52 protein-coding genes, 1 tRNA gene and 3 pseudogenes (2 of these 56 only partly in view) are annotated in these 56,869 nt (G+C 67.6%); 34 read left to right on the plus strand and 22 right to left on the minus strand.

Going from position 1 to position 56,869, the window contains the following annotated elements:
- Positions 1–1,619: the beginning of an efflux RND transporter permease subunit gene (locus MFF26_RS08490; protein ID WP_003596840.1), read on the minus strand. Its footprint begins 1,630 nt before the window's first position; the window shows 1,619 of its 3,249 coding nt (coding positions 1–1,619); it begins with the start codon at positions 1,617–1,619; its stop codon lies off the left edge, out of view.
- Between the two features lie 11 nt (positions 1,620–1,630).
- Complete coding sequence (locus tag MFF26_RS08495) at positions 1,631–3,004, minus strand: efflux RND transporter periplasmic adaptor subunit (protein ID WP_003596839.1); 1,374 nt, start codon at positions 3,002–3,004, stop codon at positions 1,631–1,633.
- Between the two features lie 654 nt (positions 3,005–3,658).
- Here MFF26_RS08495 and MFF26_RS08500 point away from each other — a divergent pair.
- Positions 3,659–3,886, plus strand: a complete 228-nt coding sequence (locus tag MFF26_RS08500) for a hypothetical protein (protein WP_003596837.1) — start codon at positions 3,659–3,661, stop codon at positions 3,884–3,886.
- A gap of 223 nt (positions 3,887–4,109) precedes the next feature.
- Here MFF26_RS08500 and MFF26_RS08505 read toward each other — a convergent pair whose 3' ends face one another.
- The gene (locus MFF26_RS08505) at positions 4,110–4,373 is read right to left on the minus strand and encodes a hypothetical protein (protein ID WP_003596834.1); all 264 of its coding nucleotides are present in this window, start codon (positions 4,371–4,373) and stop codon (positions 4,110–4,112) included.
- 278 nt (positions 4,374–4,651) lie between these two features.
- Between MFF26_RS08505 and MFF26_RS08510 the strand changes: the two genes are divergently transcribed.
- Positions 4,652–5,347, plus strand: coding sequence for a YoaK family protein (locus MFF26_RS08510; RefSeq protein WP_012455875.1), 696 nt, complete (start codon positions 4,652–4,654; stop codon positions 5,345–5,347).
- An 8-nt stretch (positions 5,348–5,355) separates the two neighbouring features.
- On the opposite strand, the gene MFF26_RS08515 is transcribed toward MFF26_RS08510, so the two are convergent.
- Entirely contained in the window at positions 5,356–6,687 is a 1,332-nt protein-coding gene (locus MFF26_RS08515; RefSeq protein ID WP_003596830.1) for an ATP-binding protein, read from the minus strand.
- Complete coding sequence (locus MFF26_RS08520; protein WP_017484348.1) at positions 6,684–7,430, minus strand: response regulator transcription factor; 747 nt, start codon at positions 7,428–7,430, stop codon at positions 6,684–6,686. The genes MFF26_RS08515 and MFF26_RS08520 overlap by 4 nt, the downstream gene beginning before the upstream one ends.
- 525 nt (positions 7,431–7,955) lie before the next feature.
- On the opposite strand from MFF26_RS08520, the gene MFF26_RS08525 reads away from it, so the two are divergent.
- Positions 7,956–8,360: a flagellar basal body rod C-terminal domain-containing protein gene (locus tag MFF26_RS08525; protein WP_003596828.1), complete on the plus strand. Its 405-nt coding sequence runs from the start codon at positions 7,956–7,958 to the stop codon at positions 8,358–8,360.
- A 59-nt stretch (positions 8,361–8,419) separates the two neighbouring features.
- On the opposite strand, the gene MFF26_RS08530 is transcribed toward MFF26_RS08525, so the two are convergent.
- From MFF26_RS08530 to MFF26_RS08540, 3 genes are all read right to left on the minus strand, one after another.
- Complete coding sequence (locus MFF26_RS08530; protein WP_003596827.1) at positions 8,420–9,106, minus strand: ZIP family metal transporter; 687 nt, start codon at positions 9,104–9,106, stop codon at positions 8,420–8,422.
- A gap of 7 nt (positions 9,107–9,113) precedes the next feature.
- A complete protein-coding gene (locus tag MFF26_RS08535) occupies positions 9,114–10,070 on the minus strand; it encodes a cation diffusion facilitator family transporter (RefSeq protein WP_003596826.1) in 957 nt (318 codons plus the stop codon).
- A gap of 137 nt (positions 10,071–10,207) precedes the next feature.
- Positions 10,208–10,630 (minus strand): MerR family transcriptional regulator, encoded by a 423-nt coding sequence (locus tag MFF26_RS08540; protein ID WP_003596825.1) that lies wholly within the window; start codon positions 10,628–10,630, stop codon positions 10,208–10,210.
- Positions 10,631–10,694: 64 nt separating this feature from the next.
- Here MFF26_RS08540 and MFF26_RS08545 point away from each other — a divergent pair, with 64 nt between their 5' ends.
- The 3 genes and pseudogenes from MFF26_RS08545 (at position 10,695) to MFF26_RS08555 (ending at position 14,117) form a co-directional block, all read left to right on the plus strand.
- Complete coding sequence (locus MFF26_RS08545) at positions 10,695–12,833, plus strand: heavy metal translocating P-type ATPase (protein ID WP_003596824.1); 2,139 nt, start codon at positions 10,695–10,697, stop codon at positions 12,831–12,833.
- 225 nt (positions 12,834–13,058) lie between these two features.
- Positions 13,059–13,487 (plus strand): MerR family transcriptional regulator, encoded by a 429-nt coding sequence (locus MFF26_RS08550; RefSeq protein WP_026105497.1) that lies wholly within the window; start codon positions 13,059–13,061, stop codon positions 13,485–13,487.
- 163 nt (positions 13,488–13,650) lie between these two features.
- Positions 13,651–14,117: pseudogene (locus tag MFF26_RS08555) on the plus strand (VIT1/CCC1 transporter family protein).
- 68 nt (positions 14,118–14,185) lie between these two features.
- On the opposite strand, the gene MFF26_RS08560 reads toward MFF26_RS08555, so the two are convergent.
- On the minus strand, positions 14,186–14,545 hold the full coding sequence (locus tag MFF26_RS08560; protein ID WP_166060448.1) for a helix-turn-helix domain-containing protein: 360 nt from the start codon (positions 14,543–14,545) through the stop codon (positions 14,186–14,188).
- Positions 14,546–14,729: 184 nt separating this feature from the next.
- Here MFF26_RS08560 and MFF26_RS08565 point away from each other — a divergent pair, with 184 nt between their 5' ends.
- The 10 genes and pseudogenes from MFF26_RS08565 to MFF26_RS08605 all read left to right on the plus strand — a co-directional run bounded on the left by MFF26_RS08565 (position 14,730) and on the right by MFF26_RS08605 (position 26,461).
- Positions 14,730–15,707, plus strand: a complete 978-nt coding sequence (locus tag MFF26_RS08565; RefSeq protein WP_166060447.1) for a DUF6634 family protein — start codon at positions 14,730–14,732, stop codon at positions 15,705–15,707.
- Between the two features lie 133 nt (positions 15,708–15,840).
- Positions 15,841–17,115, plus strand: coding sequence for a metallophosphoesterase (locus MFF26_RS08570; protein WP_166060446.1), 1,275 nt, complete (start codon positions 15,841–15,843; stop codon positions 17,113–17,115).
- A gap of 244 nt (positions 17,116–17,359) precedes the next feature.
- On the plus strand, positions 17,360–18,319 hold the full coding sequence (locus tag MFF26_RS08575; protein WP_238224432.1) for a metallophosphoesterase family protein: 960 nt from the start codon (positions 17,360–17,362) through the stop codon (positions 18,317–18,319).
- Between the two features lie 269 nt (positions 18,320–18,588).
- Positions 18,589–19,185, plus strand: a complete 597-nt coding sequence (locus tag MFF26_RS08580; protein WP_238307886.1) for a hypothetical protein — start codon at positions 18,589–18,591, stop codon at positions 19,183–19,185.
- A gap of 48 nt (positions 19,186–19,233) precedes the next feature.
- Complete coding sequence (locus MFF26_RS08585; RefSeq protein WP_238307887.1) at positions 19,234–21,315, plus strand: AAA family ATPase; 2,082 nt, start codon at positions 19,234–19,236, stop codon at positions 21,313–21,315.
- Positions 21,316–21,414: 99 nt separating this feature from the next.
- The gene (locus tag MFF26_RS08590) at positions 21,415–22,344 is read left to right on the plus strand and encodes a 3'-5' exonuclease (RefSeq protein WP_238307888.1); all 930 of its coding nucleotides are present in this window, start codon (positions 21,415–21,417) and stop codon (positions 22,342–22,344) included.
- 220 nt (positions 22,345–22,564) lie between these two features.
- Positions 22,565–23,044, plus strand: a pseudogene (locus tag MFF26_RS08595) (hypothetical protein); the annotation flags it as partial.
- A gap of 1,475 nt (positions 23,045–24,519) precedes the next feature.
- The gene (locus tag MFF26_RS26455) at positions 24,520–24,651 is read left to right on the plus strand and encodes a hypothetical protein (protein ID WP_283207397.1); all 132 of its coding nucleotides are present in this window, start codon (positions 24,520–24,522) and stop codon (positions 24,649–24,651) included.
- Between the two features lie 411 nt (positions 24,652–25,062).
- A pseudogene (locus MFF26_RS08600) lies at positions 25,063–26,146 on the plus strand (IS630 family transposase).
- A gap of 66 nt (positions 26,147–26,212) precedes the next feature.
- Positions 26,213–26,461, plus strand: a complete 249-nt coding sequence (locus tag MFF26_RS08605) for a hypothetical protein (RefSeq protein ID WP_003596801.1) — start codon at positions 26,213–26,215, stop codon at positions 26,459–26,461.
- Positions 26,462–26,551: 90 nt separating this feature from the next.
- Here MFF26_RS08605 and MFF26_RS26460 read toward each other — a convergent pair whose 3' ends face one another.
- A complete protein-coding gene (locus MFF26_RS26460; protein ID WP_255538462.1) occupies positions 26,552–26,686 on the minus strand; it encodes a hypothetical protein in 135 nt (44 codons plus the stop codon).
- A gap of 1,706 nt (positions 26,687–28,392) precedes the next feature.
- On the opposite strand from MFF26_RS26460, the gene MFF26_RS08610 reads away from it, so the two are divergent.
- The gene (locus MFF26_RS08610; RefSeq protein WP_003596798.1) at positions 28,393–30,981 is read left to right on the plus strand and encodes a recombinase family protein; all 2,589 of its coding nucleotides are present in this window, start codon (positions 28,393–28,395) and stop codon (positions 30,979–30,981) included.
- Between the two features lie 167 nt (positions 30,982–31,148).
- Here the strand turns inward: MFF26_RS08610 and MFF26_RS08615 are convergent, their stop codons facing one another.
- The 3 genes from MFF26_RS08615 to arsH all read right to left on the minus strand — a co-directional run bounded on the left by MFF26_RS08615 (position 31,149) and on the right by arsH (position 34,241).
- Entirely contained in the window at positions 31,149–31,586 is a 438-nt protein-coding gene (locus MFF26_RS08615; protein ID WP_003596796.1) for an EamA family transporter, read from the minus strand.
- 305 nt (positions 31,587–31,891) lie between these two features.
- Positions 31,892–33,232: an anti-phage deoxyguanosine triphosphatase gene (locus tag MFF26_RS08620; protein WP_003596795.1), complete on the minus strand. Its 1,341-nt coding sequence runs from the start codon at positions 33,230–33,232 to the stop codon at positions 31,892–31,894.
- Positions 33,233–33,494: 262 nt separating this feature from the next.
- Positions 33,495–34,241, minus strand: a complete 747-nt coding sequence (gene arsH, locus MFF26_RS08625; RefSeq protein WP_166060438.1) for an arsenical resistance protein ArsH — start codon at positions 34,239–34,241, stop codon at positions 33,495–33,497.
- A 50-nt stretch (positions 34,242–34,291) separates the two neighbouring features.
- Between arsH and MFF26_RS08630 the strand changes: the two genes are divergently transcribed.
- From MFF26_RS08630 to MFF26_RS08650, 5 genes are read left to right on the plus strand one after another with little or no spacing between them, the layout of a single operon-like run.
- Complete coding sequence (locus tag MFF26_RS08630) at positions 34,292–34,651, plus strand: ArsR/SmtB family transcription factor (protein ID WP_166060437.1); 360 nt, start codon at positions 34,292–34,294, stop codon at positions 34,649–34,651.
- Positions 34,644–35,171 carry an arsenate reductase ArsC gene (locus tag MFF26_RS08635; protein ID WP_166060436.1) on the plus strand — a complete coding sequence of 176 codons (528 nt, stop codon included), beginning with the start codon at positions 34,644–34,646 and terminating at the stop codon, positions 35,169–35,171. The genes MFF26_RS08630 and MFF26_RS08635 overlap by 8 nt, the downstream gene beginning before the upstream one ends.
- The gene (gene arsC / locus MFF26_RS08640; protein WP_166060435.1) at positions 35,171–35,596 is read left to right on the plus strand and encodes an arsenate reductase (glutaredoxin); all 426 of its coding nucleotides are present in this window, start codon (positions 35,171–35,173) and stop codon (positions 35,594–35,596) included. Before MFF26_RS08635 ends, arsC begins: the two co-directional genes overlap by 1 nt.
- 7 nt (positions 35,597–35,603) lie before the next feature.
- On the plus strand, positions 35,604–36,671 hold the full coding sequence (arsB, locus tag MFF26_RS08645; protein ID WP_012455865.1) for an ACR3 family arsenite efflux transporter: 1,068 nt from the start codon (positions 35,604–35,606) through the stop codon (positions 36,669–36,671).
- Positions 36,661–37,941 carry an MFS transporter gene (locus tag MFF26_RS08650; RefSeq protein WP_012455864.1) on the plus strand — a complete coding sequence of 427 codons (1,281 nt, stop codon included), beginning with the start codon at positions 36,661–36,663 and terminating at the stop codon, positions 37,939–37,941. Before arsB ends, MFF26_RS08650 begins: the two co-directional genes overlap by 11 nt.
- A 975-nt stretch (positions 37,942–38,916) precedes the next feature.
- Here the strand turns inward: MFF26_RS08650 and MFF26_RS08655 are convergent.
- The gene (locus tag MFF26_RS08655) at positions 38,917–39,429 is read right to left on the minus strand and encodes a hypothetical protein (RefSeq protein WP_012455863.1); all 513 of its coding nucleotides are present in this window, start codon (positions 39,427–39,429) and stop codon (positions 38,917–38,919) included.
- A gap of 402 nt (positions 39,430–39,831) precedes the next feature.
- Here MFF26_RS08655 and MFF26_RS08660 point away from each other — a divergent pair, with 402 nt between their 5' ends.
- Both MFF26_RS08660 and MFF26_RS08665 read left to right on the plus strand, forming a co-directional pair.
- Positions 39,832–40,365 (plus strand): hypothetical protein, encoded by a 534-nt coding sequence (locus MFF26_RS08660; RefSeq protein ID WP_238307889.1) that lies wholly within the window; start codon positions 39,832–39,834, stop codon positions 40,363–40,365.
- Between the two features lie 147 nt (positions 40,366–40,512).
- On the plus strand, positions 40,513–41,259 hold the full coding sequence (locus tag MFF26_RS08665; RefSeq protein ID WP_166060434.1) for a hypothetical protein: 747 nt from the start codon (positions 40,513–40,515) through the stop codon (positions 41,257–41,259).
- A gap of 300 nt (positions 41,260–41,559) precedes the next feature.
- Here MFF26_RS08665 and MFF26_RS08670 read toward each other — a convergent pair whose 3' ends face one another.
- Together MFF26_RS08670 and MFF26_RS08675 are read right to left on the minus strand one after the other, a co-directional pair.
- Positions 41,560–42,294, minus strand: a complete 735-nt coding sequence (locus MFF26_RS08670; RefSeq protein WP_238307890.1) for a type II toxin-antitoxin system PemK/MazF family toxin — start codon at positions 42,292–42,294, stop codon at positions 41,560–41,562.
- Positions 42,295–42,670: 376 nt separating this feature from the next.
- Positions 42,671–43,003, minus strand: coding sequence for a helix-turn-helix domain-containing protein (locus MFF26_RS08675; RefSeq protein ID WP_166060433.1), 333 nt, complete (start codon positions 43,001–43,003; stop codon positions 42,671–42,673).
- 114 nt (positions 43,004–43,117) lie between these two features.
- On the opposite strand from MFF26_RS08675, the gene MFF26_RS08680 reads away from it, so the two are divergent.
- From MFF26_RS08680 to MFF26_RS08710, 7 genes are all read left to right on the plus strand, one after another.
- Positions 43,118–43,783 carry an 8-oxoguanine DNA glycosylase gene (locus MFF26_RS08680; protein ID WP_012455859.1) on the plus strand — a complete coding sequence of 222 codons (666 nt, stop codon included), beginning with the start codon at positions 43,118–43,120 and terminating at the stop codon, positions 43,781–43,783.
- Positions 43,784–43,844: 61 nt separating this feature from the next.
- Positions 43,845–44,246: a hypothetical protein gene (locus MFF26_RS08685; RefSeq protein WP_096486562.1), complete on the plus strand. Its 402-nt coding sequence runs from the start codon at positions 43,845–43,847 to the stop codon at positions 44,244–44,246.
- On the plus strand, positions 44,243–45,427 hold the full coding sequence (locus MFF26_RS08690) for a nucleoside 2-deoxyribosyltransferase (protein ID WP_166060432.1): 1,185 nt from the start codon (positions 44,243–44,245) through the stop codon (positions 45,425–45,427). The genes MFF26_RS08685 and MFF26_RS08690 overlap by 4 nt, the downstream gene beginning before the upstream one ends.
- Positions 45,424–46,068, plus strand: coding sequence for a 7-cyano-7-deazaguanine synthase (locus MFF26_RS08695; RefSeq protein WP_003604316.1), 645 nt, complete (start codon positions 45,424–45,426; stop codon positions 46,066–46,068). The genes MFF26_RS08690 and MFF26_RS08695 overlap by 4 nt, the downstream gene beginning before the upstream one ends.
- Positions 46,069–46,071: 3 nt before the next feature.
- Positions 46,072–46,425, plus strand: a complete 354-nt coding sequence (locus tag MFF26_RS08700; RefSeq protein ID WP_096486560.1) for a hypothetical protein — start codon at positions 46,072–46,074, stop codon at positions 46,423–46,425.
- Complete coding sequence (locus MFF26_RS08705) at positions 46,422–47,609, plus strand: carbohydrate kinase family protein (RefSeq protein WP_096486559.1); 1,188 nt, start codon at positions 46,422–46,424, stop codon at positions 47,607–47,609. Before MFF26_RS08700 ends, MFF26_RS08705 begins: the two co-directional genes overlap by 4 nt.
- 127 nt (positions 47,610–47,736) lie before the next feature.
- A complete protein-coding gene (locus MFF26_RS08710) occupies positions 47,737–48,411 on the plus strand; it encodes an FRG domain-containing protein (RefSeq protein ID WP_238307891.1) in 675 nt (224 codons plus the stop codon).
- Between the two features lie 295 nt (positions 48,412–48,706).
- Here the strand turns inward: MFF26_RS08710 and MFF26_RS08715 are convergent.
- Positions 48,707–48,782 (minus strand) — tRNA-Ala (locus MFF26_RS08715).
- A gap of 122 nt (positions 48,783–48,904) precedes the next feature.
- Here MFF26_RS08715 and MFF26_RS08720 point away from each other — a divergent pair.
- Both MFF26_RS08720 and MFF26_RS08725 read left to right on the plus strand, forming a co-directional pair.
- On the plus strand, positions 48,905–49,195 hold the full coding sequence (locus MFF26_RS08720) for a YggT family protein (protein WP_137827904.1): 291 nt from the start codon (positions 48,905–48,907) through the stop codon (positions 49,193–49,195).
- A 111-nt stretch (positions 49,196–49,306) separates the two neighbouring features.
- Positions 49,307–50,353, plus strand: coding sequence for a MaoC family dehydratase (locus MFF26_RS08725; protein ID WP_137827905.1), 1,047 nt, complete (start codon positions 49,307–49,309; stop codon positions 50,351–50,353).
- Positions 50,354–50,386: 33 nt separating this feature from the next.
- Here the strand turns inward: MFF26_RS08725 and MFF26_RS08730 are convergent, their stop codons facing one another.
- The 3 genes from MFF26_RS08730 to puuE form a co-directional block, all read right to left on the minus strand.
- Positions 50,387–51,016, minus strand: a complete 630-nt coding sequence (locus MFF26_RS08730; protein ID WP_137827906.1) for a helix-turn-helix domain-containing protein — start codon at positions 51,014–51,016, stop codon at positions 50,387–50,389.
- 376 nt (positions 51,017–51,392) lie between these two features.
- Positions 51,393–52,199: a bifunctional hydroxymethylpyrimidine kinase/phosphomethylpyrimidine kinase gene (gene thiD / locus MFF26_RS08735; protein WP_137827908.1), complete on the minus strand. Its 807-nt coding sequence runs from the start codon at positions 52,197–52,199 to the stop codon at positions 51,393–51,395.
- A gap of 240 nt (positions 52,200–52,439) precedes the next feature.
- On the minus strand, positions 52,440–53,651 hold the full coding sequence (puuE, locus tag MFF26_RS08740) for an allantoinase PuuE (protein WP_137827954.1): 1,212 nt from the start codon (positions 53,649–53,651) through the stop codon (positions 52,440–52,442).
- 378 nt (positions 53,652–54,029) lie between these two features.
- On the opposite strand from puuE, the gene pyk reads away from it, so the two are divergent.
- Positions 54,030–55,442 carry a pyruvate kinase gene (pyk, locus tag MFF26_RS08745; protein ID WP_137827909.1) on the plus strand — a complete coding sequence of 471 codons (1,413 nt, stop codon included), beginning with the start codon at positions 54,030–54,032 and terminating at the stop codon, positions 55,440–55,442.
- A gap of 34 nt (positions 55,443–55,476) precedes the next feature.
- Here pyk and MFF26_RS08750 read toward each other — a convergent pair whose 3' ends face one another.
- Together MFF26_RS08750 and MFF26_RS08755 are read right to left on the minus strand one after the other, a co-directional pair.
- Positions 55,477–56,469: a DUF808 domain-containing protein gene (locus tag MFF26_RS08750; RefSeq protein WP_137827910.1), complete on the minus strand. Its 993-nt coding sequence runs from the start codon at positions 56,467–56,469 to the stop codon at positions 55,477–55,479.
- Positions 56,470–56,708: 239 nt separating this feature from the next.
- Positions 56,709–56,869 carry the final stretch of a gamma carbonic anhydrase family protein gene (locus MFF26_RS08755; RefSeq protein ID WP_137827911.1) on the minus strand. It continues 376 nt past the right edge of the window, so only the last 161 of its 537 coding nucleotides appear in the window; the start codon falls outside the window, past its right edge; it ends in the stop codon at positions 56,709–56,711.

The raw sequence follows: 56,869 nt of genomic DNA on the forward strand, positions 1-56,869 counted from the left end.
AAGTTGTCTTCCTCGGTGACCTTGCCGGTGATGACGATGGAAATCAGGGCGGGCACGAAAGTCAGCGAGAGGACGAAGGCGGCCACGAGCGCGATGATGACTGTCAGCGCCATCGGCTCGAACATCTTGCCCTCCACCCCGGTGAAGGTCAGGAGCGGGACGTAGACCAGGATGATGATGGCCTGCCCGTAGAGGGAGGGCTTGATCATCTCCTCGGCCGAGGCCCGCACCGTCTGCAGGCGCTCCTCGGTGTCGAGGCTCCGCCCGAGTTCGTGCTGCTTCTCGGCGAGGTGCCGCAGGGCGTTCTCGGTGATGATGACCGCCCCGTCGACGATCAGGCCGAAGTCGAGCGCGCCGAGGCTCATCAGGTTGGCCGAGATCTTCGCCTCGACCATCCCGGTCATGGTCATCAGCATGGCGACCGGGATGACGAGCGCCGTGATGATGGCCGCGCGGATGTTGCCGAGCAGCAGGAACAGGATGACGATGACGAGGGCGGCGCCCTCGGACAGGTTCTTGGCCACGGTCTTGATGGTGGCTTCGACGAGGCGGGTACGGTCGAGGACGGTCTGCACCTCGACCCCCGGCGGCAGCGACTTGCGGATCTGCTCCATGCGTGCGTCGACCGCGGCGGCGACCTTACGGCTGTTGTCTCCGATCAACATCAGGGCCGTGCCGATCACGACCTCCTGGCCGTTCTCGCTGCCGGAGCCGGTGCGCAAGTCCTTTCCGATGCGGACCTCGGCGATGTCCCGGATGCGCACCGGGACGCCGGCACGGGTGGCGACGACCACGTCGCCGATCTCGTCCATGCTCTCCAGGCGCCCGGCGGCGCGAACGACGTAGCCCTCGCCGTTGTCCTCCAGGTAGCGGGCGCCCTGGTTGGCGTTGTTCGTCTCCAGGGCGCGGGCGACGTCACCGAAGGACAGGTCGCGGGCGGCGAGCTTCGTTGGGTCCGGCTGGACGTGGTACTGCTTCTCGAAGCCGCCGATGCCGTCGATGCCGGCGACCCCCGGGACCGTCTTGATCTGTGGGCGGATGATCCAGTCCTGGACCGTGCGCAGGTAGGCGGTCTGCTCCAGTTCCGTCCTGAGGCTCTGACCTTCCGGCGTCAGGTAGCTGCCGTCCGGCTGCCAACCGGGCTTACCCGCGGCCGAGACCTGGCGCTCGCCCGGCTTGGCGTAGTGGATCGACCACATGTAGATCTCGCCCAGGCCGGTCGAGATCGGGCCCATGGCGGGCTCGGCGCCGGGCGGCAGGTCCTGCTTCACCTGCGAGAGGCGTTCGGCGACCTGCTGGCGCGCGAAGTAGATGTCGAGCTTCTCCGCGAAGACGGCGGTGACCTGCGAGAAGCCGTTGCGCGAGAGCGAGCGGGTGTATTCCAGCCCCTTGATGCCCGCGAGCGCGGTCTCGACCGGGTAGGTGACCTGCTTCTCGATGTCGACGGGCGAGAGCGAGGGCGCGGTCGTGTTGATCTGGACCTGGTTGTTGGTGATGTCCGGGACGGCGTCGATGGGCAGCTTGGTCACGGCATAGCCACCGAATCCGGCCGCCAGCAGCGACAGCAGCAGCACGAGCCAGCGCTGGTGGACGGAGAAGTCGAGGATCTTCGAAATCATGGCCCGTCCCCTCAATGCGCGTGGTCGGCTTCGCTCTTTCCGAGCTCGGCCTTGAGGAGGAAGGTGTTGCCGACGGCGATGGCCTCGCCGGGCTTGAGACCCGAGGCGACCTCGTAGGCGTCGTCGTCGGAGCGCCCGAGTTCGACCTCGCGCTTCTCGAAGCCCTCGTCTGTGCGGACGAAGACGACGCGCTTGCCCTCGACGGTCTGGAGGGCCGCCTTGGGCACGCTCACCGGAACGGCATCCCGCGAGATCTCGACCTCGGCGGTGACGTAGGTGCCCGGACGCCAGGCCATGTCCTTGTTCGGCAGGGCGACGATGACCTTGGCGGCACGCGTGTCGGCGGTGAGGAAAGGACTGACGAAGACGACCTTGCCCTTCTCGTGCTGCACGCCGCCCTCCTGGCCCGGCGCGACCGTGACGGACGCGCCTTCCTTGACCTTGGCGAGTTCCGAGGTCGGAACGGCAAGTTCGATCCACACCGTTGAGAGGTCGGCGACGGTGTAGAGGTCGGAAGGGTCGCCTTCCTTGCCCACCGCGGTGCCGACGTCGACCTTTCGCTCGACGATGCGCCCCGACATCGGCGAGCGCAGTTCGTACTGGCGCAGGCTCGACAGGTTCGGGGTGGTCTCGTCGCGCTTGGCCAGCTTGGCCACCGCCGTCGCGTCGAGCCCCAGCGCCGACAGCTTCTGCCGCGCCAGATCCTGGCGCAGCGTCGCCTCGGAATAGACCGCCTTGGCATTCAAGAAGGCGCTCTCGGCCGAGATCCGCTTGTCCCAGAGCGCCTGCTGCCGTTCGAAATTGGTCTTCTCCAGGTCGGCCTTCACCGAGGCGGTGAGGTACTCGCTCTTGGAGTCCGCGACCTCGCGGCTATCCAGGACGGCAACGACCTCGTCCTTCTTGACGGCGTCGCCCAGGCGCTTGCGCATCTCGGCGACGGTGCCGACGACCCGGGCAGGGACCCGCGCGATCCGGTCGGTGTCGGGCGTGATCGTACCGGGCACCAGGATATGGCGAGACAGCATGGCGCCCTCGGCTTTGGCCACCTTGATGTCCTGGTTCTCGATCTGCTCGGCGGTCATTTTGACATGACCTTCCTCGCCTTCGGCCTCGGAGTGGTCATGCTCGCCTTGGGTCTGCTCGGCCCCGGGCTTACTGGCCGGCTTGCCGTGACCGTGACCGTGTCCGTCGCCCGCGGCGTGGCCCGCCTCGCCGGGGGAAGCCTCGGCGGAATTCGCGGCGGTGGGGCCGCTGGCGAGGTTGAAGACGGTCGGCGGCAGGCCAGCCGATATCAACAGCCCCTGGACGAAGCCGGAGACGGCGGGAACCGCAGCGCCCACGAGGACGCCGACGGCCAGGATGAGGGCGGTCAGGATGATGCGCATGATGCCTGCTCGGGCGTGCCGGAAGCCGATGACGGACATGCCGGACAATCGCGGTCGGTGACGTGAGGAGACGGCTCGGGTCGGTCGGACCCGGGTTCGTGACGCGCCGCCTTCGCGGCGTCACCTCAGGCGCGCGGCGGCCTTGGCAGGCGGTCGGGAGAGACCGAGGGCATCCTCTCGGACAATCTGGCGTAGGAGGGGCGCGTTCCGTCGGGGAGCGGGGCATCGCCGGCGACGGTCGTGCTCAAGGCGACGTGGCAACCGCAATGGACGTGGTCGGCTGACCCGGGGTCGGAGGCATGATCCAGGCCAGACACCGTATGCGGGACGAGCGAGAGTTCGCTCCTGTCATGGCCTTGACGGCCCTGGTGAGAGACAAGGTCGTCCATGAGACCGGCGCCGGGCATCGCGATGGCCAGCGCCAGGACGAGCGCGAGGGCGGCGGTTGCCCACCACCCCGTCATCGCTCCGAAGCTCATATGGCGCCGCGCCGAAGTCATCACCGTCCTTATCTGCGATTCCGAGGCTGTGTCGCAAGCTGCGGTCGCCCGTTGTGGTGAAGGCTTCCCTGGTCGGAGGATACTGAATGGTCGCTTCACGCCCCGTTCAAAGCCGTCGGCAGAGCCTTGTGCGACCAGCAAGGAATTTTCGTCCATGAAACGTCGCTTGATCACCCTGACGACCGCTGCCCTCGCATCGGTCCCCATGACCGCGTCGGCCCAACATTACGGCTACGGACCACCTCCCCACCATCATGAGGAGGTGCGCCGCCACCATCACGGCGACCACGACCACGTGGAGGTTCGTCGCCATCATCACGACGACCGGGACGAGAACCGCCACGGCTTTGAGCGCCACGATCACCGCGAGTTCGACGACTGAACGTTTCGGTCGACCGAACCAAGGCGGACGCCCGCCCCGACTTGCGTCGAGGCGGGCGTTTCCACGATGCGTGAGGGGGCTGTATCGCACCGTGAAAAGTCGTCCGGGCAAGGGGACGCCGCGAGCGCGTAGCCGAGGCCCGTTGCCAGGAGCGCGAAGACGACGAGCAGGGGCAGCAATCGCATCGCGCGTCTCCCGCTCATCGTGTCACCTCGTGGGAAGCTTACTTCTTGCCGGGCTTATCCTGGCTGTGCCCGTGCGCGTGGCCGTCGCCTTCGCGGTGCGCGGGCTTGCCGTCCGGGCCTTTCTCCTGCGCCTCCCGCACCCGCGGATCGTCACGGTGGGCGGGTCCGCCGGAGACGTCGCCCGAGTTCGGGACGCTGCGCTCCGGATTGGAGGCGTTGCCGTGCCCGTCGACCGCGAGGGCGGGCGTGGCCGCTCCGGCCAGCATCGCGGCGGTGAGAACGGCGGCAAGCGTACGCTTCATCGATCTGTATCCCTTCCATCGGCCACATCGGCCGCTTGAGGAGTGGAGATAGCCGACCCGTTTGACTGCCGTTCGCCGCGTTCGTGACGAAGTGTGTCAGGCGCGCGTGCCGACACACTTCGTCAAGGTCGAGCAAAGCCTCGGCCATGGGGTCGACGTATCCCTACCGGCTCCCCGCAGGACCGGACGCCGGGTCGAACGCGACCCCGGCGAGATCCGACGCGGCAGCGACAGGTGGCCAAGTGGACAGATCTTTCCCGTCGAGACCCGAGACCCGCGTGCCCCTGGCCGTCGCGCTGGCATTCCTGGCGGGTTCGGCCGACTCGATAGGCTTCCTGGAACACTCTCAACTGTTCATGTCGTTCATGAGTGGGAACACGACCCGGTTCGGCGTCGCGGCCAGTTCCTTCGATTGGTCGGGCGTCACCAGGTTCGGCAGCACCATCGCGCTGTTCTGCTTCGGTGCGTTCGCCGGCACCCTTGTTGCGGCTTGGGCTGGGCGGTGGCGTCTTTCGGTCCTGCTCGGCGCGCAGGCCGTCCTGCTGTCCATCGGCAACCTCCTGCCGGAAGCTTCCGATGCGTTTCCTCTTCATGCCTATCCCGTCGTCCTTGCCCTCGGCATGCTGAATGCGACGCTGCAGGATGAGGCCGGGCGGAGCCTCGCCCTGACCTACGTCACCGGAACCGTCGTACGTTTCGGGACCGGTTTGGCGAACATGGTCCTGCACAAGCCCGCGCCGTCGTTCTGGCTCCAGGCACCGCTTTGGGCGGGCCTGACGCTTGGCGCGGTCGCCGGCGGCTTCATCCAGAAGGCCCTTGGTCCCGATGCCTTCCTCGTTCCGGCGGCCCTGTCCGCGTCGCTGGCTGTCGCAGGCATCATCCTCACGGTGGCACTGCCTGGGAGCGGCTATGTCTCGAACGAGCGGTCGGCGCAGCCGGACGCGCACCCCGACGCACCGGCGACCGCCCGGTAGGCCGCGTCTCAATCGCGTCCCTTCGCCCTCGGCAGGCGGATCTCGGCCCGCAGGCTGCCCTCTGGCCGGTTCGACAGGACGAGCGTGCCGCCGTCCGCCTCGACCGCGCGCCGGGCGATAGTCAGTCCGAGCCCCGTCCCGCCCGTGTTGCGGTTACGCGACCCCTCCAGCCTGGTGAAGGGCTGGAAGGCCCGGGCGACGTCCTCCGGCGCGATGCCGGGGCCGTCGTCGTCGATGCGCACCACCAGGGTCGCCTCTTCGATCTCGATGCCGACCCGGACCCGGATCCCGTAGCGCACACCGTTGTCGACAAGGTTCTCGACCGCGCGGCGGAAGGCAACGGGACGTACCGACGCCAGCGCCCGGCCGGGGCCGTCGTAGCCCACCTCGCGGCCCACGTCCGCGGAGGCGTCGGCGACGCTCATCAGCACGCTCGCCACGTTGACGACCTGCCGTGCTTCCGGGTCGGCTTCGCCACGCAGGTACGACAGCGTCGCGTCGATCATGGCCTGCATGTCGTCGAGGTCGGCAGCCATGGCACGGCGGTCCGCAAGGTCATCGACCTTGTCCAGGCGAAGACGGAGCCGGGCGATCGGCGTGCGCAGATCGTGCGAGACCGCCGCCAAAGCCTGCGTCCGTTCCGCGACGAGGCGGTGGATGCGCCCTTGCATCGCGTTCAGCGCCCGACCGATCCCGCGCGTCTCGTCCGGTCCGACCTCAGGCACGGACACGACCGTACCGTGCCCGATCCGGACGGTGGCGTGCGTAAGTTCCCTGAGCGGGCCGGCGATCCGGTGCACCAGCACGACGGCGGCGACGCCGACCAGGATCGCCATCGCGGTGGCGAGGTACGCCCAGGGTGCAAGGTGGACCAGGTGAGGCGAATGGGCGGACCGGAAGGTCAGGAAACTGCCGTCCGGCAGCGGGAAGGCGCCGCGCAGGTCCTGTTGGTGCAGCGGCTCGTCCGGCGCCGCCAGGGCGAGCGCCAGACCTGGGCCGAGCACGGGCTCGATCTCCAGGACGCGTTCGCGCAGATCGCGCAAGGCGGGGTCTGTCTTGCCCGTCTCGGCGGATTCCCCCCGCTCCCAGCCTATCTCGAAATGACCCGACGAGAGGGCTTTTGCCTCGATGCCGCGCTCCCCCGGCGGTCGCCGCAGTACCGCTTCCCGCGCCAAGACGAGCTGTCGCGCCACTTCGTTCGCGAACGCCTCGTCGGCCGCGGCCGACGCCGACTGACGGTACAGCAACAACGCGCCCCCGTGGACCACGAGTACCGCCAGCAACAGCACGGCGACGGTGCGCCCCTCCAGGCTGCGGGCAAGATCGACCAGTTGTTTCACGCCCGCTCGACCTTGGCGGCCATCATGTAGCCGGAGCCGCGAACCGTCTTGATCACGGGGAGCGTGCCCTCGGGCGGTTCGAGCTTGCGCCTCAGGCGGCTGACCAGGGTGTCCACGCTACGGTCGGACGGGGCGGCGAGCCGTCCGCGGCTCATCTCCAGGATCTGCTCGCGGCCGAGCACGCGCCCGGGATGCTCTAGGAACACCATGAGTAGGTCGTGCTCGGCCCCCGAGAGGTCTACGGCAGCCCCCCCGGGATCGGTCAGCTGCCGGCTGCGCAAATCGAGCCGCCAGCCGGCGAAGGTCAGAACCTGTGCCCTCTCCGCCGCGGTGGCGGCCGGCGCGATGGTGGTCCGACGCAGCACCGCGCGGATGCGGGCAAGGAGTTCCGGCCGGCCGAACGGCTTGGCGACGTAGTCGTCGGCTCCGAGTTCGAGTCCGAGTACCCGGTCCGCCTCCTCGTTGCGGGCGGAGAGCATGATGACCGGCACGGTGCCCTTGCTGCGCAGCGCCCGCAGCAGATCGAAGCCGGAGGCGCCGGGCAGCATCACGTCGAGCAAGACGAGATCGACCGACTTCCCGGGCAGAAGCGACCACATCTCGGCGCCGCTGCGGCAACCGGTGACGCGGTAGCCGCTCTCCCTCAGGAGTCGCGTGACCAACACCCGCATGCCGTCGTCGTCTTCGATCAGGAGGATGTGCTCCTGTGCGCAGCCCGCTCCCGGCCTGTCATCGCGTTCCATCAGCCACCGTTTCATCCATCGCCGCGGGGTCCATTGCGAACAAAGTCTCCGTCAGATTCAGATAACGCATCAGGGGACTCTCATCGAGTGGGCCACGAACGTCAATGAAGTCACTTGTATAAATTTTGCATATTTTATATTGTCGATACGACTGCTCGACCAAAAATACGACCAATTTGATTTGATAGTATGCTCTATACATAATTAAATGTAATTTACGAGGATATCAAAATTTTGAAGTCAGAAGCGGTCGATGCCGGGTGAGTACAAATCGGCCTATGGATCCGGCTGTCGCGGAGGTGCGAATGGAGCGATCCGATGCTCGTTCGCCCGATTTCCCGGAAAAGAGCTGAACGGTGGTTCGAAGACATCGCCGAATACTCCTGAATTCGGACGGGCCGGCGCTCGGATTACTCTAACACCATGAGGCGTGAATTAACCTTTTTTTAACTCTAACTCATTAGATTTGATTAACAAATTTGTGCACGCCGGGACAGGATGCCGGCAAGAGGGAGGCTGGCGGCGATGAAGGACGACATTTCCGGGCCAAGCTTGGCGTCTGCCGCCCTACGCATACATCAGGGTCGCATGCGCGTGTCGGTCGAGAATATTGCCAACGCGCGTTCCACGGCGTCCGCCCCAGACGGCGAACCCTATAGGCGCAAGATTGCAGTGTTCGAGCCGATCACGGGCAACACCGAAGAGGCACCGGCCATCCGTATCGTACGCGACAAGACCGAATTCCCGACGGTTCATAGTCCTGGACACCCCGCCGCCGATGCTGGCGGCAACCTCAAGCTTCCCAATGTCCGCCCTACGGTCGAGATGTCCGAACTTCGCTCTGCGATGCGAGCGTACGAGGCCAATCTGCGCACTATCGCGACCTTTGACGACCTGAAAGGAAAGACGCTCGCGCTACTGAAGAGCTGATGTCATCGACCCGAAAGCCTTTCGTGATGACGCATCAAACGCGGCCGGCACGTGCGCCATCAACCGACAAGCTCATCGAGCAAGAGCAATAGCAGGAAGCCTGCGAAGAACATCGCGGTCACCCATGGACGGTCCTCCGTTTCGTGTGCCTCGACCAAAAGTTCCTCCGTCACGAGGTAGAGGAGCGCAATCAGGCCGAAGGCGAGAAAGCCGCCGCGGATGGCCGCGGGCAGCGTGGCGACCGGGCCGCCGAGCAGCGCACCGAGCGGCAGCAGGACGACGAGGGCGGCGGTCAAGCCGACCACCCTGGCTTTCGAGGTTCCGCCCTCGCCGAGTTCGTTCGCGACGGTCAGGCCGAGGAACAGCACCTCGATGGTCAGGGCGACCGTAAGCAGGAAACCGGCCTTGGCGCCCGCTGCGAAGGCGATGCCGAGGACGAGCCCGTCCACCAAGATATCAATTCCGGTGACGGTCAGTAGACCGACTGGTCCTTTCACCCGACGCTCCAGAGTGCGGACCGCGAGCATGGCGGCAACACCGACGCCGCCGCCGACCAGGGTGGCCCAAGGCGATCCGGCATGCTTGAGGTCAGGCAGGATCTCGCCCGCCGCCGCGGCGAATACGACGCCTGCGGCGAAGTGCTGGATGGCGCTGACCAAGACGGGTCCCGGCCGCATGTTGACGGCGACCGCGGCGCCGAGGACGGCGGCGGCTGCCGGGATGAGGGTATAGAGCCAGGCTTGCATCGCAGGTTCAGACCACGCCGTCCGGGGCCAGGGCGCAGGCGGTCGTCTCGCTCGTCTCGACCTGCAACGTGACGTGGACGATCCCGAAGCGGCCCCTCAATTCGCGTGCGGCTCGTATAAGGAAAGCGTCGTCCGTGCCGTCCGGCCTTACGAGATGGCTCGTCAGGGCGACCTCGGTCGTGCTCATCGGCCAGACGTGATAGTCGTGGACGGCCGTGACGTCCTCCAAGCCCCGCAGATGCGCGCGCACGGCGTCAGGGTCGATGCCGGGGGGCACGGCGGCGAGCGACATCCGCACGCTGTCGCGCAGGAGTCCCCAAGTGCTCCATACGACCGCCGCGGCGATGAGTAGGCTGGTCACCGGATCGAGCCAACGCCAACCCGTCAGGGCGATAAGCAGGCCGGCGACGACGACGCCCGCCGAGACGGCGGCATCGGCGGCCATGTGCAGAAAGGCCCCCTTCACGTTGAGGTCGCCTTCGCGCCCCGATGCGAACAGCCAAGCGCTGATGCCGTTGATCAGGATGCCGATGCCCGCGACCACCATCACGGTGGTCCCGGCCACCGGTGCGGGCTCACCGAAGCGCCGGACGGCCTCCCAGGCGATGGCGCCCATGGCGACGAGGAGGATGACCGCGTTGAACAAGGCGGCCAGGATCGAGGAGCTCTTCATGCCGTAGGTGTAGCGCGGCTTAGGCGCCCGTTTCCCGAGAATGGCCGCGGCCCAGGCGACGGCGAGCCCGAGTACGTCCGAGAGGTTGTGGCCTGCGTCGGCGACGAGGGCGAGGGAATTGCTCAAGAACCCGTAGACCGCCTCGACGATCACGAAGGCGACGTTCAGACCGATGCCGACGGCGAAGGCCCTTCCGAAACCGAAGGATGCCTGAGCATTGCCGGAATGGCCGTGTTCGTGTCCACCTCCGTCACGGAGGGCACGGACGGAGCGATCTGCGTGTCCGGTCATTGGGAAATCCGCTCGGCTTCATGCCCTCGGCGGGGCGTCCGACATATGCGGCACGCCTAATTCCTCTAGCGACTGGAGGAGCAAGGGGTTTCGAACGTGGTGAGCGCATAAAATCCAATTCCGCGTGGCCGTAGGCATCAGTGAACCTCGTGCAGGCATTCACCGTGATCGGCCAGCACCTCGACGATGCGGCATTCCCGGACACTGCCCCGCGAGCATTGATCCAGCATCGCCTGGACCTCCACCCTCAACCCGGTGAGCCGCGCAATCCGGTCGTCGATGTCAGCGAGATGCCGGCGGGCGATTGCGTCTACCTCCCCGCACGGGCGTTCCGGCTGCTCGGCGAGATCGAGCAGCGCGCGGATGTCCTCGATCTCAAATCCGAGTTCACGCGCGTGCCGAATGAACCGAAGCCTGCGGACGTCGGCCGCGCCGTAGGTCCGCCGGTTGCCTTCCGTTCGGGACGCGCGCGGCAGGAGTCCGCGCTCCTCGTAGAATCGGATGGTCGGCACCTTCACGGCTGCCTGCCGCGACAATTCCCCGATTGCGATGGGCTTCAAGATATTTGCTCCTCTAGTCGCTAGAGGAAGTAGGGTCGCCTTAACCACAAGGAAGGCACCCGCCGTGACCGAAGCAGCGACCCTGGACAGGACCGACGTCCCGACGACCCGCCTGCGGGTGACCGGCATGGACTGCGCGTCCTGCGCGGCGAAGGTCGAGGCCGCCGTGCGCCGCCTGCCCGACATCGCGCAGGTGCAGGTCTCGGTGGCCGCCGAGACGCTCGCGGTGCGTCACGGACCCGGGACCGATGCGAGAATGATCGCTGACACCGTCCGCGGCCTCGGCTACGGGGCCGAGGACCCGGACGCCGTGGCGTTGGGGGATACCGCTGAGACACCTTGGTGGAGGGCGCCGAAAGCCCTGCTGGCGGCTTCCTGCGGCGCGGCCCTGGTGACAGCCTACGCGCTCGGGCACGTCGCGCCGATTACCGAGCGCTGGGCTTTCCTCGCGGCCATGGCGGTTGGGCTGGTGCCGGTTGCCCGACGAGCTATCTTGGCCGCCCGGCATGGGACGCCTTTCTCCATCGAGATGCTCATGACGATCGCCGCCGTCGGCGCGACCGTCATCGGGGCGACCGAGGAGGCGGCGACCGTCGTCTTCCTGTTCCTGATCGGCGAAGTTCTGGAGGGCGTCGCTGCCGGTCGAGCCCGGGCGAGCATCCGTGGGTTGACCGGTCTCGTCCCGGAGACGGCGCTGCTGGAACGCGACGGCACGACTGAATCTGTGCCCGCCGCGAGCCTCAAGGTCGGCGCCACCGTGCTGGTGCGGCCGGGTGACCGCGTCCCGGCGGACGGGACCATCCTCGACGGCGGGAGCGACGTCGACGAGGCGTCGGTCACCGGTGAGAGCGTGCCGAGGCGCAAGGAGCCTGGCGACGCAGTCTTCGCCGGGACGGTCAACGGCGACGGGGCGCTCCGCGTCCGGGTGACCGCGGCTGCCAAGGACAACACCATCGCCCGGGTGGTGCAGCTGGTGGAGGAAGCGCAGGAGGCGAAGGCGCCGACCGAGCGCCTGATCGACCGGTTCTCCAGGGTCTACACCCCCGCCGTCGTCGCGGTGGCCACCTTGGTGGCGGTGGTCCCGCCGCTTCTCACGGGCGGCGCGTGGGGGGATTGGGTCTACAAGGGGTTGGCGATCCTGCTGATCGGCTGCCCCTGCGCGCTCGTCATCTCGACGCCGGCGGCCATCGCGGCCGGCCTCTCGGCCGGGGCCCGGCGCGGGCTTCTCATCAAGGGCGGCGCCGTCCTGGAGCGGCTGGCCTCGGTGACGACGGTCGCCTTCGACAAGACGGGAACCCTGACGGAGGGCAAGCCCGTCGTGACGAACGTGGTGGCATTCGGGAGGTCCGAGCGGGACGTGCTGTCGCTGTCGGGCGCCCTTGAGGGTGGCTCCTCGCACCCGCTCGCCCGGGCCGTGCTGGCCAAGGCCGCCGAGGCCGGAGCGCCGGTGCCCCCGGCATTCGGGGCCCAGGCATTCGGCGGCAAGGGCATCGCCAGCAAGGTCGGGGGGCTCGACTTGTTCCTTGGCTCGCCGAGGGAAGCCGGCGCGCGCGTGCCGTTCACGCCCGATCAGGAGGAGCGGGTCTCCGGGCTCCAGGGCGAGGGTAAGACCGTGTCCGTGCTCCTCGCGAACGGGGCGGTAGCCGGGCTGCTCGCGATGCGAGACGAGCCCAGGTCCGACGCGAGGGAGGGGGTCGACCGCCTTGCGTCGCTCGGCGTCGGCGCGATCATGCTGACCGGCGACACCGCGCGGACGGCCTGGGCCGTGGCGGCCGCGCTCGGCATCGAGGTGTGGGCCGAGCTCCTGCCTGAGGACAAGCAGCGGATCGTGCGGGAGCGCCAAGCCACTGGCGCCGTGGTGGCCAAGGTCGGCGACGGCATCAACGACGCGCCGGCGCTCGCGGCCGCGGACGTCGGTATCGCGATGGGTGGGGGCGCCGACGTGGCGCTTGAGACGGCGGATGCGGCGGCCCTGCACGGACGCGTCGCAGACATCGCCCGGATGATCGAGCTTTCGCGCCGGACGCTGTTCAACATCAGGACGAACATCGCCCTGGCGCTCGGCTTGAAGGCAGTGTTCCTGGTCACGACGGTTCTAGGGGTCACCGGCCTATGGCCTGCCATCCTGGCGGATACCGGGGCAACCGTGCTGGTGACGGCAAACGCGCTGCGGCTCCTTGGAGAGGGAAGATCGAGCGCCTGAGGCCCTTCACGTTCCCACCATGGGAGGTCCCATCCGTGTGCGACGTCATCAACGGGAGAGCGTCACGCAAAGCTTCAAGGTCAAAAGGATGGGCTGCGGCGGCTTAAAACGGTCGAGTGACGGATGGCGTTCGGACAGTTCGTCGGAGCCATCCGCTTTCGTGCCCCCTTCCCATCGAGGAGGAAGGAGAGTGCAACCTCTAAGGACTGGAGGTTTGGCCGGGATATGAACATTTCAATCGGAGAGCTGTCGCGCCGCACGGGCGTGAAGGTGCCAACCATCCGCTACTACGAGGGAGCAGGCTTGATGCCGGCCCCGACCCGCACCGAGGGCAAGCAGCGTCGCTATTTGGAGACAGAGATATCCCGGCTCAATTTCATCCGTCATGCGCGCGAACTCGGATTCGAGATCCAGGCGATTCGCGAGTTGCTGGCTCTGTCCACCGAGCCGGACCGGTCCTGCGCGGAGGTGGACGGCATCGCCCGTCGACACATGGCCGAGGTCGAGCGTCGAATCGGGCAACTCGTGGCTTTGCGCGGAGAGTTGCGGCGCATGGTCGAGGCATGTGGCCACGGTCGGGTGGGGGAGTGTCGGGTGATCGAGACGCTGGCCGACCATCGACAGTGCGCGCATGAGCACGGCCGCATCTCCTGAATCCGGGACCTGCTCAGGAAAAGCCGGGCAAGCTTGCGCCGTGTCGGCCATGACGCAGCGCTGGTTTATCCGCCACGAAAGTTTCAGCTCGTGCTGCGGTCAAAGGTCTTTCGGATGAACACGTTGGGCCTGCCGACCCTTGCTGTTCTCGCCGTAGCCGTAAATAGGACCCGCACAGCACCTTATCGACCGTGCCGGCTGGCTTCGCGTCGCGGCGCTTGGCGCCAACGATGGACCCGTATCGACCGCGAGCCTCAGCGTCGGCGTCGCGGTGTCCGCCACGCACAAACGGGGAGATCCTGATGGCTGGCGCGATGTCGATGGCGGTCGGGAAGTGCCCTTCGGTCAATTCCCGGTCCGAGACCGAGCGGGCTGACCGCGAGCGGCTCGAACTCGCCGACGACCCCTGGCGAAGCGCCAAAATCTCGCTCGCATCTACGTCGAGCGCGGGCCCGAATACACGGAGGTAGCGGCCTCGCTGGTGTTCCTCGCCATTCTCGGCGCCCTCGGGGCGAAGGCGGGTGGTGCCGCAGTGCCGCGGGCGACGGTACAGTACAGGTGACGTTCCGGGGATCACTCGCCGTGGGCGTCACCGCAGGCATCGGGAGCCTCGTCGGCAAGGTCGTGTGACGAGGCTCGAAGGCAGGACGGGGTGAGCCTGGAACGCGCCGAGAACCGCCACCGAGGGATTTCGAGCCTCAATCCCCCTGCGACCCACGCCTGCCGCGGGCGGGGCGCGGCTTGGCGGAACCGCCCGAGGGACCCGGGTCGGAGACGATCCCGGCTTCCTGGACTCCCTGTCCGAAGGGAACCGCCGGGACGCCCGCCTCGGTTCTCCGCCCGCTCACGACCACGCCGACGTATCCCTCGCCCGCGATGAAACGGGCGCCCGCGTCGCGAAGGGCCGAGACCAGACGCTCCGCAAGCGCGACCCGGATTGCGATGAAGCCGTTCTCGTAGTCGTTGATCGACTTCTTCGAGACGCGCGCCAGCAGGTGAAGCTCTTGCTGGGTGAGACCGACCAGCAGGCGGGCGGCTTGGCATAGGTACCCTGGCACGGTCCGGTCCGGAGGGAAATCCGCAGCCGAGGCGAAGTCCACTCCCCGAGACGCGTCGGGCGAGGCTTGAAATACTTTTATAGCACAGGTATAATTAGGGTCTTCAACAAGCACCGCAGCCTGCCCGCCCCCGCCCGACCGATTGTCGAGCGGGAGGGCCGCTCTCCGCCTTTGGGGTTCCGCCATGATCATCGCGCTGTTCGGCGGCGATGGCCGTGCCGTTGGCACGCACGCCGCCTTCCTGATTGCCCTTGCCGCAGCCTCGGTCGGCACCGCCACGACGCTCCTGCGCGTCGTAGGCGCTCACGAATCCCGGCTGCCTCGTCTCGACAGCGTGCCGGACACGCTGCGCGTTGTCGAGCTTTGCAGGGACGGTCCCTCCTTCGCGGAGGACTTCCCGCGGGAGACGGCCGCCGATCCCGCGCGACGCCTCGTGGTGCTCGACCTGCCGCCGGGGTGGGCGGCGGACTGCCCGGTCGATCTCGGGGAATGTCCCAGGGTGATCGCCGTCGGACCGTCCGTCCTCGAACGTGCCATGGCCGTGTCCATGCTGCGCGCGACCGCGCATGCCGCCGTCCCTTGGCTGCTGGGGTGCGGTTTCCCCTCACTCGGAGCGTCCGACCGAACCGTGCGCGACACGGCGGCGGCCGCGGGCCTGGACGACACCTCGATCCGCGTAATCCCTCGCGGCCTGCCGGCTCCGCTGCGGGACGCCGCCGCCCCGGCCCATGGATCCCTGCTCGCGTCCCTGTCCGTTCGCGCTGCGCTTCGCGTGCTGAACGCGGTCGTACCCGGTGCGGTCCCGATGCCGGGGCATCCCGGCGACGTGATCGCTCCCGTCCTGGCCGGGATGGGCGAGGCGGACCGCCGCGACGCGCAGGACCGGCTCCGGGACCTTGCCGATGCCTTGGACGCCGCGGAGGACGGCGAATACCCGTCCGCGGAGGAACTCGCCGCCGCCCCCGTCCTTGAGGAATGGGAGTTCGGGATGCGGCCGGTCGCGGCGCTCGTCGGTCGCGTCACGCACCATCCGGACTTTCCCCCAGGTCGCCGGGTCCGAACCTCGGAAGTCTACGTTTCCGACCGTCGTACCTGGGCGCGCACCTATTCCAGGCTCTACCGCCTGGGACGGCCCGCCGGTCCGCGTCCCTCCCTGCAGTAGCGCACCGTCTCCCTTTCCGTCGAGGCGGGTCGCCCCTCCCTCGCTCGAAAGGCGGAAGCCGGTCCCGCCCGTCGAGATGTGGGCGGGGGAGCCCTCGCCGCCTGTCCGGGCGGCCATGCGAGGATGTCAGGAGATGCCCGTGCACCCCCAAGGCGAACGTCGCTGGGCGCTGCCGGCGGCGGGCGGTTCGACGTCCCTCACCAGGTTGTGGCGGACGGTCGGGCCGGGCGCCCTCGCGCCCGATCTGGCCAAGCCGTTGCTGGCTGCGGCGACGGCTGCCCTCCAAGGGTCCGGTCCCTCCGTGGCCGCCTCGGAATGGGAAGACGCCCCGGCGGCGCTCCGCGACGCCCGGGCGGTCCTCGGACGATGCGGTCCGGCGCATCCCGACGTCGACGTGGTCGCCACCGCGGCGCTCGCGCTGGCGCTTCGCGGCGAAAAGGCTGCCGCGACGTTCCTCGCCGATGCGCTCGACCGTCTCGCCGCCGACGGGACGGGCGGACCGCACCATGCCCGGTTCGCCTATGCGTGGCGGTCCCGGGTGGAACTTAAGCCGGCGGGCGTCTCCGCCGGGAGCGACGACGGGGCGCCGGACCGGCTGCGGCTTCCGGGTGACGACACCGAGGGAGAACCGATGCGCCTATGGATCTTTTCGGACCTGCACATCGACATCGGGAGTCCATGGACCCCAGCCTCGATCCCCAGGGCCGATCTCGCGGTGGTCGCCGGCGACGTCGGCGAGGGCCTCGTCAAGTCAATCGCGTGGCTCGCCGCGACGGTCCGGCCGCATATGCCGGTCGCGTTCGTGGCCGGAAACCATGAATTCTACCGTCGATGCCTGCCGGACGAGTTGCAGGCGGGGCGCGCGGCCGCGATGGAGGCCGGAATTCACCTCCTGGAGAACGACACCGTCCGCTTCGGCGACGTCGTGGTCTCGGGATGCACCCTGTGGACGGATTACGAGCTCGACGGACCGGCGACGCGGGTCCCCGCCATGCGGGACGCACGCGTGGGCCTCAACGATCACCGCCTCATCGCCTGGAGCCGCAAGCCGGAGTGGCGGCGGTTCCGGCCGGAGGAGGCGCTCGCGCTGCACCTCGCGTCACGCCGCTTCCTCGAAACCGCGCTCCGGTCCGCCGCGGACGCGACGACGCGGGCGCACGTCGTGGTCACGCATCACGCTCCCGCGGCGGGGAGCGTCGCGCCGCGGTTCCTCGGCAAGCCGCTCAATGCCGCCTACGCGTCGCGGTTGGACGACCTGATCGAGGCCGGTCGGCCTTCGCTCTGGGTCCACGGGCACACCCATACGCCGTTCGACTACCGCCTCGGCGGGACCCGCGTGCTCTGCAACCCGCGAGGATATCCCGGCGAGAACCCGCGCTTCCAGCCCGGGCTGGTCGTCGAGGTCTGAGACCGCCCGGGGCGGCCGCCCCGCCCTGACTGCCTCCCGCAAGCCGAGAACCGATGGAGACGCCCTTGCCGGACTTCGCCCGTGAGCCTCGTGCGCTAGGATGCCGGGGAGCACCTCCGCCGCATCCCATTCCGTTCCGCTCCCAGGGCTCGACCGGAACGGGATCGGCGGCCGCCGGGGGCCTACGATGACGCGGCATGTTCGCCCCCCTCGTCGTGTTCCGGGTGCCGAGGTCCCGGAGCCGTTGCCGCTTCCGTTTCGGCCCCGAGCGCGGATCGACCCGACGCCCGAGGTGCGGACGGCCTGTCCAGGACCGGCCTCCGTCGGGAGCCGAAGGGAGAACGCGAGGTTCTGGATCCTGTCCGACCTGCTCATCGACCGCAATCCCGGGTTCCGGCTCCCCGATCCGCTTCCCGAGTTCGACGTCCTGCTGGTGGCGGGCGGAGTGGCCATAGGGCTGGACGTCGCGTTGAACTGGTTGGCGCGCGCCCTGGACGGCAGACAGGGAAACAGGCCCGTCCTGATGGTGGCGGGCAGCGCGGAGCTGTGGTCCGAGACGCCCATGGTGGAGGCGGTCGCCCGCGGCCGGGACCTCGCCCGGGACCTCGGCATCCACCTGCTCGCCGACGATGCGGTACGCATCGGTCCCGAGGCCGGCGGCGGGACCGTGGTGGTCGGGGCGACCCTGTGGACCGACTGGTGCCTCGAAGGGAGCTTCGAGGGCCGCCTAGCCAGGGTCGCGGCCCGCCACAGCTGGGCGGATTGCCGGCGCGTCCTGCTTCGGCGGGGGCGCCCGTGGTCGCCGCTCGACGCCCTCGGGGCCCATGCAAGGTCGCGGGGATACATCGAGGACGCCCTCACCAGCATCGTGTGTCAATCGCTGAACGTCGCGAGGGGACCCGGGACGCTCGTGCCCGGTGTTCGCCCCGGGGACCGCGCCGTCGTGCTCACCCACTTCGCGCCTTCACGCCGTTCGCTGCCCGACGCCTGGACGGGATGGCTCGGGGACGCCTGGCTGGCAGCCTCGCATGCCTCGGACCTGGAGGATGTCATGCACGCCTGGGGGGCGCCGACGCTCTGGGTCCACGGCCGGGCCGTCGCCCCGGCGGATTACCGCATCGGCCGGACCAGGGTCGTCGCCAATCCCTTGCGGCGGTGGGATGCGGCCGATGCCTTCGACCCAGCCTTGGTGGTCGAGGCCTGAGATGGGAACGTCGACCTACGGCCCAGGGCCGCCCGCACCAAGCTCCCCGGACAGGCCGACGGGCATCGGGAGCCGGGAAAGGTTGGGCCGGTACGGCGCCCATCGCTGACTTCCCGCCTCGGGCTGCCGCCGCCACGACTTTTCCCGGCCGCCAAAGACAGCAATGGCTTGATCGTCTTATATACCGCAGGTATAATATAAGCATTCTCGAACGTCGTGGGCATTCCAACAGCCGGGCCAACCGGGCTGGGCGCTGTGAAACCGAGCCCGTGCGCAGCGCGGCGACCGCCTATTCGCCCATCGGGTCGTTCCGGCTCCCCGTGGGGGCACGGGCCAAGTTTTTCGAAAGCGTGACGGATTCGCTGACCGCCTTGGAACGGGCGGGGCCGCTGGAGGTGGACATGGCATCGGAGCCTGGCCGAGTGGTTTCGACTTCGGTTTTGCGGCACGCGATCCGAACCCCGCGGCGCGGCGTGCCGCCCGTGGTCGAAGTCGGCGTGGTGGCGGCTTGGCGTACGTACCCGCCCGGACGCCTCGACCGGGCGGAAGCAACGGCCCTCGCGCGGCTGCTGGCGACGACGTCGATACTCGGCGAACCACGCTGGTCCGCGGCAAGGGACGGGGACGCGGCCGCGGCCACGGCGCTCGCGATCCGTCACGTCCGCACGTGCGGCGCGGCTTCGGTCGCGTCGGATCTCGTGATGGGCAATCTCCTGCTGATGGCCGAGCGCGGCGACGCGACCGCGCCGGCGGTCATCGCCTACGCCCTGCGCGCGCTGGCACGGCGCAGCGCCGACGAGCGCCGGCTCATGCGCCTCGCGGCGCGATGGGCGCGACCGAGGATGCGCAAGCCTCGCCGCCGCTGAACCATGGGCCCCTCACCATCGAAGTCCCACGCGAAGCCGGAGGATGCCATGCCCGAACCGAACGAGGCGGCCTGCGCGATGGCGCGCGCCTTCGTCGAGGCGTTGCGGAAGGAAGCCGCGAGCCCGGATCCATCATGGTGCCTGGACGAAGCCGAGCTCGACGCGCTCGCGCTCGGCCGGCGGGAGGCATCACCCATGCCCCGGCTGGCCGCCGACGTCGTGGCCGCCGCGGTCATGCTGGGGCGCGCGTTCGCTCCGGCAGGACCTCCCGCGGCCGATGACGGCTTCCCCGTCCTACTGGTGCGCGTATCCTCTCCGGATTGGGTGGAGCCGATGCGGTGCGTCGTGGGACCCTGCCTCCTCGGACTGGGATGGAGGGTTCGGGATGGCGAGGGCGGGCGCGGGGCCTGGAACGACCGCAGCCGGCGGGAGGTCGTCGTGTTCGCGCGTGACGGGGCCTCGCGCGAGCATAGGCCCGACCGCGGCAACGAAACCGTCGGCGCGGCCGTGGTTGCCGGCGTCCCGCTCATCGGCGTCGCGTCGGATCCCGCCAGGACGCTGCCGCGCGACTTCCTGCGCGCCGTCGACCGGGAGGTTCTCGTCGCTCCGCTCGACGCCGAGGTGCTGAGCCTGGTGATCGAGGCGGTGACCGGCGAGGTTCCGCCTCTCGCCGCGCTCGGGGACTGCGTGTCGGTCCGGGCCGCTGCCGACCTTCGGCTCGGTATCCGCCCGGGTCGTGGAGCATCCGAGGCCCTGGAGCGCCTCGGGCGTTCGCGCCAGCGAGAGAGGCAGCGCACCGCGAACGCGCCCCGCCTTGAGGATACGCTCGGTCTCGGAGCCGCCCGGGATTGGGGGCTCGGCTTGGTGGCGGACCTACGGTCGTGGCAGGAAGGGATCATCCCGTTCGCGGCCTGTGAATCGGCCGTCCTCGTCAGCGGGCCGCCCGGCACGGGCAAGACGCGGTTCGCGGCGGCCCTGGCCCGAAGTGCAAACCTACCGCTTCATCCGGGCTCCCTCGCGCAGTGGCAGGGCTCCCGTGACGGACATCTTGGCCATACCCTGGGCGCCATGCGGCAGTTCTTCGAGGAAGCGCGGCGCTCGCCTTGCGTGGTCCTGATCGACGAGCTCGACTCCTTTGGTGATAGGAATACTTTCTTAGAACATCATCGTGACTACTCCAGCCAGGTCGTCAACGCCCTCCTGGAACACCTCGACGGCGCCGTCGGCCGCGAAGGGGTCGTCGTCGTCGGCACGACCAACCATCCTTCGAGGATCGATCCTGCGATCTTGCGCTCGGGGCGGCTTGAACGGCACTTTCGGATCGAGCTTCCCGGTCTCGACGCGCTGACCGGCATGCTGGTCCAGTATCTCGGGACCGACGCCGATGACCTCGACCTTGCGCCGGTGGTCCCGCTGCTGCGGGGCATGACGGGTGCCGACGTCGAGGCGCTGGTGCGGCGGGCGCGTGGCAGCGCGCGACGGGCCGGCCGCACCCTCACGGTGGACGACATCCTGGCAGGCTCCTCGGATGGGACGCCGGCGCTCGGGGATGGGCTCCGGATGCGCTGCGCCGTCCACGAGGCCGGGCATGCGGTCGCGCTCCTGGCCAGCGGCGCGAGCGGACCGGTGACGCTAACCATCGCCCCGACCGGCGGCCTGACCGAGCATGCGCTCGTCGATGCCTACGGAGCCCTGACCGAGGGCGACTTCGAACGGTCCCTGGTGATGATCCTGTCGGGCCGCGCGGCCGAGGAGGTGCTCCTGGGCGACGTCTCCGCCGGCGCGGTCTCGGATCTCGCCGAGGCGACCCGATGCGCCGCGGCGATGGAGGCGTCGTGGGGGTTCTCGGCCGATTTCCCGCTGCTGTCCCTGGCCCCCGCCCAGGACATCGACCTGGCCCGGATGCCCTGGCTGATGCGCCCGGTCCTTGAGCGGCTCCGGCTGGCCTACGAGCGCGCGTGCGACCTCATGCGGACCGAGCGCCTCGCCCTCGAACGGATCGCGGAGGCCCTGTTCCGCACGGCCTACCTCGACGACGCGGCCACCCGGGCGTTGTTCTCGGGAAAGGCCGCCTCCCCCCGACGCCGCGCCGGTCCGGGCCGCGGTGCCCGCCGCACGCACGACACCTGAAATGGAGAGGCCATGACGTCCTTCGTACGCCGACCGATTGCATGCCGGGACCCGTCCGCGTCGCGCTCACCCGCCCGTCGCCCGCTCGCGGAACGGACGTTGTTCGACGCCGCCACACCCGGGGCGGAGGCGCGCCCCGACACCATGCGACATCCCTTGCGCCGCCGCGACTTCGACGAGGGCAGCCCGGACACGTTGATGATGCTGGACATCGAGACCGTTCCGGACCCGACCCTGACGCCCGCGGATTGGCCGGCCGACCGGTTTCCAAAGGCCATGTGGCATCAGGTCGTCGCCATCTCGGTGATCGAGGCGGGGGTCGGTCGCGACGCGGGCACGGGCGTCGAGACCTACGAGTTGCGGTCCTGTCGCAGCGGCGGCGAACCGGGATGGGACGAGGCACGTCTGCTGCGCGCCTTCTGGAGGCTCTTCGAGGGTGGACGGTACAGGCTCGTCACCTGGAACGGCAGGGCGTTCGACATGCCGGTGGTCCTCGCCCGCTCGTTGATGCACGGTCTCGCGGCCCCCGCATGGTTTCTTCGCGGAACGCGCTGGGCCAATTACGGGCAGCGCTACGCCCAGGACTGGCACCTCGACCTCATGGATGCGATCTCATCCTTCGGGGCGGCCTCGCGTCTCACCCTGGAGGAGGCTGCGGCGGCGGTCGGCGCACCGGGCAAGATGGGCGAGCACGGGTCCTGCGTCGCCGAATTGGTCGCGCGCGACGAACTTAGTCGGGTGCGGGACTACTGCGAGACCGACGTGGCGAACCTCTACGTCATCTTCATGCGCTGGGCGCATCTGACGGGTAGGACGGATGCCGCGGGCCACGATGCAGCCGTGGAGGGATTCCTGCGCTACCTTGATGCGGAGGGGCCGGCCCGTCCGCACTTGGCAGCCTTCGCGCGGGAATGGCGACGGACTGGATCGCGCGCGCCGATGCATGTGGGTCGAACGACCGGGTCGGGTGCGGTGGTGGCTGGTCCGGACGCCTGTCACGGAGCGCGACGGAGCTCGCTCGGGGCCTGAGGGCCGGGTCGCGGGGTAGCCAATCCTCGGGATGCGCCATGAGCGGGCGGCGGGACGCAGGTCCCGCGCCCGGATCCGCCGGTCCGGCGTGAGTGCGCGATAAAACCGGGCGTTAGCCATGCGTGAGTCGAAGGCGTCGAAAGCCATCGGGGTAAATCGACCGTAATGGCTGGCGTGCGAACGATCGGGCAACGGCCAGCAAGCCCAGGGGAAACAGCCGATGACCCTGCCGCGCCTCTCGCGACCACTTGAACATAGCCGCGCTTGGGTGGCGCTCGGGGTCCTGGCACCTATCAGCATGCTGATCGTGTCGGCATCGATGCTCCTCGATCTTCGTCGCGATGCCTAGGACAAGGCCGAGCAGACCTCCAGGAACCTCATGCAGGTCATCGAGCGCGACATCGTGCGCAACGTCGAGATCATCGACCTTTCGCTGCGGGCCGTCGTCGACAACCTGCGCGCGCCCGAGACCGGGGAAGCGAGCCCGAAGGCACGGCAGATGATCCTGTTCGACCGTGCCGCGAGCGCCAGGGACCTCGGCGTGATGCTGGTCCTGGACGGGAACGGCGACAGCAGCCTCGTGATCACTCAGAACCAGTACGCTGCCGGTGTCGCTGCTCGCTCAGACGTGATCACCGCGCAAACCCAGCTTCAGACAACCGAAGCCTTGAGCATTGCGGTCGAGCTCAGCCGGGCGACACTGACGACGAACAAATGAAGACTATGAGAAGTCGCCTCGCAGATGATGACACAACTAGATCGCAAAATCGATATTAGACTGAGCCGAAACCGGATCTACCGTTGAGCATCCGGCCCCGACGACAAATAATAGTATAGCAGGCACACTCGACCGTGCTCAGTAACCGTAGTGGTAATCAAAGCTCGGAGCGTAACCACAACCGTAGTGGCCGTAGTATGGGCTGTGCGCCACGAGCCCACCGAGCGCCAAGCCACCGATCAATCCAGCTGCAACGGGGACCCCGTAGTAACCCCGCCTATGGCCGTAATGTCCGTGTCCTCTGCGGTAGCCGCGACCGCTATAGTAGCGGCGCCCATAGCCAAAACCACCATACCCATAAGTGCGACCGTGGCCGCCATAGTACCTGTGGCCTCCGCCATGGCCGCCATAAAACCCATGTCCTCCGCCATGGCCGCCATGATGGCCTTGAGCCTGGGCCGCACTCGGAATGGCCACGAGGCTGCCGACGAGCGTGACCGTCACTCAGTGCCGTCTTCACCCTACCAAGACGAGCCATAACTATTTCTCCTTTGCGTTGCGCGTCCCTTCCCGAAGACTCGTTTGAGCGGGTCAAGGCCCTCTGCCTTGCCCAACGCCTGAACGCACGGGTGCGATCTGGCAGGCTCTGCTGAATGGTGTTTTCATCCCACCTCGCCCGCGCGCTTGGCAGGAGCGTTCCATCACATGACTTCGAAGAAAGCAAATAAGGTGAAGAGTTATACAGTAATAAAAATATATTTTATAGCCACAGCTAAGCTGTAAATTCCCCTTGTTTGTACGTCAGCTTCAGAAGCAACTGAATTGATCTGTGCTAGTCGGCCTAGACAATATCGTTGAAATGTAGACGAGGGGCGACCTGTAATGGCCACCCGTCGCTTATTCACAGCTCTTTTTATCTCAAGGCGTCAGTGACGTTCCCGCGGGGCATCGCCATGGTGTCCCTCTCGACGCTCTTCGTGGTGCTCTCTGCGAGGTTCATGATGGCCGCCCTCGCTACGCTCTTCGACAACGCGTCGTCCGTGGCTATCGCCTTCCACCCGAACCCCGCCCGGATTGACATCGATATGCTGAGCGAAGACTGCTGTTGGAGATACGGCAAAGGCCGCAGCGATCATTGCTCTTGCTGACTTTTTCATCACGACATCATTCTCCTGTGCTCGGATTTGGAAGAAAAAACATGGCTGTGCTTTGCTTCCGGATCGGATTTCGTTACGTCGGAGAATTATTCTGAGTAACGAACTATTTGCCGTCATCCGATGACTGAGTCCCGCCAACCTCGCCTAATGCTTGGGCTCAAGACAATCTTTGCGGGATCAAGCTTCTAGTTTGTGTCCCTAGTGGCCACCACCCCTGTGATGACCGCCGCCACCCGAGCGTCCGTGCCCACCGGAATAGCCATGTCGCCGACCGCCGCCGTGCCCACTGTACGATCTGCGATGTCCGCCGCCATAGCCGTGCCGACCGCCGCCACCGTGACCGCCGTAGCCGCCACCATGACCGCGGGAATGACCGTAGCCATGGCCTTGGGCGGCTGCCGGTTCGGGGATTGTTGCCAAGCCAAAGCCTAGTGCGAGCGCAGCAAAGCCAGCGATGAGTGAGGCTCTGAATTTAGACGTACGTGTCATGGAATAAACTCCGCAATTACGGGGATCGATTTCGTGTGGCGACCTTGGCAGGTTCAACGACCGCCGCCGAAGACGATGTGAACAGCGAGCGGCGGCGGGTGCGCATTTCCTACAGGCACGTAACGCTCGACGGGACGGAAAAGTCGAAGTCTCGTTCCAAAATGATCCGCAAACGGCCGTTTTCGGCGCAAAGCCGGCGACGAGCGAGGCAACCAGGAATTGCTGCGCTTAAATTGTCCCGCATCTCTGCTGCACAATCAGCGTACCCATAATACCAATCGGTACGGGTGAGGACTCGCGGGTTTACGCGGAAGCGGCGGATGTGATTCGATGTGGCAAGCTAGGAGGTTTGCCATGTCGAAGGCCGTGGATCTGCGCGAGGATTTCGATGCGGATACCCTGCGACGTCTGGCGCGGAAGAGCCGCGATGCCGGTCAGAGCCGGCGGCTTCTCGCGCTGGCCGCGATCTACGAGGGTGGGAGCCGGACGCAGGCCTCGCGGATCGGCGCGGTCGGCCTGCAGACGGTGCGCGACTGGGTGCTGGCCTTCAACGCGGCCGGGCCGGACGGCCTGATCGAGCGCAAGAAGCCCGGCCCGCGGTTCAAGCTCGACGCGGCCCAGCGGCAGGCGCTCGCGGTTGCCATCGAGGAAGGGCCGGACCTGCAACGGGACGGCGTGGTGCGCTGGCGGCTGAAGGACTTGGCGGCTTGGCTGTTCGCGCGCTTCGGCGTCAGCCTCGACGAGAGCAGTGTCGGACGGGAGGTGAAGCGGATGGGCTATGCCAAGCTGTCGGCCCGTCCGCGCCATCATCAGCAGGACCCGGCGGCGCTGACGGCGTTTAAAAAAACCTCCCCGCCCGCGTGAGCGCGATCCGCGCCCAACTGCCAGTCGACACGCCGCTCGAACTCTGGTGGCAGGACGTCCTTCGAGAGCCTCAGGATGAGAGCCCGCGTCGGTCAGAAGAACACGGTCCCGCGCCGGTGGGCGCGCAAGGGCAGCCGGCCCACGGCGCCCAAGGATCAGCGCACGGCGTCCGCCTACATCTTCGGGGCGATCCTGTCCCGAGAAGGGCAAGGACGCCGGTCTCGTCCTGCCCCGCTGCGCCACACCGGCCATGAACGCGCATCTGGCCGAAATCAGCCGCGCCGTCGATCCAGGCGCGCACGCCGTCCAAATCCTCGACGGCGCCGGCTGGCACGTCGCCGCCGACCTCGTCGTCCCCGACAACTTCACCTTGCTGACGCTGCCGTCTCATGCGCCCGAACTCAACCCGGTCGAGAATGTCTGGCAGTTCCTGCGCGAGAACTGGCTCGGCGACCGGATCTTCGACTCCTACGAGGACATCCTCGATCAATGCTGCGAGGCTTGGAACAAGCTCGTCGCACAGCCTTGGATGATCATGTCGCTCGGACTGCGCGAATGGGCCTATCGGTTATGAACCATGCCGATTGGTATTAGCCGGCGCTTGGACCACGTGCGTTCTGAGGAGTTCTGGGATCGCGTGATGCACGAAGCCTACGAGATCCTGCCTGCGCAAGGCAGCATGTCGGTTGCGGACATCATGGTTCGGCTGCGAATGACGACGCTGAAGGGCGGCCGCTTGGTCAAGGAAGCGCTATCCGAGGGGATGCCGCGCAAGAAGATCGAGATCAGCGTCGAATACGAGCGATACTTCCAGAGGGTTGGCAAGGACGCCTATGCGCGCCTCCCAGGCTGGGACGGCGCGCTGGGCAAGCGGACGCGCGCCGGGTAGGGTTGGCGAAGTGTCCGGCGCCTCCCGAGAGCGCCGGCGGGCTAAACTCACCTGGACCTCAGGAAGGATTGGCGCAGCTTCGGCCCTGCGTCACCAAAGGTCCTCCTCGTCGAGACGCTGCAGGGCCGAAACATGCAGCCGCAAGCTGTCCGATAGCTCGCCTCGGACCAAGGCGAGGTCCCCGAGTTCGTCGAACGCGACGTCGAGCAGTTCGGGACCCATCACCTCGACGAAGGCTCCTTGGGTCTCCTCATCGTATTCGGTGGATTCGACGACGCGATCTGATACCGCCCTCAGCCTGCCCAACCGTTCCCTGGTCGGCGGAAGGCGCCGGCGTGTGGCCCTTCCGGTTGAGCTTGACGGAGCCTTATCCTGCTCAACGTCGCGCGGACTCGCGTGCCTCATCGTCTCACTCCCGTTGCTAGAGTGCGCTTCGTGTCTGGGGAACCGGAGTCGTAAATCGTCTGACACCGGTCGCGGCCATGTGCTCGCGGTCGGTGCGGTTGATCTGCAGGGCGGGGCAGCCTACCGCCCGGGGGACTTCGACGTCGCGATACCGTCCGACCACTGGCGCAGGGGCAGCCAAACCCTATCGGCACTTGGCGGCACCAGCGTCGTATTTATATCGCCAGTATATTCTACCGCCGATCCGCCTGCTTGACCATCACCCTCGCCGCGCCGGACCAGGATGGTCGTGTCGACCTGTGGATTGCGGGAACTTCGGTAAGGGGAATTCGGCAACGGCCCGGCAGCACCGACGACAGGCATAGGGTCAGTGCTCTCCGGGATGGCCCTGGGGGCCATCGGTTCCCACGTCATCTCGGTCAGCGGCTGTGCTTTTGCTCCTCAGGAGCAGGCCGATTGCTCCGAGCCTAGCCGCCCGGCAAACGTCGTGAATGCCCTTCACGGGCTGCTTGGTACGGACCGAAGCCGACGCCCTGGACACCTGCCCGTACCGACGGAGCATTCGCAACGGGGACTGGGACGACAAGGTCGGAGGTGGCGCTCGCGGATATCGCAAGTCAGGTGGCGGTTCCGCGGCGTCGTAACGCGCCATACCGCTTCCGCATCGACCTTTGAGGTTCATTGAGAACGGAAACGGTCTCTTGCAACTGGACAGGCTACCTTCGGCACCGCGTGCGGCCGCGATGCCCTTTCGTCCCGTCGGTCGCCGCACATGGCGACGAGTTCCGGATCGGCCTCCGGTATTGCAGTTGTATATACCTGCGGTATAATTAGAGACTTCACCCACGTTTCGTCGATGCGGCGCGGCCGTCCCAGAAGGGGCGGCCGACGCGCGTTTCTCGTACGCCAGCCGCCATGCGCGATCCAGGGGTAATTTCAATGGAACAGGGGGAGCGAACGATGTCGTTCGGCATCCAGAGGTTTCGGGGCGAATCGTCCAGTTCAGGACGGCCGCTCACGGTCTTAGACGCATTGTTCGAGGGCTTGGTGGGGATGGCCGCCGAACGGTCGGACGCCCAAAGGCTGGTCGCGCGCGGACAGAATAGGAAAGTTGCCGGTCGGGACTTGTACGCGGGCGACCTGGAATTAGATGTCGCCGTGACGCGAAATGCTCCGGCCAGGATGCGAAATTCACGTCGCGATGGTGCAGCGGAGACCCGGCCCCGTGGACGGGAGAGACGAAAATCACGGCCAAGCGCCCGAAGTCGCTTGTCGGCGGGAGCGAGCCGAAGCGTACGTGGCGTCGCGCGGCATGGATTCGAACGCCGGTCGCTACCGGGATGCCTGGAAGGATGACCGCTTGCGACCCGGCCAGGTGCGTCGAGGAGAACGTGACGGTCTCGGGCGGAGTCAAAGGAAAGCCATCCGGCGCACCGAGATGGACGTAAAGCGAACCCGCGCACGTCCCGGCTATCGCGTCCTCAGGCAAGCAATTCTCCCTTCTCTTCGCATGGAGCGGCGTTGCGATGGCCCACGGTGAACGGACGACCGACCTGATGCCTGGCGCCGTGGATCTGCGGCAGGTGGTCGATACGACGGCATTGTGCCCTCTGGACCGGTTGGCCCTTCGACGGAACCTGGATGTCGAACGCCGTGACGGCTTCGGCCCACCGGACAAGCTTGTGCCCGTGGGCCTCTACGCTCGCTACTCGTCTAATAAGCAGAAGGAGATGAGCATCGAGCGTCAGGTCAAGGTTGTAACCGCTTACATGAGGAAGCTTGGTTACGCGATTTACGTGCTGTATGACGACCCTGCTCGAAGTGCCCGATCAATGCGTGATCGTGAAAGCCTGCAGCGTTTGCTCGAAGACTGTCGGTCTGGCAAGATAAAAGTCATCATGGTTGAGGACTTTGACCGGTGGTCCCGCGAAACTTACGATGCGGTCGAAGTATGCGAGGAATTGAATGAGCTTGGCGTGGAATTTCATAGCGCCGGCGACTTCAAGGCACTGAACAAGAAGGAGGTCATCGAAGCGGCACTCAAGGCCGAGGCGGATCGGGACCGTCGCACCCTGATCATGGGCATGGGCAGGTTCCAGCACGCTGCCCAGGGCGGCGCCCATTCCGGTGCGTTCTTCGGATATCGGTACGGCGAAGAAAGGGGCTTCCTCGTGCGTCACCCCGAGGAAGAGAAGACCATATTTTCAATCTTTGAAATGGCAGCCGCGGGAATTTCCTACCGAAGCATCGGCCGGATCATGAAGGAACGCGGGGTTGCAGGACCGACGAAGGATTGCAGATGGACGAAATCGACCGTTGCGAACGTTTTGGGCCAGTTGGCCTATACGGGTAGATGGTACTATCCATTTACCTTGAATACGTTCGACCGCAAATCGGGGAAGGTCACCGTCCAGCGTCGGCATCCGAGCGAGATGACGCGCAACTACTTCGATCACCTTCGAATTGTGCCAGACGATCTGTTTTTCGCTGTCAACGAGAAGCGACGCCCCCGGGGGAAGCAGAAGTTCGAGCACAGCCACTTCTTGGCCGGAAAGGCGACGTGCGACTGCGCCGGGGTCGAAGGCCAGCGGTTCACCTTGGGTGGTCGACAGCTAACCTGCAACGTCTGGTCGGACGGGGGCTGCTGCCCGGCGAGGCGTCACTCCGTTATGCACGAGACCGTGGAGCGCGCCGTCCTCACCGCCGTTTGCGGCAAGCTGCGGTCCTTCGTCGGCGAGGAGGATTTCGCGGCTGCCGTCGACCGCTCGCTACGTGAGGCCTCCGCCGCCCGCCGCGCCGCCCGTGCGGATGTTGCGCGTAAGATTGCGGTCACCCGCGAACAGCTTCGCCGGGCGCTCGTCAAGGAGCTTGAATCGACCTATCCATCCGACCTGTTGTCCGAGGAGAGGAGCCGGCTGACGGGGGAGCTCGCAGACCTTCAGGCCCGTTCGGCGGGCCTCGCCGAACTGCCCGAGGTGGACGAAGCCGGTGAGAGGCTTCGAACACTTTCCGCCACGTTGGATCACCTTATCGAGCGGGTGCCATTCAGGGCCTTGACGGAGGCGGAGGCGAAGGTCTCCGCCGCCCTTGCCCGCCTCGTCCAGCGGGTGGTGGTCATACGGGATGGCCGGCCGGCGGGGACCTTGGGCCTGGCCATCCACCTGGACTTCTTGGCGTTCCTACAGGAGGACGGGAGCTGCGGCTCGCCCGGTGTTAGCTTGGACGTGATCCATGTCGATGTCGAGCAGCCGATGGGACGCCATGTCCGCCTTCGCGAAGACGCCCAGCGGCTTATGGCAACCGGAGGTTATCGGATCGACGACGCGCGTTGGGCCCTCGTCGCCAAGCACCTCCCGGACGTCACGGGCCACAGGAATGACTCGCGCCACATCCCGACGCGGGCTCTGGTCGACGCCCTCCTGCTCCGGCTCCGGACGGGCCTGCCTTTGCTGTCGGCGGCGTTCGGCGACGCGCTGGAGATGCGGCGTGCACTCTCGCGGTTCGTCTATGCCGCAGGGGACCAGATCCTGATTGACCTCCTTCGCGAGGCGGACCCTTCCTTCGTGGCCGGACTGGACCTCGGTCCGGTCGAGGCCGCGCGGGCGCGCTGGAAGGTTGGCGGTGATGATTGGCGCAAGCGCAGGGGGCCGGCCGCACGCTTCCACGCCCTGAATGGCCAGGATGCGCTCACCGACGAGCAATGGCTGGCCTCGAAGCCGCTGTTGCATTCGTCCATCGAGATCTCGTTCAAGGGCACCCCGGGCATTCCCGGCCGGCTGCTTCTGGAGGCGGTGATCCTGGCGCTGCGGACCGGCCTCTCATGGCGCAGGATGCCGGAGCGGTTCGGTGACGAACGGAACCTCACGAATTCCGTGCGCCGGCTGGTCCGCAGCGGAAGTTGGGACCGGTTGCTGGAGCTATGGGCGCTGCGCTTCCCTGAGCTTCTCGATGACTTGGATGTCGGGCGCTTGGCCAATATGCTCCGGGGTTCGGCGCAGTGGCAGGGCCCGTCACCCAGGCGCTCGCGCTACGCCAGGAACGGCGGCGTGGCCCCGGCCGTCCATCGAGCGCGCCGACGCAAGTCGCCTGCCGGGCGGAAGAGGGACGCGGCCTAGGCGCCGCCAGCCGTGTTCTTGGACGGCGAGCGTCAAGGGTCTGGACGTTGGGCGCAGGAACGAATGCAGAGAGTGCTCGATGGCGATCGGCCAACGCCCGTGCTGGTCGCGGCGTCCCGGGCGCTATCCTGCGTACGCCTCCGGGCGAAAGGGCACGCGGCCAGCCTTCAGCTCCTGTAGGCGACCAGGATCGTGCCGGCCGCTATCAGACCGACGCCCAACCAGTTGGGGACGGTCAGGCGTTCTCCGAGGAAGATGGTCGCGAAGACCGCCACCAGGACGACGCTCAACTTGTCGATGGGCGCCACGCGGGCGGCATCCCCGAGCTTCAGGGCGCGGAAGTAACAGAGCCACGATCCACCGGTGGCGAGCCCCGATAGGACAAGAAACAGGTATGTTCGTCCCGAAACTGAATCGAGTGGTTGCCATTGGCCCGTGCCGGCCAAAAGCGCGCCGAGGACGCACAGGATCACCACCGTACGGATGAAGGTGGCGAAGTCCGAGTTGATGTTCTCTATCCCGATCTTGGCAAAGATCGCCGTCAGCGCGGCAAATGCCGCCGAGAACAACGCCCAGAACTGCCAGGAGGCCAGCACGGCTTTCATGGGCATCTCCGAAAGTCGGAAACGAAAGGGGTCGTGACGAGCAGCCGCCGAACCGAGCAACATGCAACGCTGTTCGACGGTCTTATGCGGATGCCGATGATCCACGGCGCCGTAGCGCTGCCGCGCCCCGGCAAGATGGAGCGGGGCGAGGCTGCCGCCTCAGCATTCCGCCGGCGCCGGAAGGGAGGTCGTCCCGGTCTGCCCGCCCCTTCGGCATCGGTGAGGCCCTCACGCATCTGGGGTTGACGTGGGCCGGGAGCAGGAAGGAATCACGGGTTGCTCGCTTAAACCGGGCGGCGGGTCGGTCAGAGGCGGTCGAACACGGAACCCATCCTCGGGCTGAACAAGCGCTCGTAAGTGCGCATGAGGAAGGCGTCGGTCATGCCGGCCACGTGGTCGCAGATTACGCGCCGACCGTCAGGCGCCTTTTCGTACGCCTCGTAGGTCGACCGCGGCAGGAACGACTTCGGCTCCGAGGCGAGGGCCTCGAACACCGCGACGACCATACCCTGACCCTTGAATTCGAGGTGCTGGACCCCCGGGCTGCGAATGACGACCTCCCGGACCAGTTCCTTCAGCGCTTCCAGGAAGGTGTTCGCTCCGGCTTCGATGGCAGCCCGATATCGAACGAGGGGCTCGTCGAACTCCTCCCTGGTCTCGATCACGCAGTTCGTGATCAGGTGATGGACCATCCGGCCGATGCACCTCTTCCGGGTATCGCCGGCACCGAACAGCCGATCAAGGAATCCCTCATAGACGTTGTTGCCGAACTCCTCCGGGTATTTCTCCTTGAGACTGTTGAGGAAACTTGAGCTCTTCTCCTCGGTCACGTGCGCTTCGAAATCCACCTGCGTTACCAGGCCAAGGGCGAGGGCATCCTCCAGGTCATGGATGCCGAAGCCGATGTCGTCGGCGACGTCCATGATGCTGCAATCGAACGACTTGTGGAGGGGCTTGCGGTGCTTGCCCTCTTGATCGCGGGCCTCGGTGAAGGCGTTGCGGTCCTTTTCGCTGAGTGGGGCGAGGATCCAGTCGACGACGTCTTGCTCGCAATCCAGGTAGCACTTGGGCGGCTTGGAGGCCTCGCGGTCGATGATCCGGATCGACTCCGGGCCGACGTGGAGGGCGGGGCGGATGTCCGCGTTCATCGCGAGGCTGAAGGGCACGGGATACTTCAGAACCCCGAGCAGGGTGCGCCGCATCAGGTTCGCGCCGGCGGCCTTGGAGAACTTTTCCAGCCTGGACAGGATGCGCAGGGTCTGGCCGTTGCCCTCGAAACCGCCGGCACCGCGCATGCAGAAATTCAGGGCGACCTCGCCGCCGTGGCCGAACGGGGGGTGGCCGAGGTCGTGGGTCATGCCCACGGCCTGGATCATGCTGAGGTCCGGGATGTATTGCCGGGCGGAATGGTCGGCATAAACCTTCTCGAACCGCCGCGCGATCCCGCCGGCGATCTGCGCGACCTCAAGCGAATGGGTGAGCCTCGTCCGGTAGAAGTCGCTGTCGCCGAGGTTCAGGATTTGCGTCTTGCCCTGCAAACGCCGGAACGACGCGGAGTGGATGACCCGGCTGTAATCGGTGGCGGCCCCATCGCGGGCGTCGTCGGCCTGGGCCTGCCATGGTTCGCGGCGGTCGTACCAATCCATATGCAATCACTTTCGCGGCTAAACTCGATCCAGGCAGCCGGTACCTCTCGGCTGCGCTGAATACCAACGGAAAGCGTCGATGCCGCCGCGGTTCCTTGCACACGGCGCCTCCGTCCTCTTAGGAGCCTCGGCAGTTGGATGTGCGGGTCTTCCACCGTCGGTGTTTCGAGCCGCGGGACAAGGGCCGCTACGCCCGTAAGGGAGGCTGACAGCGCAATCCGCAGGCCGGGACCGAGGCTCGCTCCACGGGGGAACGGTCCGTCTACCGCTTCACGAACCCGATGTCGGCGGCGACGCCCTTGAAGCGCTCGGGCTCGCGCTCCTTACGCTCGGAGTAGCGGTCGACGAGGTAGTCGGCCCGTCCACGCGTCAGGAGAGTGAACTTCATCAGCTCCTCGCAGACGTCCACTACCCGGTCGTAGAGCGGCCCTGGCCTCATGCGGCCGGCATCGTCGAACTCCTTGTAGGCCATCGGCACCGACGACTGGTTCGGGATGGTGATCATCCGCATCCAGCGCCCCAGCACCCGCATGCTGTTGACCGCATTGAAACTCTGCGATCCGCCCGAGACCTGCATCACCGCAAGCGTCCGCCCCTGCGTCGGGCGCACCGAGCCCTCGCTCAGCGGCAGCCAGTCGACCTGGGCCTTCATCACCCCGGTCATGTTGCCGTGCCGCTCCGGGCTGACCCAGACCTGCCCCTCCGACCAGATCGAGAGCTGCCGGAGTTCCTGCACCTTCGGATGTTCGACGGGCGCGTCGTCGGGCAGCGGTAGCCCGTCCGCGTGGAATATGCGGACCTCCCCGCCCATCGCCTCCAGCAGCCGTGCCGCCTCGAAGGCCAGGAAGCGGCTGAACGAACGCTCCCGGAGCGACCCGTAGAGGACGAGGAACCGAGGCGCATGGTCGAGCGGCGTCGGCGCCGCCATCCGTTCCTCGGTCGGCACCTCGAAATGCGCCTCGGAGAGGTTCGGCACCCCGTCGGCGAACGGCTGCTGGGGCTTGTTCAAGGCGTTTAACTCCTCTACGTTTCAACGATAGTTGATATGTAGGTCATTCGATGGACGAACGGCAAGCCCTCGCCGCCTTCGCCGCCCTCGGCCAGGAGCATAGGCTCCGGGTCGTGCGCGCCCTGGTCACCGCCGGTCCGAACGGCCTCGCCGCGGGCGTCCTCGCCGAGACGGTGAACGTCGCCGGCAACAACCTGTCCTTCCACCTGAAGGAGCTCTCGCACGCCGGGCTGATCACCTCCCGGCGCGAGGGCAAGTCGGTCATCTACAGCGCCGCCTACGCCGGCCTGTCCGACCTCGTCCAGTTCCTCATGCGTGACTGCTGCCAGGGCCACCCCGAGGTGTGCGCCCCGGCCGTCGCCGCGCTCGCCGCCTGCGACTGCACCACCGGGGACACCCTCCATGCCTGAGCCAGTCTACAACGTCCTGTTCCTCTGCACCGGCAACTCGGCCCGCTCGATTCTGGCCGAGGCCATGCTCAAAAAGGAGGGCGGCGGGCGCTTCCGCGCCTTCTCCGCCGGCAGCCAACCGAAGGACGAGCCGCACCCGCTGGCGCTGCAGGTCCTGCGGGAAAGCGACTACCCGACCGAGGGCCTGCGCTCGAAGTCGTGGGACGAGTTCGCCGGTCCCGAAGTCCCCGTCATGGATTTCGTCTTCACCGTCTGTGACAACGCCGCCGGCGAGACGTGCCCGTACTGGCTGGGCCAGCCGGTGACGGCCCACTGGGGCATCGAGGACCCCGCAGCGGCGGAAGGCTCCGAGATGGAGCGCAAGCGCGCCTTCGTCACTGCCCAGCGCTACCTCAAAAATCGGATCGCGGCCTTCGTCGCCCTGCCGCTCGGCAGCCTCGACCAGGTCGCCCTGTCGTCGAAGGTCCGCGAGATCGGCCAGATGGCCGGCGCGACCTCGGCCCGCCCGGAGGTCGCGTGATGGACGTCGTCATCTACCACAACCCCGCCTGCGGCACGTCCCGCAACACGCTGGCGATGATCCGCAATGCCGGCATCGAGCCGCACGTCGTCGAGTACCTGAAGTCGCCGCCGAGCCGGGCGCTCCTCAAGCAACTGCTCGCCCGCGCGGGCCTCTCGGTCCGGGACGCCCTGCGCGAGAAGGGCACGCCCTACGCCGAGCTCGGCCTCGGCGACACGGCGCTGACCGACGAGCAGCTCCTCGACGCGGTCGAGGCGCACCCGGTCCTGCTGAACCGTCCGTTGGTGGTGAGCCCGATGGGCGTGCGCCTGTGCCGGCCGTCGGAGGCGGTGCTCGACCTCCTGCCGGACCAGCAGGGGGAGTTCGTGAAGGAGGACGGCGAGCGCGTCGTCGACGAGCGCGGCCGCCGCGTCGCCACCGCTTGAGGACACCATGAGCACCTTCGAACGCTACCTGACCCTCTGGGTCGCCCTCTGCATCGTGGCCGGCATCGCGCTCGGCCACGTCATGCCGGGCTTCTTCCACGCCGTCGGCGCGGCCGAGGTCGCCAAGGTGAACCTGCCGGTCGCCGTCCTGATCTGGCTCATGGTCATCCCCATGCTGCTCAAGATCGACTTCGCCTCGCTGCGCCACGTCGGGCGGCACTGGCGCGGCATCGGCGTGACGCTGTTCATCAACTGGGCGGTGAAGCCCTTCTCGATGGCCGCGCTCGGCTGGCTGTTCATCGGCACCCTGTTCCGGCCCTACCTGCCGGCCGACCAGGTCGACAGCTACATCGCCGGGCTCATCATCCTGGCGGCGGCCCCCTGCACCGCCATGGTGTTCGTCTGGTCGAACCTGACCCGAGGCGAGCCGTACTTCACCCTGAGCCAGGTGGCGCTCAACGACACCATCATGGTGGTGGCCTTCGCCCCCATCGTTGGCCTGCTTCTCGGGCTCTCGGCCATCACCGTGCCTTGGGGGACGCTGGTGTTGTCGGTGGCGCTCTACATCGTCATCCCGGTCGTCGTCGCGCAAGTGATCCGCCGTGGCCTCCTGGCCTCCGGCGGGCGGGCCGCCCTCGACCGGCTGCTCGCCAGGCTCGGGCCCACCTCGCTCGCCGCACTTCTGGCGACCCTGGTGCTGCTGTTCGGCTTCCAGGGCGAGCAGATCCTGGCCCAGCCCGCGGTCATCGGGCTGCTCGCGGTCCCCATCCTCATCCAGGTTTACCTGAACTCGGGGCTGGCCTACCTCCTGAACCGGGTCGCCGGGGAGCAGCACTGCGTGGCCGGGCCCTCGGCACTGATTGGCGCCTCGAACTTCTTCGAGCTCGCGGTGGCGGCCGCGATCAGCCTGTTCGGCTTCAACTCGGGCGCGGCGCTGGCCACCGTGGTCGGCGTCCTCATCGAGGTCCCAGTCATGCTTTCCGTCGTATGGATCGTGAACCGCTCGCAGGGCTGGTACGAGCGTGGCGCGGCCGGCAAGGCAGCGGCGCTGAAGCCTGCCTCCCGTGAGGTCTGAGGTCCACAACCGCCTCGTCGTCATCTCGGCCCTGGGCGTGGTGGAGATCCTCGCCTGGGGCTCGTCCTTCTACTTGCCGGCGGTGCTGGCGGGGCCCATCGCCGCCGACACGGGTTGGCCGCTCGCATGGGTGGTCGGGGGGCTGTCCATCGGCCTGCTGGTGGCGGCAATCGCCTCGCCCCGGGTCGGAATCGCCATCCACCGGCACGGGGGTCGGCCGGTCCTTGTATCGGCGGCCTTGCTGCTAGCGGGTGGCCACTTGGTGATCGGACTGGCACCGAACCTTCCGGTGTTCCTGTCCGGCTGGCTGGTCATTGGGCTCGGGATGGGCTGCGGCCTCTACGACCCGGCCTTCGCCACCCTCGGCCGGCTCTACGGCGACGAGGCGCGCCCGGCCATCACCACCCTGACCCTATGGGGTGGGTTCGCCAGCACCGTCTGCTGGCCGCTCTCGGCCCTTCTCGTCGAGCAGGTCGGCTGGCGCTCGACATGTCTTGCCTATGCCGGGCTGCACCTCTTCGTCACGCTTCCCCTGGTGCTCGGTCTGATCCCTGAGGCGCCTGCCTTGGCTAACGGCGGGGACGTAAAACACCTTGGCGAAGCGCCGCTCACCTCGCGGGAACGGCGCGCCTTCGCGCTGATGGCCGGCGTGTTGGTTTTCGGCGGCACCGTGATGACGTTGATCTCGGTCCACCTGATTACCTTGCTGCAGGCACGCGGCGTGGCCTTTGCCGCCGCCGTATCCTACGGCGCCCTGATCGGGCCGTCCCAGGTCGGAGCCCGCGTTATCGAGATGGCCAATAAGGGGCGGCACCACCCGCTCTGGACGCTAAACGTGGCCATGGCCCTCGTGGCGCTCGGGCTGGCAATCCTGGCAGTGGGCATTCCTGCGGTCGGCATCGCCTTGGTGCTCTACGGTGCCGGCAACGGGATCTACTCGATCGCGAGAGGCACGGTGCCGCTCGCCCTGTTCGGGTCGGAACGCTACCCGGTTCTGGCGGGGCGGCTCGCCCGGCCGAGCCTGATCGCCCAGGCTCTTGCTCCGTCGCTGGGGGCCACGGTCCTCACCTACGGCGGCCCCGATTTGGCCTATGCCCTTCTGGCGGTGCTCGCGCTCGCGAACGTCGGTTTGGCAGGCGCCTTGTGGGGCACACGACCGGAAGCGGTCGGCATCCCCGGCGAGGCCGAGGCGGGCTCGAAGAACAGGTGCTTCGCTTCAGCAGCCAAGCCGAAGGGCCGCCTTCGAAACGGCCCCCCTTCTTCGCTCTAGGTTGCTTCAGTGCAGAATAATGGTGCTCGGCACCGGAATGCCGGGTTGACCAAATGAGGTGGCCGGTTCGGCACCACACTCCTGGCGGCAATGATCCGTCCACGTCGGCCTCTGGCGACCGCAAGTCCTCGCAAATCGCCCGATGTCATTGATCTTTGAATAATTTTTGGCAGACATCTCGCAATTGGGCGAACGGTCTCCGCTGGCTCCCGAGCCTCCGCTTGGGAGCCAGCGGAGACCGGTCGCCCAAATGTCTGCTCTCTGCGATATCTATCTGTACATGCGCGTTTTTTTGATGTTGGGTGTTTATGTGTCCTCAGGATCCTGCAGTAGATAACTGGCCTCCTACGCCCGGGCCCGGAAACCGAAACGAAGAACGGCATCTCGGCAGTTTCGTGTGATGCATGGCTGCCGCCGCCTTGTCGCTAGATTGGTGTTCAAGTCTGCTAACCGCAGCAATCGGAGCACCGCGGCCGAGCGCTTACCGAAACCAGCCAGTGCGCAGCATCCGTGTGATCCCGTGCGCCCTCATGGGCCATCGCCCCGCGGGCGCGACGCACGTCCATGCACACGACGTGGAACACCGCGACTTCGGTCATCCGCCCGCACGGCCGGCCCGCCAGCGCCCGTCTCCTGTCCGCAGCCGATCAGCGACAGGCCGAGGCCACCCAGCGACGCCGCCGCGCACGCGCGATATTGGCTTCGCTGATGATGCCGTCGTCCTCGCCGACGACGCATGCGCAGGTCTCAAGCCAGCGAGGCGTCGATATGGGTATAGCAGCGCATGAGCCACGCCCGTACGGTCGGTCGCGAGCGGAACCCGGCAGACCGGCCGGCCATCTCGGCAGCTTGCCACGATCCGCGGCTCGCGGGGGGGCTGGCGATGGCTCGACCACTCGATCCAAGTCGTGACCGTTCCGCCCGAAACCGCTGGCCCGCCCCGGGCGACGTGACCGGCACGTCGGAGCCCTTCGATCAGCGTGGTCGATCCGGCGGAAGCGGAAACCGCTGCGGCGCCTCCCGCGACCGTCGCTGATGGTCCAGGAGATCCAGGGCCCAATCCGGCCTCGGCGCGACGGACGCCTCATACAATTCACGGTATGCTTCAGGTGTCAGCCAAGTGCCGACGGGATGACGTCCGGTCAGGCGCAGGAAGGCGCTCAGCGATAGGCAAACCGGCGGCGGCAGGCCGACGACGGTCTGGAGAGCGCAGCTGGAACTCTTGCTGCGCTGTCCCACGATACGCGTGTTGAGGAGGCCCATGGCCCCGGCCCGGGCATCCGGGCCGACGAGTTCCTCGTCGAGCGGCGTGGGCGTGCCGGGCGTCTCAAGCGCCGAAAGCAACTCGCTCCAGGACTGCCACCCCCACGCCAGCGCGACGACCTGTCGAGCGGTCGCCTCGGCGATAGGCTGCCGGACATTGGCGAGTTGCGCGCGCAGGGCGTGCACCTTGCGGTTTGCGAAGAAGATCGAGGACGGGCGGAACATCGCGGACCATGGGACTGCGTACGGTGAGCCAATGGATTCAGCTCGCTACGGAGCGGTCAAGGCAACGCCGCGTCGGAAGCTTCGTCGGGTCGCCCCGGCCAGGACGAGGTCCGGCTGGAAAGGCGCCTTGCCCCTTCAACGCCGCCGCCCAGGCGGCGACTTGGTCCGCGACCTGGGCGACGGTTCCGTCGCCGAGCGCGGAAGCGGTCGGGTATGTTGTCGCCTGCTCCTCGGCGGCGGCCGACCCACGTCCACCAGGATCTCTGCAATTCGCTGTGGCCATCCCTCCGCCGTGACGCGAAACTCCCTGTGGATAAATCGCGTCGCCTCGAACCCCGCTTAGATATCCATGTGGACGTGTAACCGTCGGAGGTTAGTGTGGCGCAACGGAGGTACGGCACCATGGGCGACTCGGATTGGGCGGCGGAGCGGGCGGAGGAATACTGGCGGCTCCACGCGGAGCCCGTGCTCAAGCGCGTCGTCATCGACGCCTTCCTGTCCGGAACGGCGGCCGTGCCCCCTGCCTTGGCGAACTGGCTGGCTTTGGCGCCCATCGGGCGCGGTGCCGAGGCTGTCACGCCGCCTCCACCCCCGGAGCCTGCGCAGCAGGTGCCGCCCGGCGCCAAGGAGGTCGCGGCACCGCAAGCCGGTCCTCGGCCCAAGAGGTCCCCCCGCCCGCTCAAGGGGGTGAGCGCCGCTGCGTACGACCTCGTCAAGCGCGCAGGCAAGCCCCTGACATCCCGGGAGCTGCTCGGACAGCTGAGGGACTGGGACGGGGGCGAGCGGACCGAGGCGCGCGACAATTCCCTTCTGGCCGCGATGCGGCGGCTTCGCAAGGCCGGTTGGGTCGACTTCGACGGGACGCATTACAGCCCGTCGGCGAAGAGGCCCCGCAGCAAAGGCAGGTCCGATCCCGCCGGGCCGGGTCGGGTCTGATCGCCCGCCCATGGCAAGGCCAATCCATCGCCGCGCACATCGGCTCCCCGCGCAAGAAGGCTGGGCGCTGGCGGAGATCGAGACCCGGCAAGCCCGCGGCCTACCGCCCGTTCGACCATCCACCGCAAACATGAATTCGGAGCGCACATGACCACCTCGTTCGGCGACGCGCGTCGCCTGCACGTCCTGTCTCTCGTCGCCCTGCTCTCGGTCGTGACGCCGCCGCGCAGCCGGGCCGCCGACGGAACCATGAGCGAGCACGAGATCGCTCCCGGCATGGTCATCCGCGGCCTGGTCACCGCCGCGGGCGCGCGGGCCTTTCGCCTGATCGTGCGGGGAACGCTCGTTGCCTCCTTGACCGCGAGGGATGGGGCGCCGCCGACCGGGTACTGCCTCGTTGGAGAGTGGTTGTCCGTGCTGGAGGCAGTGGCTGCGCCATGGTGCGCGTTCGCCGGCGAGACCTCGCCGCGGAACTTCGGACCGCCGCGCCGGTCGCATTCCGAGCGCTCACCCTTCATCGCACGGTTCCCGGCGCGCCAAGCCCGCCTCACGGGCCCGAAGCTCGTTCGGTTCCTCGCCGAGTGCACCGCTTCCCTTGGAGCGAAGGACTCGATGCGCGGCGATGAGATCGCCCTCGTCGTCGGCACGCCGGAGACCCGAGTTCGGATCGCGTGCAGCGGTGCCGAACTTCACGTCCTGGTCCATCGAGAGCGGCGCTTGGTCATGGCCGGCACCCTGTCGCGCCTCGACCTGAGTCGGCCCGGACGCACGCGCTGCTGCATCGGCCGCCAGTGGCTGCCCGAGTTGTTGGATTGGTTCTGGGCCGTGTCCGACGATGTCGATCCTGCAGACCTCGTTCGGTTCTGCCAGGGTGCCGCCTCGGATCGGCCCTAGCCCACGTCGGCCGATGGCGCCGACGCCCGGATGCAGGGCCGGCCCTCGCCAAGCTTAAGCTCTCGCCTCTCGGGCCGTGACGTGTGCCAGGAGGGAGCGCAGCTTGGGTGTACGGCGGTCGTTGTGCGTTCGAAGCGCATACCACCAACGAAAAAGCCCCGCCTGAGCGGGGCTTTCGTTTGAGGGGAATACCCGCGGGCAAACCCCGACCTCGGATGGCGAGCATCTTCGGTCAGCTGAAAAGACGGTGTGACCCGCCTCCAGCAAGTGAGAGGGATATCGCATATCCGCCTCGCCGGGTCAATGATCGAGGCCTAGCACGGTTCCGAGGAGCGCTCGGATGCCGGCGAGCTCGGCGGGCGAGATGGACGGCAGCGCCGGGCGGCGGTTCACGTTGACCTGCCACAGCCGGACCAAGGAAACGGTGTAGATGTGGTCGCAGACGGCCCAAACCGGGTCGGTCTGGTGGAAGAAGGGATACGTGCCCGGCTCGAACCGGAAATGATGGGTGTTGTTCTCCCGGGGCGGGCTCTTGCTCACCGGCACCACCGTGCAGCGCCCGGCGGCGCCGGCCGAGCGCGAGGACACGACGATCGCCCGCCGTTCCTTCTGCATCTCCGGCTTCACGAGGTAGGTGAAATCGCACATCACGACCCGGCCGGGGCTCGGAGCGTGCGGAACCGGCCGCCTGACCTCGGCCGTGCGGCGCGTGACGACCGAACCTTCCAGCGTCGTCAGGAACGCGTCCGCCTTCGCGGCGGCGATGCCGCCGCGAACCAGCGCCGTCTTCAGCTTGGTCCGCTCGTACTGCGCGGTGGCCTTTTCCGACAGGAAGCAGTGGCGCAACGCGCTGGCCACCGCCTCGGCGGTCTCTTCGGCGAAGCCTCCCTCGCACAGCCGGTCGAGGCAAGCCTCGCCGTTGAAGCGGGTATCGGGATGCCGGGAAATCTCCATCAATCCGCCGACGGCGAGCGCCTCGCCCTGGGCGAAGCCGAGATCCGTCATGGCCTTGAACATGCGAAAGGCGTGGGGCACCCCGAGACAAATGCTCCTGCCGATGGGAAGGCGATGGCGTAGCCCGGGCGACGTCGCGTCGGGCAGGCCGAGGGCGAGCTGATCCGTTCGAAGTCGGCAAACACCTCGGCCGACGCCGTATCCGCACGCCGGACCATTGTCATCCCACGCCGAAGGGGCCGAGCGCCGCCGGCGCCCGGGCGCCGCGATCTTGTCGGGGCCTGCCCGCCGTGGGTGCCTTGGTTTGAGCGACCCGGCCCGGGGGGGCGGCACCCGCGCTCGTCATCGAGGCGCCGGGTCCCGCCGCCCGGGCGCGCCGCCTCGGCCTGGTCCCGGGGCACGTTCCATCCGGCGCCGAGAACGACGGTCCCCGACCTTGCCGCACCGCTCGGAGCGGCTATTCGTTTTCATTCAAGAGCCCCACCGCGGCCTCCAGGAGCGCTCGGAACGCGACCGACTGACCTGCAGCCGCCTCCACGCGCCGCGTCAGGTCCGAGGAAGCCGCGGGATCCTCCGACGGGTGCGCACCGATGAACCGAACCGCGGCGAGATGCAGCCCGGGTCTAGGCTTATGTTGCCCAGCCAACAGCTTCGATACGGTCGCCTGGCTCGCGCCGAGGATCTTGGCAAGGGCAGCCTGCGTAAGCCCGCGCTCTCGACGCGCGCGACCGAGGGCAATCGCCAGCGCATGCGCATCCCCGCCGTCAGCCGCCCGCTTGCTTCCGCTCATGAAGTCAATAAAATCGAATGGAAACGAATAATCAAGGCACGCAGGATGCAGGCTCAGACGTCCGGGAGGCCGCGGTCGGTCGCGACGATTCCCGCGGACCCGGAGGCCGAATTGATGCCGGGGGTGCGGTGGGGGCGCCCGGAATGGGTGCCGAGTGCCGCGTTCTGGGCTTTCATGGTCGGTCGGGCCAGCGAGCCGGTCGACGGGTTCGTGGGGCGGGAGGTCAGCCTGGCCCACGAGATCGGCTTCTGTCTGCTCGGGGGCTACGGCATCACGGCCGAGGTCAACCACGCGGTCCATCGCGCGCTGGCCGCGGATGGGATCTTCGAGCCTGGCCGTCGTCCTGGGGCCGATGAGATCGAGGCCCTCCTGCGCAGGCCGGTCCGCATCGGCGAAAGGTCGGTGCGCTACCGCTTCCCGAAGCAGAGGGCGGGCAGGCTCGCCGACGCGCTGACGCTGATCGAGACCGATCCGCCGCCGTCGAGCGACGCCCTGGCCTTCCGACGCCACCTGATGCGCCTGCCCGGCGTCGGTCCGAAGACCGCCTCGTGGGTCACCCGGAACTGGCTGGGCTCGGACGAGGTCGCCATCCTCGACATTCACATCATCCGTGCAGGCCTCCTGATCGGCCTGTTCGAGCGGCCGATCCGCCTCCCGCGGGACTACGAGGCGCTCGAACGGCGCTTCCTGCAGTTCTGCGTGGCCCTGGACGCGAAGCCGTCGCTGGTCGATGCCGTCATGTGGCGGGCGATGCGCAACATCGGCCGGGGACCGGTTTGACCGGCGACGGCGGAGGCCGATAAGAAATCAGGTCTCCTTCACCAGTGGCCGGGCAAGCGGGATGTCGGGGGGCAGCAAGAAGAGTTCGGGCCGTCGCCTGGTCGCGCCGGCCGGTGCAGGGCCGGGAGCGCCGGGCTCGACCGCCGGATCGGAGGGCGGGAACGCGCCGACGGGCTCGCCCTGCGACCTCAGTTACGACGTCGAACTGACCGGGGTCCGGGCCGACGTCGTCGCCGTCGTGCGCATCGGCGACGTCCTGGACGTCGCGCTGCACAGGGCGGGTGCGTTCGAGACCGCCGTGTGCCGTACCCGCCCCGCCGGGCAGGTGGTCGGCACGCTGGCGAACGTCGAAGGCCTCGACGAACTTCTCGGTTGCCTGCGCACCCACCACCGCTACGCGGCGACCGTGACGCAGGTCGGCCGCCTCCTCTGTCGCGTCGCCATCGCACCGGTGCTGGGTTGATCGTCGCCGGAGGGTCCTACCTGGAGATCTGCGAGATCCCGCGCTGGCGCCGGCTGTTCGGTTCGGGCGGCCGCGCCGCCGCGGCGGTCGGGCAGCTCTCGCCGGGCAGCAGCCTTCACACCTATGCCTTCGCAGGCTGGGCCCGCGACGTCGAGAGCTCGATGCACGCCTGCGGGGTGACGGCGACGGTAATGCCCATCGCCGAGGAGATCAGCTTCGGCTACTTCCATGCCCTGTCGCCGGCCACGTTGCGGCCCGCCGTGCCGACGCGACACCCGGCCCTCTCGGTCGACGGGCGGGTCGTGCTGCGTTTCGGCTTCGTGGAGGGCGACGCGGTCGTGTCCGCGGAGCGGGCGGTCCACGACCCGCAGGGCGACGACGTTGTCCCGTTCCGCGCCAACGGGTCCCGGGCCGAGGCCCTGGCCGTAGTCCTGAACGAGGGGGAGGCGGAGGGGGCGACGGGCGAGGAGGGGCCGGCCGCAGGCGAGGCCGTTCTCGCCCTGCACGCGGCCGACGTGGTCGTGGTCAAGCGTGGCTGCTCGGGCGCGACCGTCCACCGGCCTGGTCGCGACCCCGTCGCGGTGCCCGCTTATCGATCCGCCCGCGTGTTCAAGATCGGCTCGGGCGACGTCTTCAGCGCCGCCTTCGCGCATCACTGGGGCGAGCGCGGCCTCGACGCCGCGGCGGCGGCCGACCTGGCGTCGCGCGCGGTCCACCATTTCGTCGACACGCGCTCGCTGCCGCTGCCCGCGGCCGCCGACCTCGCCGACCAGGCGCTCGCACCCGTGGGCGGGGAGCCCGGCCGCGTCTACCTCGCGGCCCCGTTCTTCCACATCGCCCAACGCTGGCTCGTCGAGGAGGCACGGGACCGGCTGCACGCCCTCGGCGCGTCTGTCTTCTCGCCGTTGCACGACGTGGGCACGGGGGGCGGCGCCGTCGCCCTCGCCACCGCCGACCTCGCGGGGCTCGACGGCTGCCAAGCCGTGCTCGCCCTGCTCGACGGGGCGGACCCGGGCTCGATCTTCGAGGTTGGACATGCGCGGGCGCGCGGCATCCCAGTGGTCGTGCTGGCCGAACGCCTCGACGAGCATCACCTGACCATGCTGGCCGGCACCGGCTGCGAGGTCGTCGACGATTTCGCCTCCGCCCTCTATCGGGTCGTGTGGGCCTCGCTGCGATGAGGGTTCTGCTGTTTTCCGGCGGCCTCGATTCGACCGCCCTCGCTTGGTGGCAGAGGCCGGACGCCTGCCTGTTCGTCGATTACGGCCAGCGGCCGGCGGCGGGCGAAAGGGCGGCTGCGACGTCCATCGCGGCCGAGTTCGGGCTGCGGCTCGAAACGCTTCAGGTCGACCTGTCCGGGCTTGGCCTCGGGCCCCTGGCCGGCGGGGAGCCCGCCGCGCTCGCGCGTGCCCCCGAATGGTGGCCCTACCGCAACCAGATCCTGGTCACCCTCGCAGGCATGCGCTTCGTCGCGGAAGGCCTGTCGGAGATCCTCATCGGAACGGTGGCGACCGATGTCCACGCCGACGGACGCGCCCCATTCCTGCGGACGCTCGACCGACTGATGCGGCTCCAGGAGGGTGGGGTGCGCGTCGTGGCGCCCGCACGGCACCTGAGCGGGCCGGCCCTTCTCGCGGCGTCCGGCCTTCCCGCCTCGGCGCTCGGTGCGACATTCTCCTGTCACGTCATGGAATATGCCTGCGGGCAGTGCCGCGGATGCGAGAAGCATCGCGAGACCTTGCGGTCGTTCGGCCTGCGGTCCGACGTGAAGGCATCCCGCGCGGCCCCGGACCGACCGGACGCGGCGCGGGCGGAGGGTTGACGAATGGGCGGAGGGCTCCCACCCAAACGCCGCCGCATGCCGTACGGCATGGGACAGGTCCGGACAGGGTCCGACGAGTGCGACCTGACCTTCACGGTCGACCTGATCGGTGTCCGCCGCGACGCCACGCGCGGCCTGCAGGCCGGAGACGTGTTGGAGGTGGACCTCGTGGCCGGCGCGGGCGCCAGCACCGCAGTCTGCCGCACCGCCGACGGGGCGACCGTCGGCGCCCTCGCCGCGTTCCGCGGCCTCGTGAGCCTGCTCGGCTGCCTCGACCAGGGGGTGCGGTTCGAGGCCCTCATCGAGGATGTCGGCGCGACGCGCTGCACCGTTACGGTCACGAGGGCCGAGACGTGAACGTCGTCGGCGGCACATATTTTGAGAGCTGCGCGTTCCCCGCCTGGGCCGGCCTGTTCGGTTCGGGCGCGCGCGCCGCCATGGCGGTGAGCGCGCTGTCCCCGGGCACCCGCCTGAGCACGTATGCTTACGCCGAGTCGGCCGGCGACCTCCGGGCGACCATGGCCGCCTTCGAGGTCGAGACGGATATCGTCGCCATCGGGGAGCGGCTCGAATTCGAGTATTGGCATCCCCTTCGCAAGAGCTGGGTTCCCGAGGCCGGCCGGCGCTACGCCGACCTGGCCGTCACCGGCGACGTCGTGCTCGGGTTCGGCATGCTGGAGGGCACGGCCCGGCTCACGGCCGGCCGGGCGGTCTACGACCCACGCTCCGCCGACCCCGCGTCCTCCTTCGTGCGTTCCGGCTCGCGGGCGACGGAGCAACTCGCCTACGTGGTGCAGGATGCCGACTTGGTCCGGCTCGGTCCGCTCCCGGACCCGCGCGACGCCGCGACCGGCGTCATGGCCCGCGAGGGCGCCACGCTCGTCGTGTCGCGCCACGCGTTCGGCGGTGCCACGGTGTACCGGGGCGACGCCCCCGGCATCCCGGTGCCGGCGTACGCCGCCCGCCGCTGGTTCAGGATCGGGGCCGGCGACGTCTTCTGCGCGGCCTTCGCGCACTATTGGGGCGAGCGTGGCTTCGACGCCGTGGGGGCGGCCGACCTCGCGTCCCGCTGCGTGGCGTGGTTCAACGACGGGGCTCGGTTGCCGCTGCCTCCGCCGGACGAGCTCGAAGGGATGGAGGCGGTGCCCGGGCGCCCCGCGTCGGGTTGCCGGGTCTACCTGTCCGGACCGCGCCGGACCATGGCCCAAAGATGGCTCTTCGACGAGGCGGCCGCTTACCTCGACGCGCTCGGGTTCAGGACGGAGACGGCGTTCGCGGACGACGGCCCCCGCTCACCCACGCGAGCGCATTGGCCGCCCCGGCCCCGCGTGCCCCATTCGGCCCTCCTCGCCCTGGGCGACGTCGCCGACCTCGGGACGAACCTTCACGTCGGCTACGCGCAAGCCAACGGCATGCCGGTGGTGCTGCTCGCCGAGACGGCCTCCGGCGGGGATTTGACGATGTTCTCGGGAAGCGGCTGCGAGGTGACGCACGATCTCGCCACGGCGCTCTACCGGACGTGTATGGCATGCCTTCGGTGATCGGCGGCCGGGAGGGCACCCGTTGAGGCCGCCTCGGTTTCCGCCCGCCCCGGCGCGCCTGCGGGCGCCTGAGCGCACGCCGTCCCCGCCCGGACCATTGGGGTCCGGCGATGGAGAGGGCGGTCCGGTGCAGGAGCGCTGGCAGGCGTTCCACGCCTTCCTGGCGGCACGCATGAACTCACGATGGGTGTTCCGCGGCTGCGCGTCGAAGGCCTTCGAGTGCAAGCCCAGCGCCGGCCGGGGCGCCGAGTTCGACCCGCGCCACGAACGGCAACTGTTCCAGGATTTCAAGCGCGAGGCCAGGCTGCACGTCGCGATGCCCGGGGCGACGGATTGGGACTGGCTGGCGCTGGGTCAGCATTACGGTCTCCCGACCCGCTTGCTCGACTGGACGACCAATCCGCTCATCGCCTGCTTCTTCGCCGTTGCCAGCCAGCCCGCGAACGAGGACGCCATCGTGTACGCGCACCCGCTGGGCGGCAGTTCCATGATCGACCCCGAGCGGGGTCCCGGCCCCTTCGAGATCGCCGAGGTCGGCTTCCTGCTGCCCTCCGCCCTGGCGCCCCGCATCGCGAGCCAGAAGGGCCTGTTCTCGGCCCACCCCGATCCGGCCTCGGCGTGGACGCCGCCCGGCATGGCGGAGAACAGCTTCGAGATCCCGCGGGACACCCGCGCGGTCTTCCAGCGCAACCTGTTCCAGCTCGGCGTGGATGCGGCCCACATCTGGGCCAGCCTCGAAGGCGTCTGCCTCTCGCTGACGTGGCAGTACCGCCTCCGCATCGGGCTCGGCGCGGCCTTGTAGCCCCCGCCGCTCGGAATCCTCGGAGCATCCGGTCCGGACGGCGGCGGTCCCGCCAAGGCGGCGCAGGCTTCGACATTCACCGGCCGGCGCGCCCTCTACCGACGCGCACGGCGTGGGTCAGGCACAGCAAGGCTTGCCCGCCGTCGCCGCGCGGGGGTGTTGTGGATATCCTGTCGAAAACCGGACCGCGCCTAGGATTTAGCGAAACGGAAGCGTGGGAGGAATTGGGATTTTTCCGGGAGCTACCACTCCCCAAGTCCTTGATGCCACACACCAATTTTCAAGCGAAAGTTGGTGGTGGAGCTGAGGGGATTCGAACCCCTGACCTCCGCAGTGCGATTGCGGCGCTCTCCCATCTGAGCTACAGCCCCGTCCCGAGGCGGGGGCCTTTTAGGCTTGTCCGCTTCGACCTGTCAATTCCGGAAATTTCCCGCGAGCCCCGCGCATCCCGCGCCGGACGCGAGCGCGGGCGACGAGGACCGGTAAAGCCCGCATGAACGCCCTGCTCTGGCTCTTCAACACCGTCATCCAGCTCTACATCTACATTCTCATCGCGAGTGCGGTGTTGAGCTGGCTCGTCGCGTTCAACGTGGTGAACGTGAGCAATCCCATCGTCTCCCAGATCGGCGAATTCCTCTATCGGGTCACCGAGCCGGTCCTGCGGCCGATCCGCAACCTGCTGCCGAATCTCGGTGGCGTCGACATCTCGCCGATCATCCTGATCCTGCTGCTGCTCTTCGTGCAGAAGCTCATCACCGATCTCTACATTCAGGTGGCCTTCTGACAGGCTCTTGATGGCGGCCCCCTCGCCTTGGCCGAGCGTAGCATTGCGCTGCGCCCGGCCTCATTGCTAAGGCGTCGAGGAACGACCGCCGAGCAGGGGCGAGAACCAGACATGAAGACCAATCCGGGCCGCTTCTTCGAGGATTTCCGCCTCGGCGAAACCATCCGCCATGCAACGCCCCGCACCGTTACCACCGGTGACGTGGCGCTCTACACGGCGCTCTACGGCCCGCGCTTCGCGGTGCAATCATCCGATGCCTTCGCGAAGGCCCTCGGTTACCCGGCGAGCCCGCTCGACGACTTGCTGACCTTCCACGTCGTGTTCGGCAAGACGGTGCCGGACATCTCGCTCAACGCGCTCGCCAATCTCGGCTATGCCGAGGGTGGCTTCCACCGTCCGGTCTATCCCGGTGAAACGCTCTCCACCGTCTCCGAAGTCATCGGGCTGAAGGAGAGTTCCAACCGCCAGACCGGCGTGGTCTATGTGCGCTCGACCGGTTCCGATGCGTCCGGCCAGACCGTGCTGAGCTATTGCCGCTGGGTGCTGGTGCGCAAGCGCGACCCGGAAGCCAAGATCGCCGAGGAGCATGTGCCGAGCCTCGCTAAGGTCGTGAATCCGGCCGACCTCGCCCATGCGCTGCCTCCGCTCGATTCGGCAGCCTACGACACGGCCCTGGCCGGCAGCCCCCACCGTTTCGCGGATTACGCCGTCGGCGAGAAGATCGACCATGTCGACGGCATGACCGTCGAAGAGGCCGAGCATCAGATCGCCACGCGACTCTTCCAGAACACCGCCAAGGTCCATTTCGACGCCGTGGCGACCAAGGATACGAAGTTCGGCAAGCGGCTGATCTATGGCGGCCACGTTATTTCGCTGGCCCGCGCGCTCAGCTTCAACGGGCTCGCCAACGCCTTCGCCATCGGCGGCATCAATGCCGGCCGCCACGTGGCCCCGCTCTTCGCCGGCGACACGGTCTACGCTTGGTCCGAGGTGCTGGAAACGGCGGAACTGCCTGGGCGTCAGGATATCGGCGCGCTGCGGCTGCGCACCGTCGCGGCCAAGAACCAGCCCTGCGGTGCCTATCCGGACAAACAGGGCGAGGGCTACGACCCTTCGGTGATCCTCGATCTCGATTACTGGGCCTTCATCCCGCGCTGACGCGGACGGCCCACTCGGGGGCCGCTTCCCACCTCACTCCATCACCGCGGCCTTCATGATCACCACCATGGTGGCCCGGCCCGGCGCCTCGCTGAGACAACGCACGCTGTGCGGCCGGTCGCAGCGATAGCGCAGGGTCTCGCCGGGGCCGGCCCGCTGAACCTCACCCGCGACCTCGACCGAGAAGGTCCCTTCCGTCACCGACAGCGACTCGACCGAGCCGCGCTGATGGGCGTCGGATTCGAGCACCCCGCCGGGGTCGGCGGTCACGTCGTACCATTGCAGCCACTCCACCGTCTTGATCCAGCCGATGATGGCGAGACGGACCTTGCCATCCTCGGAGACCAGCCGCGGCGTATCGGCCCGAGAGAAGCGCTCGATGAAGGGCTCCTCGTCCGACGTGGCAAGGACCCGCTCGATCGACACATCGAGCGCTTGGCTCAGGCGCCAGATCGTGGCGAGCGTCGGGTTCGTCTCGTTGCGCTCGATCTGGGAGATGATCGATTTCGCCACGCCGGATTGCTCGGCGAGTTCTGAGAGCGAGAGGTTGTAGGCCTTGCGCAAGCGCTGAATCGTCTTGCCGAGCTGGCCTGACAGCACTTGGGCGCCGCTCGCCAAGTCCTTCGGTCGTCCGCGCTCGAGGCTTGCCGTGATGTCCTGCATGCTGCCGATCCGTTGATGCGCGTTCTGCCGGGGCGAAACGCCGGTCCGGCGCCGATCCGCGCGTCACATGATGGAGATGCGTTCCGTTATCCGAACGGACGTTTGCTTTGTCAAACGCAATCGCCCGCCAACAGGGCTAGCGTTTCGCTTCGGAAGGCTTGGCACTTTCGGGCCTCAAGACCATCCGTCCCTCGTAGCCGTCATAGCCGCCACTATAAGTGAACCGGTTTCGCGCGAGGCGATTGCGTATCTCCACCGAAGGCTCGCTTACCCGCGGCGGGTGGCGGACCTCATTGAGCGAGCGGCGATCCGATTGCGATCCGGTCATACGCGACTTCACCATCCCTCTGTCCGTTCAGAACCCTCATCCGGTCGTTCATTTCCACAAAGCGTGGAAATGGTGCAGGGGTCCGTGGCCATGCCCGACCGGAACCGTGTCGGCCATCCGGATCGCCTCCGTCACGTAGGTTTTGGCGGCCGCCACCGCCTCGGCAAGGCCCGCCCCGCCGGCAAGACCAGCCGCCACCGCGGCGGACAAGGTGCATCCGGTCCCGTGATTGTTGCGGGTCTCGATCCGCGGTGCCGCGAAGCGGCGCAAGGTTCCGTCGCGGGACAGGAGATGATCGACGCTCTCGCGCCCCTCGCCGTGGCCACCCTTGATCAGAACCGCCCGGGCTCCCCGTTCGAGCAAGCGCCGGGCTTGCCCCACGGCCTCGTTCTCGTGACCCGCCTCCGCCTCACCCAGGAGGGTCGCGGCTTCCGGGAGGTTCGGAGTGACCACGTTGGCCAATGGCATCAATTCGGCCCGCAGGGTCTCGACGGCCTCTTCGTTGATCAGCCGATCACCCGAGGCTGCCACCATCACCGGGTCGAGTACCACGGGAATGGCCTGAGCATGCTTGCGCAAGCACTCGGCCACGGCACGGATCACATCCGTGCTCGGCAGCATGCCGATCTTCACTGCTTTGATCTGAAGATCAGCGAAAACCGACTCAATCTGTGCCGTGACGAAGGCCGCCGGTACTTCGTGGATCGCCTGCACGCCGCGCGTATTTTGCGCGGTCAGCGCGGTGAGGACGCTCGCGCCGTAGACGCGCAAAGCCGCGAAGGTCTTGAGGTCGGCCTGGATGCCTGCGCCCCCGCTCGAATCCGATCCGGCGATGGTCAAAGCGATGGCGGTCATCCGTGGCCTCCCTGTTCGCCGCGGCGCTTGTGGTCGCGCCGCGTCCCCATTCACATCGTGTCCCCGAGCGTTCCGCCCAGGGGGCGAGACCGAAGACAGAGGGAAACTCCGAGGGCAGCCATCGGATCGACGCGGCGCCTCGACACGCATTCTGCATGGCACGGCGAGGGTCGCAAAGCTGTCGCGCCCCATGCCGGTAGGAGCTGTGGAAGGGCGCGCGGCGTTCGACCGAGTCCGTGACTATCCCTCCGACGGCAGGCGATCCTTCAGGCGGAGCCACGCGATCCGTTCGAACTGCGTCAGGCCTTCGGTCAGGCTCCCCAACATATTGACGCTCCCGGCCAACTCGGGTTGGGCCAGAAGGAGCGCGCGCTTCGACTCGTCCGGCAAGGCGTGCAGGGCGCGCACAACGGCGGTGTGCAGGCCTTCGGCGGTGTCCTCGCGCTGGGTCAGGCCAGCCTGCCAGATCTGCAGGGTGATTTCCGGCATATCGTCGAAGACGTCTCCGAAGCGGGTCAGGAACTGCGACGCGCTCATCGTGCTCGGTGTCAGGGTCGGGGCCGGGTGTCGCGCGGCCCAATGCCGGGCGATGTCGATGCGGCGGGCGACCCAGACGGCTTCGTGCGCCGCGACATGGTCGAGAAACCGCGCCACCGCACCGATCCGCCCCGGACGACCGGCAAGACGGCAATGGAGGCCGACCGACATCATCTTCGGGGCGTCGGCACCCTCCGCGTAGAGAGCGTCGAAGGTGTCGCGCAGATAGGTGAAGAAGTGCTCGCCGGTGTTGAAGCCCTGCGCGGTGGCGAAGCGCATGTCGTTGGCATCGAGCGTGTAGGGGACGATGAGCCCGGTACCGGCTCGGCCATGCAGCCAGTAGGGCAGGTCATCGGCGTAGGCGTCCGAGAGGTAGGCGAAGCCGCGTTCGAGGCCGAGTTCCAGCGTGTTGACCGAGGAGCGACCTGTGTACCAGCCCAGCGGAGCCGAACCCGTCACTTCGGTGTGCAGGCGGATTGCTGCGTCCATCTGAGCAGCCTCCAAGTCCCGCGCCATGTCACGGTGATCGATCCATTTCAGGCCATGGCTGGCGATCTCCCATTCGGCCTCGTGCATGGCGGCCACCACTTCCGGATTCCGGGCGAGCGCCGTTGCCACACCGAACACCGTCACCGGAACGCGCCGCTCGGTGAACAGCCGCCACAGACGCCAGAAGCCGGCGCGCGACCCGTATTCGTAGAGCGACTCCATGTTCATGTGCCGCATGCCGGTCCATGGCTGGGCGCCGACGATCTCGGAGAGAAAGGCTTCGGAGGCGGCGTCGCCATGGAGGAGGCAGTTCTCCGCGCCCTCCTCGTAATTGACCACGATCTGCACCGCGACACGGGCGCCGCCGGGCCAATCCGCTTGGGGGACCGTGCGGCCATAACCGATCATGTCACGCGTGGTGTGCAGCGATGAATGCATGCGGGCCCCGAGGTGCCGTCGTTCGTCGGTGGTGAATGCCTGCAAGCAGGATACCGTCGATCGGCCGATTTTAGCGTTCGCTTGCGCAGAGCAGATCCCGACGGAGGGCATGGCCTTGCTGAGGCCGATGGGACAAGGCGCCGGGCGTGGCTCCGGGTTGTCATCAGGGTGTGTTGCAGGGCACCGACAGAAAAGGGTTCACGGGCCGGTCTCGCCTTCCGCGTGTTCTGAGGCATGATGCGCCCCCATCTCGCGGGTGCGTCGTCGATTGCCGGCCCCCACCGTCGATGCGAGGCGCCGTTCGCCCGTGATGTGTGAGCGTCCGATTCACAACGAAGAGGGCGGCCATCCCTGGCCGAGCACAGCATGCGTCGTCACCGCTACGCCAAGATCGTCGCCACCGTCGGTCCGGCGACCAACACGCCGGACATGCTGAAGGCCCTGTTCCTGGCCGGTGTCGACACCTTCCGACTCAATTTCAGCCACGGCGTTCAGGCCGACCACGCGAAGGTCCATGCCGCTATCCGTGCCCTCGAAGCCGAGGTCGGTCGGCCCATCGGCATCCTGCAGGATCTGCAGGGCCCGAAGATCCGTGTCGGCACCTTGCGGGACGGTCGCCTCGATCTCGTGGCGGGCGAGCGCATCCGTTTCGTTCTAGAAGGTGCGGAGGGCGATCGGAGGGCGATCCCGCTGCATCATTCCGAAATCTTCGCTGCGGTCGTTCCGGGACAGGATCTTCTAATCGACGATGGACGGGTGCGGGTGCGCGTCACCGGTGTCGAGAATGCCGCGATCGACGCCGAGGTCGTCACGGCCGGTGTCATCACCAACCGCAAGGGCGTGAATTTGCCCGGTACCCTGCTCGACCTGTCGCCGCTGACGGAGAAAGATCGCGCCGATCTTGCCTTCGGCCTCGATCTCGGCGTCGATTGGGTGGCCCTCTCCTTCGTGCAAACGCCCTCGGACGTGCTGGAAGCCCGCGGCCTGATTGGGGATCGGGCCGGAATCATGTCGAAGATCGAGAAGCCTCAAGCACTGGATCGGATCGACGATATCATCCGTCTCTCCGACGCCGTGATGGTGGCCCGTGGCGATCTCGGCGTCGAAATCCCGCACGAAGACGTACCCGGCCGTCAGAAGGAGTTGATCCGCGCCTGCCGTCTCGCGGTGAAACCGGTGGTGGTGGCGACCCAGATGCTCGATTCGATGGTCGCCGCCCCGGCGCCGACCCGGGCGGAGGCCTCGGACGTGGCCACCGCAATCTACGACGGCGCGGATGCCGTGATGCTGTCGGCGGAATCGGCCACCGGGCGCTATCCCATTGAAGCGGTGGCGATGATGGACCGTATCATCCGCTCCGTGGAGGGGCACAAGCTCTACCGATCGATCGTTGCAGCCTCCGAACCCGGCGAGGAGGAGACGCCGCCCCATGCCGTCGCGACCGCGACCGCTGTCCTGGCCGATGCGATTCAGGCCCGGGCGATTGTCGCCTACACCACCAGCGGAACGACCGCCGCGCGGGTGGCGCGCAAACGCCCGGCCGTGCCGATCCTGGCGCTCACCCCGAGCCGTTCGACCTCTCGACGCCTGAGCCTGCTGTGGGGCACGCACAGCGTCCATTCGGACGATGTCGATTCCTACGAGGAGATGACGAGCGAGGCCGCCCGGCACGCCCGTGACGAGGGGTTCGCGAAAGCCAACGACATGATCGTGGCCGCCGCCGGCATCCCGTTCCACACCATCGGCAACACCAACAACATTCGGGTCATCCAAGTGTGAGGCCCGGGCGCCGACGGCGGCGCTCCATCAGGCGTCAGGCTGGCCGCTGACGCAGCCGCGAGATGCCCTGCCACGCCGGCATCAGGATGAAGCTCGTGATGGGGATGAGAACGGCACCGACGACGAGGCCGACGACACCGGAGGCGGCAGCGGTGACGAGCCATTCCACGAACCCTTTGGCCACGGTAAGCGATCCGCCCACCCAGGCCGCAGCCTCGTGGATGAGATGGGCCGGAGCCGACACGCCGTATTCCTCCAATCCGTGGATGAGGATGCCGCCTCCCACCCAGATCATCGCGGCGGTGCCGACGACGGCGAGAAGTTTGAGCAGGATGGGCATGCCCTTGACCACCGCCCGGCCGATGCCGCGTCCAAGACTGTCAATGGGTGACGTGTTGGTGTTGGCCGCGAGCGCCAAGCCGGCATCGTCCGCCTTCACGATCAGGGCGACCGCGCCGTAGACCGCCGCGGTGATGCCGAGCGCCACGACGGCGAGGACTGCAGCCCGCGTCCAGAAGCTGCCTTCGGGAATCGCCGCCAGAGTGATCGCCATGATCTCGGCGGAGAGGATGAAGTCGGTCTTGATGGCGCTGGCGACGCGACGGTCTTCCACCGTGCGGTCCTGGCCGGTCCCGGCGGCGACCTCTTCCTCATGCCCATGAGCCTTGTGCGGAAACAGGGCCTCGTAGACCTTCTCGGTTCCCTCGTAGCAGAGATAGGCGCCGCCCAGCATCAGGAGCGGCGTGATCGCCCAGGGCGCGAAGGCGCTGAGCGCCAAAGCCCCAGGGAGCAGGAAGAGAAGCTTGTTGCGTAGGGATCCCAGGGCGATCCGTCCGACGATCGGCAATTCCCGCTCGGCGGCAAAGCCCACAACGTAGCGGGGTGTCACCGCGGCATCGTCGATGACGACGCCCGCCGCCTTGGCTCCCGCCTTCGCGGCCTGCCCGGCAACATCGTCGAGGGAGGCCGAGGCCATCTTTGCGAGCGCCGCGACATCGTCCAGCAGCGCAATCAGTCCGATACTCACCCGGTCCCCCTCGGCATAACGTCACGCTGGAAAGACGAGCGAGAACGGATTTCGATCCCCGCCTTGAACGCTAGCGAACCTCGACGCCGTCCAGATCCGCGCCGACAGTCAGCCAACGCGGAGGCGGTCATGCGCGCGACACGGGCCGGCAACGCGAGGCGACGACCGTATCGTTCGGGACTGTGACCACCGCAGGATCTCGACCCGTTCGCCGACGAAACTGATCGATGATGATGTGCTCAGGTCGGCTCGATCAGTTCGCAGTCGGCCGCGAAGCGGCGACCATTTTGGACATAGAGATCCGCTGCCGGGCGCGTCGCTGCGGTGTAGTCCGGATCACCCGACGTCACGATGCGGGCGGGCACGCCGACGATGAGGCTTCCGTCGGGAAACTCGGCTC

Source organism: Methylorubrum suomiense, assembly GCF_022179765.1.
GTDB classification, from domain to species: Bacteria; Pseudomonadota; Alphaproteobacteria; order Rhizobiales; family Beijerinckiaceae; genus Methylobacterium; species Methylobacterium suomiense.

Coding starts and splice junctions, on each gene's coding strand:
- MFF26_RS08615 (WP_003596796.1), bottom strand. CDS start 31,586: ATGAAAGCCGTGCTGGCCTCCTGGCAGTTCTGGGCGTTGTTCTCGGCG.
- MFF26_RS08700 (WP_096486560.1), top strand. CDS start 46,072: ATGGGCGGAGGGCTCCCACCCAAACGCCGCCGCATGCCGTACGGCATG.
- MFF26_RS08685 (WP_096486562.1), top strand. CDS start 43,845: ATGTCGGGGGGCAGCAAGAAGAGTTCGGGCCGTCGCCTGGTCGCGCCG.
- MFF26_RS08635 (WP_166060436.1), top strand. CDS start 34,644: ATGCCTGAGCCAGTCTACAACGTCCTGTTCCTCTGCACCGGCAACTCG.
- MFF26_RS08720 (WP_137827904.1), top strand. CDS start 48,905: ATGAACGCCCTGCTCTGGCTCTTCAACACCGTCATCCAGCTCTACATC.
- MFF26_RS26455 (WP_283207397.1), top strand. CDS start 24,520: ATGTCCGCCGCCATAGCCGTGCCGACCGCCGCCACCGTGACCGCCGTA.
- MFF26_RS08610 (WP_003596798.1), top strand. CDS start 28,393: ATGGCCCACGGTGAACGGACGACCGACCTGATGCCTGGCGCCGTGGAT.
- pyk (WP_137827909.1), top strand. CDS start 54,030: ATGCGTCGTCACCGCTACGCCAAGATCGTCGCCACCGTCGGTCCGGCG.
- MFF26_RS08585 (WP_238307887.1), top strand. CDS start 19,234: ATGCCCGAACCGAACGAGGCGGCCTGCGCGATGGCGCGCGCCTTCGTC.
- thiD (WP_137827908.1), bottom strand. CDS start 52,199: ATGACCGCCATCGCTTTGACCATCGCCGGATCGGATTCGAGCGGGGGC.
- MFF26_RS08505 (WP_003596834.1), bottom strand. CDS start 4,373: ATGAAGCGTACGCTTGCCGCCGTTCTCACCGCCGCGATGCTGGCCGGA.
- MFF26_RS08525 (WP_003596828.1), top strand. CDS start 7,956: ATGAAGGACGACATTTCCGGGCCAAGCTTGGCGTCTGCCGCCCTACGC.
- MFF26_RS08570 (WP_166060446.1), top strand. CDS start 15,841: ATGCCCGTGCACCCCCAAGGCGAACGTCGCTGGGCGCTGCCGGCGGCG.
- arsB (WP_012455865.1), top strand. CDS start 35,604: ATGAGCACCTTCGAACGCTACCTGACCCTCTGGGTCGCCCTCTGCATC.
- MFF26_RS08630 (WP_166060437.1), top strand. CDS start 34,292: ATGGACGAACGGCAAGCCCTCGCCGCCTTCGCCGCCCTCGGCCAGGAG.
- MFF26_RS08665 (WP_166060434.1), top strand. CDS start 40,513: ATGACCACCTCGTTCGGCGACGCGCGTCGCCTGCACGTCCTGTCTCTC.
- MFF26_RS08565 (WP_166060447.1), top strand. CDS start 14,730: ATGATCATCGCGCTGTTCGGCGGCGATGGCCGTGCCGTTGGCACGCAC.
- MFF26_RS08730 (WP_137827906.1), bottom strand. CDS start 51,016: ATGCAGGACATCACGGCAAGCCTCGAGCGCGGACGACCGAAGGACTTG.
- MFF26_RS08675 (WP_166060433.1), bottom strand. CDS start 43,003: ATGAGCGGAAGCAAGCGGGCGGCTGACGGCGGGGATGCGCATGCGCTG.
- MFF26_RS08620 (WP_003596795.1), bottom strand. CDS start 33,232: ATGGATTGGTACGACCGCCGCGAACCATGGCAGGCCCAGGCCGACGAC.
- MFF26_RS08495 (WP_003596839.1), bottom strand. CDS start 3,004: ATGCGCATCATCCTGACCGCCCTCATCCTGGCCGTCGGCGTCCTCGTG.
- MFF26_RS08655 (WP_012455863.1), bottom strand. CDS start 39,429: ATGTTCCGCCCGTCCTCGATCTTCTTCGCAAACCGCAAGGTGCACGCC.
- arsC (WP_166060435.1), top strand. CDS start 35,171: ATGGACGTCGTCATCTACCACAACCCCGCCTGCGGCACGTCCCGCAAC.
- MFF26_RS08500 (WP_003596837.1), top strand. CDS start 3,659: ATGAAACGTCGCTTGATCACCCTGACGACCGCTGCCCTCGCATCGGTC.
- MFF26_RS08550 (WP_026105497.1), top strand. CDS start 13,059: ATGAACATTTCAATCGGAGAGCTGTCGCGCCGCACGGGCGTGAAGGTG.
- MFF26_RS08530 (WP_003596827.1), bottom strand. CDS start 9,106: ATGCAAGCCTGGCTCTATACCCTCATCCCGGCAGCCGCCGCCGTCCTC.
- MFF26_RS08680 (WP_012455859.1), top strand. CDS start 43,118: ATGCCGGGGGTGCGGTGGGGGCGCCCGGAATGGGTGCCGAGTGCCGCG.
- MFF26_RS08605 (WP_003596801.1), top strand. CDS start 26,213: ATGCACGAAGCCTACGAGATCCTGCCTGCGCAAGGCAGCATGTCGGTT.
- MFF26_RS08520 (WP_017484348.1), bottom strand. CDS start 7,430: ATGGAACGCGATGACAGGCCGGGAGCGGGCTGCGCACAGGAGCACATC.
- MFF26_RS08725 (WP_137827905.1), top strand. CDS start 49,307: ATGAAGACCAATCCGGGCCGCTTCTTCGAGGATTTCCGCCTCGGCGAA.
- MFF26_RS08660 (WP_238307889.1), top strand. CDS start 39,832: ATGGGCGACTCGGATTGGGCGGCGGAGCGGGCGGAGGAATACTGGCGG.
- MFF26_RS08535 (WP_003596826.1), bottom strand. CDS start 10,070: ATGACCGGACACGCAGATCGCTCCGTCCGTGCCCTCCGTGACGGAGGT.
- MFF26_RS08695 (WP_003604316.1), top strand. CDS start 45,424: ATGAGGGTTCTGCTGTTTTCCGGCGGCCTCGATTCGACCGCCCTCGCT.